Source organism: Photobacterium sp. SKA34 (assembly GCF_000153325.1).
Taxonomy (GTDB): domain Bacteria; phylum Pseudomonadota; class Gammaproteobacteria; order Enterobacterales; family Vibrionaceae; genus Photobacterium.
On the sequence record NZ_CH724141.1, the window covers coordinates 1,362,588 to 1,420,258 of the forward strand.

Consider the following 57,671-nt stretch of genomic DNA (forward strand, 5'->3'; position numbering starts at 1 on the left):
GCGTCATGTTCCACAGCGATCAAGGTAGCCACTATACAAGTCGAAAGTACCGTCAATTACTGTGGCGTTTTAAGATAAAACAGAGTTTATCTCGCCGAGGAAATTGCTGGGATAATGCACCAATGGAGCGTTTCTTTAGAAGCTTGAAGACCGAATGGGTGCCAACAGTGGGTTATCGTAGTTTTGCTGAAGCTCAACAAGAGATCATCCGCTACATTATCGGGTATTACTGTCAACTCAGGCCGCATCAATATAATGGCGGCCTAACTCCCAACGAATCAGAACGATTATATTGGGAAAACTCTAAAACCGTGGCCAATTTTAGTTGACCACTACATGTATACCTTTAGTTATATTGTTAACAGCGTGTGGTGGCGAAGATGATGGTTTTCTGGATCAGGAAAATTCTTCTAACAATGGCAATGATACTTCTGAGATTTTACCACCAATTACTAAAGATTATGAAATTATTGCTTTTAATCAGAGAACTATAAAAGTAAATCTTAATAACTTATTTTCAGATCCTGATACAAAAAAAGAAAATTTAATTGTTAGTATTGGACAAAAATTTAAAATTAAAAGTCCTAGTAAATATGAATTATCGAATCATAATTTAACTTATACCCCTAATGGATTTATTGGTGAGCAGGTTATACCTTACAATGTTTTTGATGGCACATCGTCTACGACAGGCTATATCAAAATAACTAATGAGCCTTCTTCTAGCTCACCAATCACGCCTGATATAATTGAAGTGCATACGCGAGATCTCATTATTTATATGGGGTCGTCTGCAACTCAATCATTTAGTCTTGGAAGTAATGGTACTGTTATTGATTCATTAGTTGGGGGATCGCTAGGTCATATATCTACGAATGGGAATCAATTTACATATACACCCAATAGTAATGCTAATGGTGAAGACATACTTTCATATGTTACGACAGATAGTAACGGGAAGGTTGTATCAGGTACGATTACAATTAACGTTATAACTGAAAATTAAGACAATGATAACTCTGAACCTTTGGTACCAATTACAAAAGACTATTTTGTTTCTATGGTTGCGGGAACAGAGAAAACAATCTCGTTGAATTTAGGTCCATCCAATATTTCAATAGATACAATATATGGTGAGAAATTAGGCACAATTAGTTTTGCTGGTAGTAATTTTACCTATAAATCTATCGCCGGAAAATCAGGTGAAGATATTATATTTTATACAATGACAAATAATGATACGGGCCAGACATTCAAAGGAAAAGTTGTTATCGATCTCTCTCTACCTGCTCCTGTAACAAAAGATATTATTCTTTATGTTGATGCGGGTGAATCAAAAACATTTTCTTTGGGTGATGGTTCATCCATAAATAAGATCCAAGAAATTATAAACGAAAAGTTAGGTACAGTTTCAATTAACGGAAGTGAATTTACCTACAGTCCGTCTGAGAATCAGTACGGACAAGATATTTTATCTTATATTATGGCTGATCCAAATAACCCGAATAAAAAACAAAAAGGCAATATAATCGTTAATGTGGTACCACCTGAAAAGCCAACATTAGCATTTATAGGTATTGACTTAGAGGGCGCGACTTATGAACCCGGTGCCGAACTAACATCTTATACATATTGTGAAAGAAATTGTGAGAGTTACGAATATCAATGGATCATTAATGGAAAAGTTGTCGGGACTGATGAATCTTATACATTACAACCTGAAGATATAAATCACGCAGTTAAACTAGAGGTTGTTGGAGTTGATGAATATGGACAAAAATCTAGTTCTGAGTATTCAATTTATTCTATAGCGACTGTCAATCAGATCCATAGTAATCACTATTCATTCATAGCGGCTAAAAGCCCTTCTTTAGATCCTTATATTCCTTCATCAGACTTTATCGGTTGGGGAGCTGAGACACTTGGCGCTATAGACCATTATATGCCAAGGCCAGGAGCTGGATACAATCTCGTTGCAACGACAATGGCTTATGTTTATGTACCTGAATATGATGCTGATGCCTTTGGGGGATCTCCTGTCAAAGCATGGGGATATAAAAAGTATGGTGGTGATATGGGGAAATATGAACCCAATTTCGGTACTCAAAAGCTTTATTATATTAAAGATTGTGTCGCGTCACATAAGGCATTTGCCTGTGTAACAGGACTGGATTTTTCTGATTATATTACTGACTACGGTGACACGCCATTTGGTAAAGTTTATACATGGTATGACCCTGATTTGGGAGGAAAGTTATACCAAAGTCATTGAAAAAGAAGTCCCTGAAGGTATTGAAGTTATTTTTGCTGCCTCACATGCTTTTGCTGCACTAAAAGGTGGTGATCTTGTATCTTGGGGTGTTTCTGCAAACCCGATAATATTTAAACTTAATGATGTTGTAAAAGTTTTTGATTCAGGAAAGCAGGACTCAATTTGGAAAAGACGTCCTGGTTTTACCGCCGTGACTTCAGCGGGGAAAATCTTCACTTGGAACGGTGGAGAGACGTCACCTCAAGAACTTACTTTTACCTCAGCAACGGGATCTCCATTTAGCGGTGATGATATTGTATCCGTTCATACAACTAACTATGCATATGCTGCAATCATGAATGATGGCTCGGTGCAGGTATGGGGTGAAGCAGATAAGGGTGGAGATATTCGTGGGCTTGAGAGTCATTTAGCTTCTGGTGTTGTTGATATATTTTCCACGTCAAATGCTTTTGCAGCCTTAAAACAAGATGGAACCGTTGTTGTTTGGGGTGATGAAAGCAGAGGTGGTAAAAATAATACAGCTGTAAAATTAACTGATATTAAAGCAATCTCTAGTACAAAAGACGCATTTGCCGCAATTAAAAATGATGGTTCAGTCGTCACTTGGGGAAATACAAACGCAGGTGGAGACTCAAGTACTGTGAGTTCTGAATTAGTTTCAGACGTAAAAGTTATTGTAGGTAATCAGGCAGCCTTTGCCGCAATTAAAAGTGACGGATCTGTCGTGGTGTGGGGAGACAATCATGGTGGAGGTTTAATTGCATCGACTGACGGTGTAACCGAACCTACAGAAGATGCTACTTTAGTATCTCGTTTAAAGTCTGGCGTTATTGGTATTCAAGCAACACTATTTGCTTTTGCTGCACTAAAAAATAAAGGAGAAGTAGTCAGCTGGGGACAAGATTATTTTGGTGGTGATACAAGTACTGTTTCTTCAGAGTTTATGCCAGATCCTAATTCGTTTTCACTTAGAGAAACATCAATTGATGAATCATATTGAAATCAGCCTACATAGTGACAATGCCCATTAATGTCATTGGTTCATCAATAAAAAATTAATATTTTTATTCCTATATATTAAATAATGGTAAGAATTTAATTTTTATTTTAATGAAACGTGAAAAATGAAAACTTAATAATTATTTTTTCAAGTGAATTAACTAAATATAATTAGAGTAAGGGGGTATATAGAAAAATAAAATATTAATTCTGCACTATTGATTGTGTTGTTAATTACATGATTGCAAAGTTATTGAGCATAATATCATATTACAATAATTAATTATTCATTAAGCGTATGTTTGGTTGATTTGTGATAGGCAATTGTTATAATTAAATCATTACAATATGTAAGGAACTTGCCTATTCACTTTAACTAAAGTAATTACTCTAATGTTAATTAAATGCTTTGGTGTTAATTAAATGCTTTGGTGTTAATTAAATGCTTTTGTGTTAAGTATTTATTTATTGAAAATAAATTTAAAGTGAAAAATAAAGTATTTAAAGGTAATACCTTTAAATATGTCTTTGAGCAACGAAAATTAATAAGGATATAATATGAAAATGGATAAAAAGACTACATTAGCTTCTACTATTTTACTATCTACTGTTTTATTTTCAGTATCTGCTCTGGCAAATACAGGTGATGTTGTATTTCAAGGAGAGGTAACGAAAGCAACATGTACTTTTGTAATTCAAGATAGTGACGGTACAACGAATGCTTCTAACGTTGTTAATTTAAAGTCAGCTACTGTTGATGAAGTAAAAGCTGGTAATGCCGAAGAAGTCGTTTTCGATATAGTTTCAGCAAAAAAAGATGATGGTTCTGAATGTTTTACTGCAGCTCATGATGTGACAGTTCTTTGGGTACCAGTTAATGGATTTGATGCTGATAATAATTTGGCTAATTTAGCGCCAGATGCAACAAAAGCACAAAAAGTTGCCGTAAGGTTAATGAAGGGAGACGATGGCACTCAAATTACATCAACTGATTCACGTGTTCATTTTGAGAAGATAGCTCCAGGTACTGATGGTACTCATACACCTACAAGATATCAATTTAAAGCACAGATGGTACAATCCTCTGCTGATGCGAGTACAGCAACAGATGTGACAGCTGGTAACGTAAAATCGCAAGCTAAATTTATTGTCGGTTACCGTTAAAAAATTGAGAAGTACTTTATAAGTGCTTCTCAACTACTTCTTTTAATATTAATCATATTATTAATAATTATGTTATTAATGATTTATATGTGAACATTACAGTAAGCATAATATCACAAGAACTCTATTAATTTATTAGAGAACAATGATTATAAATTGAAATGGATTTAATTCGTGATTGAAATGCGATGGAGATACGCATGCATATAAAAAATATGATTACTATTTTAGCTGTTATAAACTCTTCTTTGTGCTTGGCACAAACTGAGTTTGATACTTCATTTATGCATGGTGGTGAAAATGTAAGATCAGATTTTTTAGACTATACAAGCAGCAATGTACCTGGAAAATATTTGGTTGATTTTTATCTAAATAATAAAAGTTATGGTCGTCATGTTTTAGTTATAAAGGAAGATGATAAAGAATCTATTTGTCTGCCATTAACTTTATTAGAAACGTTAGATCTACCTATTAATTATGAAAAAATGATCGATGCTTTTAATCCAACAGATCATTGCTATAACTTAGAAAAAATACCGAAAGCTTCTGCTATATTTGATTTTTCTACGCAATCTTTATCGCTTCAATTACCACAACTTATTTTATTAGAAGATAATGAATATAGCTGGGACTATGGTGCTAATGGTTTTATTCTAAATTACAATGCAAATGCAAGTCATCACTATTATCGAGAGCATAGTAAAGATACATCTTCAGCATTTGTGAATTTTGATTTACAGATGAACTATGATCGCTGGGTATTTACAACACAGGCGAGTGGTACTAATAAAACAGGCATAAGATCTTCAGAATATCTTGTGTCAACAGCAATAAAATCAATAAAAAGCGCTTTCTCTATTGGTAAAACATATACCCGATCATCTGTACTCAATGATTTTAGTTTTGTCGGCTTAACATTATACTCTGATCGCTCAATGGAACCTCATAATGCGAGAGGTTATGCACCCATTATCGATGGATTTGCTGATTCCAGTTCAACAATTACCATTAAGCAAGGGGAATATATATTACTTTCTCGTGATATCCCTGCAGGTCATTACTCATTTAGTAATATTAATCCTATTGGAAGTAAAGATATTGTTGTGGAGGTAGAAAGTGACACTGGAAAAATTACTAAAACAATATATCCAATGTCAACGTTACCAAACCTGATTGCTGAAGGTGACTACGATTATAATATAGCAACGGGTCGTAAAGGTGATTTTGATAACTATATTAAAAATCCATTTGTATTTGCTTCCTTAGATCGTGGATTTAGGTATGCAACGCTAAATACAGCTGTGGTTTTACATGATAAGTACCAAAGCTTAGGTATAGGAGCAGGAGTTCCTTTAAGTTATTTCGGTGCAATTTCTGTTAATGTCAATGGCTCAAGAAGCCAATATAACAAAACGGATAAAAGTCAAAAAAGAAGTCTAGAAGGGATCAACACAAGTTTACGGTATGTAAAAGATATTACAGAACGTACACACGTTCAATTTGTAGCGTATGAATATCACAGTGCCGGTTATGTTGATTTCAACGGCTTTGATCCTGATTCTTATGATGAGTATGGCAGTGAGTCATTAAGAAATCGATTTGAGACAATTCTGACGCATAGTTTTGATAATTCTTATCTTTCTGCATCCGGTTGGTACAGTAACTATCGAGGTATAATTGCTAGTGAATATGGTGGTAACATCTCATTTTCAACAGCATTTGATAATGGTCTATCTGCAGGTATTAGTGGTTCAATAACATCGTCTGAATCTTTTGGTGAGGATTATTCAACAACTCTGAGTTTAAGTATTCCATTATCTTATAAAGAACGAGATATATTCACCAATTCATCACTGACTTATTCCAAAACATCAGGGACTACCGTTATTGCAAATACGTCATTCAACAGCAGTGATAATATCTCTCACTCTGTAAGTGCAAGTGCTTCGAAATCTGAACGTTCTGCGTCTTTTAGTACAAATGCTAACTTAGATCCAGTTGCTATCGGTTTCAATGCTTCAACGAGTAATAACTCAACGTCTGTTGGCGGATCTATCTCGGGTTCTGTTGCTGCTGCCGAAGGAGTTGGTATTGCTTATTCAAGCCGTCGCTCGAAAACTATAGCAATTGTAAATACAAAAGGGATAGATAAAGCTAAAGTTAATGGTCGTAAAGCTGATAACTTTGGAAATATTATTATTCCGCTTTCAACTTATACACAGAATCGTATTAATTTAAATAGTAAAGATATACCTAATGATATTGAATTAAATAAAACGTCTTATAATATAATACCGACGGATAAGGCAATAATTGTTCGTAAATTTGATTATAAGAAAGTTCAGAGATACTTACTTCGTGTGTTTGATAAGAATGGAAAAGAATTACCATTAGGATCACAGGTAACAACGGACGATAATGTTTATGTTGGTTTTATTGCAACACAAGGGGTGTTAATGGCAACGCTTGATTCACCTTCACATCACCTAAATATCAAGACAAATGATCATATTTGTAAAGTGGATATTTCGAAAATTAAGCCAGATCTTAATGAAGTTAAAGATATATATTGCCAATAGTGTTGAGGTTTTAATGAAAAACTACTTAATATCATTTTGTTTAGTAAGCTGTATGCTACTTTCTAACAGTGTATATGCTGGACTTAAAATGAACAAAACTCGCTATATTTATAATGAAGGACAAGGTGATATAACCCTAAATATTAGTAATGATACTGATGTTAACTATGGTGGCCAAGTATGGATAGATAACCTGCATAAAGTAAATACGAAGAGTGTTAATTTTATTGTGCTTCCTTCAATGTTTAAAATAGTAAAAAATGGTCGACAGATTATAAGGCTAAAAAACATTGGGAATGATATAAGAAAAGATCAAGAGTCACTCTTTTTTATTAATGTTCTTGAGATGCCACCACGCCCAAAAAATGCACCTGATAGCTTTATGCAAGTAGCGCTTCAAACGAGAGTGAAGTTGATATATAGGCCATCATCATTACAAAAAAGTCGTTTGGCTGCAGAAAAAGAAATAAAAATAGAAAGAGTGAATCATAGTTATCAGTTAATTAATCCAACACCTTATTACTTTGCGATTAGTAAAGTAAAAGTTGATGGAAAATTGATTAAGTTTAATCAATCAGTTGATAATAAACTAGGATTGTTTTCTCCAAAAAGTTCAGTGATTCTCTCTGAAGTAAAGATTAAACCTAGCTCAAAAATTACAATTTATGCTCTCGATGATTTTGGTAGTAGTAGAGAATACATTATCAATGGGTAATTACGAAAGGCTAATTTAATGGTATTTATATGAGTGTGAATAAAATTGCTTTTGCGGTATTACTTTTATCATCTAATTACGCAATGGCACATACTGCTGAAGTAACTGTAAATATTAGTGGTAATATTATTAGTCCAGGTTGTACTGTTAATGATAATAATGATGAAACCGTTGATTTTGAAACTGTTGATACTGGACAGGTAATAACGGGTATTATAACAGAAACAGTGCCAGTTGTGATTGATTGTGAGATGCCTGAAATCATTGCTGGAATTAATATCAAATATAACCCTATTGATACATTAGGAAGCTCTAATGGAATACTTTCTACAAATAATGAAGAACTTGGTATTAAACTCTTAGTTGAAGGCAGTAACTTGGCATTTGATCAAAACTACTCTATTGATATCGGTAATGAAAAACAATATATTCATGATGTTACAGCTATACTAATTTATATAGGTGACGGTAGTTATAAAGATTTAAATCCTGGAGAGTTTACAAGCAAGTTAAGAATTACTTTAACTTATTATTAATCGCTTTTTTCGTAGGTTTTTTATGGAATTTAAACATATTTTAAAAATTGGGTTATTTATACTTTTTTACAGTAATAGTGCTCTAGCTGCATTACAATTAAATGCAACAAGATATATTGTAAATGAAGGCGATAAAAGCATCGAAATAAAGATAGAGAATATAGCAGATAAAACATACGCGGCTCAAATTTGGATAGAAAATGAAGATGAAAAAGATAAAAAAGTTAACTTTATCCCTATGCCTAACTTTTTTAAATTTAACAAAGGTGAGACACAAATTGTTCGTATACTAAACACGCAGAAATCGCCATCTATTAAAAATGAATCACTGTACTGGCTTAATTTACAAGAGATACCACCAGTCGATAAGTCTAAAAAAAGTAGAATAACCCTAGCTTTAAAAACAAGAGTAAAACTAATTTATAGACCTAAAACTCTTTTAGATAAAAGGGCTAATGCTGAAAAATTATTAACAATTTTTAAATCGAACGAAAGTATTAAAATTACGAATCCGACACCTTTTTATCTAGCAGTAGTTAGCGTTAAATTGAATGGTAAAGAAGTAAAGTTAAACAATGATATGAAACAGCAGTTAGGTGTTTTTCCACCTAAAAGCTCAGTATTTATTAAAAATAATGATGTAACTTCAATCTCAAAATTTGAATTTGATGCTATAAATGATTACGGTACAGTCAGCCATTTTCAAGGGAAATTAGGATATTAAATACTAATTAAACATTTAAATTATAGAAATATATTAGGTTATCAGAATGATTAAATTTAAAGGAATCATGTTGTTCCTAATTGTTACCAGGAGTTTTAATGTATATGCGAATGATATTGATGTTTTTGTAAATCCAGGTAGAGACGTTGTACTTCCAGTTACTCTTGATGGAATTACTAGTAATAATATAACCGTTAATAGTGAATACTTTTGGGCTCATGAACGAGTCGGCACGGGTTCGGAATACTCAAGGTCAGAAACAAGAGGTAATATAACTCTTAGAATAGATGGTGCCGAATCAGAATTTACTTTAATTCATAATGGTAATGCAGTGGTATGGAATTGTAACTATCGTAGAGGTAGCGGTGGCGCCACTCCAGCCTTGTTCCCAGGATTTGGTTTACAAAATAATTTACATGAAGGTTGGAGGGAATGTGGCCGTATTCAGCGTTTAGGGTTTCATATTAATGATGCTATGGACGGGGATTATGTTGTTAATTATGATACTAGGGTTAATTTTGTACGTATAGAAGTGCCTGACAACGTGACAACTCAACAAGAAACATTTACTATTTCTCATCGACGTCATGTAAATGGTGGTGGCGTTATTAATATCGGTACTGCTGATACGATCACAGTACATATTATACAAAATACCTGTACCTTCGGAGCTAATAACGCTGATATAAATATTGATGATGGCGAATTTACACCAGGCATCGATGGACCTAGAACTCCATTAAATCTTGATTTAACTTGTATTTCTGAAAATAATGAAGTAGGTACTGGCATTGATACTGTATCTTCAAATAATGAAAATACATTGTTAGCAAACTATCGTATTGAAGAAAATTCAACTGCTAATGTTAACGAGCTAGCTGCAAATGTATTCTTATTTAGACCGAATAATGTTCGTATTAATTTAGCTCAAGTATATGATAATATATTTGAATTAAATAACTTGCAATATCAAGTTATACCTAGTCAAATTAATGAATTTAATCCTCATGATAATACAGCAGCTCAGTTCGGTGCGTTTACTCGATCATTTAATGTAATAATTGATTATTATTGATTATTATTGATTATTTTTAAAATAGAATTATTTTAAAAAAGGCTTAAGCTATATTTACATAGCTTAAGCTTTTTCATATGTATTAAATAAATATTCTGTATAGGTTTAAATCCTATTTTTATTCTAGTATAGAGTGTAGTTATTGTGTGTGATTCATTATTCACTAATGAATAAAAGGATTTTTATCTTTTATAGTCTAATGAGAAAAATACACAATGACACCAAAGTAAAAATTTTATTAAATCAACCGTAATGAAAATGATTTTAATGCTAATTTTTTCTTTTATTCCTAATTTTTCCTTTATTATGTAAAAGGTTTACTATAAACTTAGTTTCATTAATTGATGATTTAATGTTCTATATCAAAATATTTAAACTGTATTAATTAATGAAATCTCTCTTCCCTAAATTATATATGGAATTAATAAGTTTTATTTATATAAATAGGGAGGGGGAATTGACTTATTTTTAATAATGACTGCCTATGCATTTATGATTTTTAGAGTAGTAGTGCTCTAGCTGTATTACAATTAAATACAACAAGATATATTGTAAAAGAAGTCGATAAAACGTTGAAATTAAGATAGAGAATGACGATAAAAAAGTTAACTTTATCCCTATGCCATACTTTTCAAATTTAACAAAGGTAAAAAAAAAATTGTTTGGGTACTAAATACACAGAAATCACCATCTATTATAAATGATTCACTGTACAGGCTTAATTTATAGGAGGTACCACTAGTCGATAAGTCTAATAAAAGTAGAATAACACTAGCTTTAAAACAAGAGTAAAACTAAGCATTGATATGAAACATCGGTTCGGTGTTTTTTTCACCTGAAAGCTCAGTGTTTATTAAAGATAATGATGTAACCTCAATCTCGAAATTTGAATTTAATACTATTTATGATTACGGGAAAGTCAGTCATTTTAATTATAGAATATATGTTAGGTGGTCAGAATGCTTAAAATTAAAGTAATCATGCTATTACTAATTATTACCAGTACTTTTAATATATATGCTAATGATATTAATGTTTATGTAAATCCAGGTCGGGACGTTGTACTTCCAGTTACTCTTGACGGATTTGCTCTAAATAATCAGTTGGTTAATGGTCATTATTTTTGGGCGAATGAACGAGTCGGCACTGCTAGTGAATACGCAAGATCACAAACATTAAATAATATAACTCTTAGTATGGTGGGTACTGATTCAACATTTAGATTATTATTTAATGGTAATGGACGAACTTGGAATTGTGATCTTGGCAGTAACGGTCTTCCTGTAGGATTTCCTTCTCCTAATTTATCTGGTATTTCGGAATGGAGATATTGTGGAGGAGGTACTCAGCGTATGGGATTTGGTCTTATAGATCAAACTCAAACTTTGGGTAATGCTTGGCGAGTTAACTTTCGAACAAGAGTAAATCGGGTACGTATAGTTGTACCACCTAATGTTACCTCTCAACAAGTAAGGTTTTCTATTAATCATCGAGTGCAGGCAAATAATGCGTCGTCTCCTTCTAGTTTTGGTACGCCTGATAGAATCATTGTGCATATTATACAAAATACCTGTACCTTTGGAACTAATAACGCTGCTATAGATATTAATGTTGGCGATATTACACCTGGCATCAATGGACCTAGAGTGCCATTAAATACTGATTTAACTTGTATTTCTGAAAATAATGAAGTAGGGACTGCTATTGATACTGTATCTTCAAATGATGAAAATACGTTGTTAGCAAACTATCGTATTGAAGAAAATTCAACTGCTAATGTTAACGAGCAAGCTGCAAATGTATTCTTATTTAGACCGAATAATGTTCGTATTCATTTAGGTCAAGTATATGATAATATATTTGAATTAAATAACTTTGAATATCAAGTTATACCTAGTCCAATTGTTGAATTTAATCCTCATGATAATACAGCTGCTCAGTTCGGTGCGTTTACTCGATCATTTAATGTAATAATTGATTATTATTGATTATTTTTAAAATAGAATTAGTTTAAATAGGCTTAAGCTATATTTACATAGATTAAGCCTTTTATATGTATTAAATAAATGTTTTTTATAGGTTTAAATCCTATTTTTATTCTAGTATAGACTGTAGTTGTTGCGTGTGATTCATTAATGAATAAAAGGATTTTTATCTTTTATAGTCTAATGAAAAAATACACAATGATACCAAACTAAAATTTGATTAAATCAACCGTAATTAAAATGATTTTCATGTTAATTTTTTCTTTTATTCCTAATTTTTCCTTTATTATTTATAAGGTTTACTATAAACTTAGTTTAATTAATTGATGGTTTAATGTTCTATATCAAAATATTTAAACTGTATTAATTAATGAAATCTCTCTTAATTATATTATATCTGGAATTAATAAGTTTTATTTATATAAATAAGGAGGGGCAATTAAATTATTTTCAATAATGACTGCCTATGTATTTATGTATTTATGTATTTATGTATTTATGTATTTATGATTTTATAGTAGTAGTACTCTAGCGGTATTACAATTAAATGCAACAAGATATATTGTAAAAGAAGCCGATAAAACGTTGAAATTAAGATAGAGAATGACGATAAAAAAGTTAACTTTATCCCTATGCCTTACTTTTCAAGTTTAACAAAGTTGATAAACCAATTGTTTGGGTACTAAATACGCAGAAATAACCATCTATTATAAATGAATCACTGTACAGGCTTAATTTACAGGAGGTACCACGAGTCGATAAGTCTAATAAAAGTAGAATAACTCTAGCTTTAAAAATAAGAGTAAAACTAAGCATTGATATGAAACATCAGTTAGGTTTTTTGTCGCCTGAAAGCTCAGTAATATTTAAAAATAATGATGTAACTTCAATCTCGAAATTTGAATTTGATACTATTTATGATTACTTGAAAGTCAGTCATTTACAAGGGAAATTAGGATATTAAACGCTAATTAAACGTTTTAATTATAATATATGTTAGGTTGTCAGAATGCTTAAAATTAAAGGAATCATGCTATTCCTAATTATTACCAGTACTTTTAATGTATATGCTAATGATATTGATGTTTATGTAAATCCAGGTAGAGACGTTGTACTTCCAGTTACTCTTGATGGATTTGCTCTTAATAATCAGTTGATTAATGGTCAATATTTTTGGGCCCATGAACGAGTCGGCACTTCTAGTGAATTCGCACGATCACAAACAATAAATAATATAACTCTAAATATGGTGGGTACTGATTCAACATTTAGATTATTATTTAATGGTAATGGACGAATTTGGAATTGTGATCTTGGCGGTAACGATCTTCCTCAAGGGTTTCCTGCTCCTAATTTATCTGGTATTTCGAGATGGAGATATTGTGGAGGAGAGACTCAGCGTATAGGATTTCATCTTAGAAATAATACTCAAACTTTGGGTAATGCTTGGCGAGTTAACTTTCGAACAAGAGTAAATCGGGTACGTATAGTTGTACCACCTAATGTTACCATTCAACAAGTAAGGTTTTCTATTAATCATCGAGTGCAAAGAAATAATGCTCCTAGAGCTATTAATGTGGGTACTCCTGATAGAATCACTGTGCATATTATACAAAATACCTGTACCTTTGGAGCTAATAACGCTGCTGTAGATATTAATGTTGGCGATATTACACCAGGCATCGATGGACCTAGAACTCCCTTGGATCTTGATTTAACTTGTATTTCTGAAAATAATGAAGTTGGGACTGCTGTTCATGTTGGCTCATCAAATGATGAAAATACAATGTTAGCAACCTATCGTATTGAGGATAACACACCTGCTAACGTTAACGACCGGGCTGCAAATGTATTCTTATTTAGACCGAATAATCTTCGTATTAATTTAGGTCAAGTATATGATAATATATTTGAGTTAAATAACTTAGAATATCAAGTTATACCTAGTCAAATTAATGAATTTGATCCTCATGATAATACTGCTGCTCAGTTTGGTGTGTTTACTCGATCATATAATGTAAGGATTGATTATTTTTAAATGATTGATCTAAATATATATGAATATTAAGTATATTTAATAAGATTCTTTTCTTTTCATTAAAAAGCCAGCAAACGGATGCTGGCTTTTTATTTTAACCAAATGCTAAATATAGACGAGTTTATTTAATGAATATATATTGTTGATGATCTTCCATTGCGTCCTTGCGATGAAGCTGTTCGTACCTTAATGTTGTTTTGATTTGTTATTTCTACAGGAGAGGTATAAGTGCGCCAGTTACGACCATTATCTGTTGAATATTGGATATTAATACCTGGATATTCCGTATTTGCTACTAACTTGTTATTAAGTATTTTTGCGCCAACCATGGGCAAGCGATACTGAATGCTTTCACCGTGGATATTATAATTATCCATCTGTTTTAATTCTTTTTTTCCTAGTCGATTCGCAAATTCTTCCCATGCTATATGTTTTGCTTTGGTGCGTTTTGCTGAGTTATCGATATTTTCCCAACTAGCTTTATGCCATGCCCGTTCTGCTACAGCTATTAGGCGAGGGTAAATCATATATTCTAATTGGTCATCCGTTCGAATTGTCTCACCAAAAACAGCGGCTTCTATACCTAAAATATGTTTTTCTGCTGACGGTTTTAGTGTTGGTAAACTACCTAGAACTCCATTTGAAATATCATTATTGGTTATTTTTTTTCCACTTTGAAACATATCTATATTTTTATAGATATCTGCAGGTGTAAAACTAAATACTTTTTCAGTATTAATAAAGCGCGTGGCCCAAGGGTTACCTCGTTCTTGTGGCGAAGCTTCTTGTGGTTGGTCTAAATATAAATAAGGAGCATTACTTAGTATGACATCATATCCCGCATTAACAAGTCGATTAGCTCTTCCTCCAGATTGCCACTCCCATATACTATTCCATACTTGTGCAACAAGATTTCCTTTGATACGTATTGTATGGTTTTTATGGTCAAAGGCATCACCATAAGCATGTAATTCAAGTTTGTTCTGGCTTGATATTTGATTAACTTTATTAAAAAAATACTCACCAAGTTCTTCTGTTGAATTGATGTTTTTATTATTTGCTATAAGCTTCTTACAGGCTGGTGAATTAATCCATGCTCCGGCTATTTCATCTCCGCCTAAATGAATAACTTTAAGTGGCTGAATAGTTGAATGAATCTTTTGTATTTGCGTTAGTAAATTATCAACAAAATTATAAGTGGAATCCATACAGACATTAATTGCGTTGTTTGAATAGAGTTGAACTGATTTATATTGAGTTGTATCTAATGGGTCATATAGACGGAATTGTTCAGCTTCTTTTACTTTTCCTTGGGATTTTAATTTTCTGTATCGGGACTCCATTGCAAGAATAGCTGCACGTGCATGACCCGGCATATCAAATTCAGGTATAACTGTAATGTTACGATCGTTAGCGTATTTTAAAATGATTTTATAATCCTCAACACTATAATATTGAGTTTTCTTGTTTGGGCCAGCACCTAAAACAGGCATCAAACAAGCTGTTTCTGATTCATCATGGCATTGTGTAGCACCAAACTCTGTGAGTTCTGGAATGCCCGGTATCTCAAGTCTCCAGCTTTCATCGTCAGAAAGGTGCAAATGAAGAGTATTCATTTTGTAGGCTGCCATTTGATCAAGAAGCCGTAAAATAGTTTCCTTTTTATAAAAATTACGGGCTACGTCTAAAAGAAATCCGCGGTATGGCTTTCTTGGCTCATCATTAATTATAACGTTAGGTATATTACTTCCATGTTGTTGAATTAAAATAAGTAAACTTATTTGGGCATAAAACAAGCCAGCATCGTTACCTAATAAGTCTATGTGGTTTTTGCTAATATTGAGTGTATAAGCTTCGTTGCCAATATCATGATCAATCAAACGAATGATTTTAGTATCAGGTGCTGTGGATGCAGCTGTTAACTTTGGTGTGTTATTTTTTAGCTCATGAAGCAAAGCCTTATGTAATGCTATTGCTTTTGGCTTATTTTTCTCTGTATATAAAATTGACCAGCTGTTATTTATTGTTGCTTGTCCTTGTGTGGCAGTAATTAACTTAGGTGTAGGTGTAATTGCAAAGTTATTTAATTGTTGCTTCGTGGTTGATTTATATTGCTCAAATCGGCTATAAGGTGTGGCGATAGTAACAATATCTTGAGGTGAGCGCTTTAATTGATGACTAGATTTAAAAGCTTTAACAAATACGGGATCGTCAAACTTCGTACTATCGATAACAACTGGATGAGTGTTTTTTGAGGCAACATACCAATTAGGTAAAACAGCAGAGTCTGAAACTATAAAATAATTGACATTGAATGTGATAACACGTGATTCTCCTGGGTGAATAGGAGAGCTATTTGGTATTGGTGTCAGTGTTTTTATATCTCCTAATTTTTGCTCTATAGAAAAGCCATTAGTAATGTTATTTTTAATATCTCTTCTCAAACCAAAATAGATTGACCAATCACTTATAGGTATTGTGGAGTCACCAATATTTTTTAATGTTATATCAACCACTTTTTCTTTCTTATTCGTTTTTATGTCAAAGTTTTTTCTTACGCTTAAGCTAATTGACAAATTATGAGCAATATAATTTATTATAGACTGAGAGCTTGTTGGAAGAGGAATATTAAAATTTTCACTAATAGGTTGCGTTGGATTAACAGCATAGGTGTTTATAGAAAATACACTGAGGATAGAAAATAATACAGGTTTTATTTTCATTTAAATATCTCACTTTTTATTTAATTTTTAACGCTAGATGTAAATTAATAATATGTTAATTCAATGTTAAATGATCGATTGAAGTAACCAAACTGAGCAGATGATGGATCATGTGTATTAAAGTCACTGATTGGACTTGCTACAACCTCATAATTTAAATTCCTTAATTCACTGATGTCGTTGTAACTTTTATTAAGAATAAGAGGGGATTCATCTGGTCTAAAAAATTTGACATTTACAGCTTTTTTATTGGTATTACCTGACGGATTTTCAATTATTTTATATTTTGCTGTCATCACATTAGGCCCACTACTTGACGTAACTGTACTCGCATTATTTCCATCTTTAGGAGAACATTTGTACGTAATTGGTAAACTTTTAAATACTCGTTTACCGGGTGCGATATCACCAATGTTTACATCGATATCTTGATTATTACTCGTGAAACTGCATGTGTTTTGTATAACATGGACAACAATTGCCTTTTTTTTGTACTATAGGATTTCCACCTATCTGAGTTTTCTGATAAACAGGAAATGTAACCGTTGTAACCTTGGTATCTTCTGGTACATCAATTTTTACTTCAGTTATAGCTGTCGAATAGCCTACTTTCCAATTTTTAACTGCTCTTGTTAAGTGAAAACCGACTCGATGTTCATTTTTACAACGTCTCTGTTTGCCATTACCTTTTATTAGATTATTTAAACCTACACCGGGAAATCCTGTTCTAAAACGATTACCTTTTGTAAAATCACAGTTCCATTTTTTCCTTTGATTAGTAAGATGACCTATTAGATTAAGCCGAGCTTGAGACTTTGTAATTTCAATTGAAATACCTTCTTTTTCATCACTGTCTGACCATATCTCGTTGCCTAATACGCTTGCAACCCATAAATGCGTACCTTTCCAATTAACGCCTTGTTGCTGATAAGGAGTTAAGTTCACTTTTACATTAATACTACTCCCAGGATGAACATAAATATTTTCTGTGTTACCGGCATAAACATTAGATGCAATAAACTGTATTAAAAATATTATAACTAATTTTTGATTTATCATTTCTGTAGTTCCATACATTCGATAAGATAACGCGTCAATACTGGGCAATTATTTTATTGAAAATAATAGTTACACCACTTTATTTTTTACGAGTCATTTTATTTTAAACATTTATTGTGTTTGTAATTAACATTATTCGTAAGTAGATTGATAAACAAACGATTTTTAGTAATCACACCATGACAAAACGTAATACTAAAAAGTAATATTTATTTTATTTAGCTAATTATATTTGATGGTAATTAAGGTCATGAATTTGAAAATTGGATTTATTAATATTTAAATGTGAGTAATACTTCCATCTTATTATTGATGACTACCATTAAAATATTAAAAGTTGGTTTTATTATGATAATTTTTTAGGAGTGGTAAACTGTTTTAAAGCCAGCAAATAAATGCTGGCCTGAATTTTCATTAATTTAACAGAAATCTAAAGTCATCAGTAATCGTGTTTCGTTTGGTAATGTTGCGGGGGAACGATGAACAACACCAAGATTTTCATTTCCAGCCCAAGCCTCACCTTTGAATAGTGCCACATCACCCGTTGATAATTGCTCTATATCAGAATGTTGTTTATATAATCCCGATGTTTCATCTGGTAACCCGTTATTGCCATGTCCTAGTTTTGTGCGATCCACTTTATGGTTTGGCAACCATTGTGATGCTTCGCCATGAAAGGTCGTTACCAATCGGCAAGGAATACGATCGACATGAAAACGTGGGCACATAGCGTTATTTAATGCTGTTAATCTCAAACCGACTTCTTTTAGATCGAATAAACAGCAAAACATATCAACCAGTTGCGCAATGTTTTCAACTAGCGCTTTAGGCAGTTTTCGTTGTGTGGCCAGATCAAGTTCTTCCCGTACGGTTTCAGGAGAAAGGGATATCGACTTTCTAAATGTTGGATTATCGCTAAGGAATGTTTCAATTTCATGCGTGAGTTCAGAGCTGAGATTGCGCTGCCAAACCGCGATATTAATGTTGTTTCGATAGATATTGGTGAATACGGTAGGTTGGGGAGCGATACTTAAGCTGACTGTATTCTCAGTACTGTTTAAGTGACGGTCGATTGCGGCTACATTCATGGCTGAAGATTCTCACATTGATAGTGTTAACTTGAAGATTACTTTGATCCGTTAAAGTTAACGGTAGGTTTTAAGTAATACATTACCGTATATTGTAATGTTATAACATAACAAGTAAAGGTGGGAGTTTAATATTAGTTATTTGAGTATGATTTGGATATCGAAGTGGTTATAAGTGTAGATATAGAAAAGCCAGCAACGATTGTGCTGGCTTTGAGATTATTGAATACCAGTTTACTTACAGCTTAAACCGACTGATTTCTTGTTGTAGCTCATGAGATAAATTTGATAGTTCAGCTGCCTGTTTGGCGGCTTCATCAGCTTCTACAGCAAGTTCATTAGAAACATCACGAATTCCCTCCGTATTACGGGTGATCTCTGATGTCACGGAAGATTGCTCTTCAGCGGCTGAAGCAATTTGTGTCGCCATATCATTGATAGTGTTTACGGCAGTGGTTATTTGTGACAGGCTTACTGCTGCTGCATTGGCATCATCAACACTGGTTTCAGAGAGATGTCGGCTATCATCCATGATATTAACGGCTTGACCTGTGGTTTTTTGTAGGGTTTCTATCATTTGTTGAATTTCTTGAGTTGATGCATGAGTCCGTTGGCTAAGTACACGTACCTCATCTGCAACAACAGCAAATCCTCGGCCTTGCTCACCAGCTCGGGCGGCTTCAATCGCGGCATTTAATGCCAATAAGTTGGTTTGTTCAGCAATCCCTTGAATTGTAGATAGGATTGTTGTGATGCTTTGAGCATGGTGATTTAGTTCACTGATCACAGATGTAGCAGTATCCACTTCTTGCGCTAATGTGCTGATGGATTGTTGGCTTTGGTTAACCTGTGTTGCACCGTGATTAGAAGCGATTACCGTTTGCTCTGATGTTCTTGCGGTATTTTCCGCATTGGCGGCAATCTCTTGTGTCGCTGCTGCCATTTCATTGATCGCTGTTGCTACCATATTAATTTCATCTTGCTGATGCTGAATACGGGTGCTGCGTTCTTCTGCCTGTGAAGCGGTTATATGAGATTGTTGATTAAGTGATTCTGAAACATGACATAATCGAGTCACCATTTGGTGCATGTTACCAACAAACTGGTTGAAGTTTTGTGCAAGTTTACCTACTTCATCTTGGCTTCTTGGTTCTAAACGTTGCGTTAAATCACCTTCACCATTTGCAATTTCAGCCAGTGCTTTTGATACACGGTCAAGATCGCGAAGAAGGTAGTTTACTAGCCATGCTACCGCGATAACCACGATTAAGGTGATCACAATAGCGGTGATGATTAATTTAGTTAGTAGTGAATAATAGCTGGCTTCTTCAGTGGATTTATCCATTTCAAGACCAAAGACCCAATCACTATTTGGGATATTAGCAAAGTAGAATAGCTTATCTTTCCCTTTGATTGATAACTGCTCTAAGCTGTTTGTATTGGCACTCTGTTCGATGCTACCCATGTTTAACTGATTGCTATAGTTCGCAATGGGTTTTAATAACAGTGAGTTATCAGGGTGAGCAAGGAATGTTCCATTCTTTTTGTCAATCAACATAGCATGAGTATTGTTGCCGATGTTCAAACTGATCACATCGTTAATGAGTTGATCAATCAGCACATCTGCACCGATAACACCAGCTAGTACGCCTTTATTACGAATAGGTTCGGCTATCGTCACTAATAGGGCATTAGTAATGGCATCTTGATAAGCCGTGGTGATCACTTGTTTGTTATTATTTACCGCATCGCCGTACCAAGGACGTGTACGAGGATCATAACCTGCACGGTTACGCTCTGGGTGTGAACGAAGCATTTGTCCAGAAACGGTACCGAAGTAGATATCGTCAAATCCGCCTGCATTACGTGCTTGTTGTAGGAAAGGTACTAGATCATCTTGTAGATAGGGCTCATTAACTGAGGAGGTAATACTACGGCGCATATTAACCCAATCTTCAATACCGCTGGTGGCTGTGGTTGCCACGCTTTGTACGCGATCTAAGATATTTGCGTTAGTTTGTTGTTGTAAATTACTGGCAGCAAGCCAAGTTAATACTGCTGCCATAAGGACAACAGCAGACAAGCTCGCGCTGATCAGCTTTTGTTTTAGTGATAGTTGCATTGTTGTCTCAGAAAAATGTGGTGTTAGAAAGTGCTGCGAGTGTAAATAGTGTTTTATATATATGCACGTAAATAAAAGCAAAAATTAGAGGTATCGCCATAAAGAATTTAAAATGATGAATTAATGGCTATTCAGCGCCGATATAGTGGCGCTTTATTTTATATTTCCTTTAATTATTCCACTTTATATAATATGGGTATTATTTTTTTGGTGGGTTTATAGGAAGGCTATCAATAAAAACAGAGATAACTTGCAATAATGTTAGAAGTTGCTCTTATAGCGATAAGATCAATTAATCAATTGAACAGCTATTACAGCGTGATTTTCCGGTTAATAAATAGGAAATACGATAACGGTTTCTGGCAAAAAATAAATACGCTTTATCCGCAACGGTACGTATAACAGGAAGCCTTAGTATTTTTAACCACCTCTTTTTACCAACAAGGTTCCATGCTTTATAAGTGACATCAAGACCAAGTAGAAGTTGTTGTTCAGCACCTGTTTTAGAAGAGAGTAAACCGTGTAAAACAGCGCTGGCTTCTTCCTTTGAGATATCAGGAAAGCGTTGGTTAAAGTCAGGCACAAGAATATCTTCAAATTGTAGTTTTTGATGTTCATTAAGTTGTCGAAGTTGCTTCATTTCAGCGACGCAAAGTGGGCAGCTTCCATCATAAAAGATGATCATCTTTTCCATTTTCTTTCTCCCTGTTTTACGTGATTGCAAACACAACCGCATGTAATCCGCAAACACAAGTGGTTAGACGATTACGTAATTGTTGATAATACTCATCTTGATGAGTTGAGTTAAATTTTATCTCGGCGATACGAATACAAATGAACCCCAGCATTAATGCAACAATAGCCCAAGTGTAATTATTCGATGAGTGTAATAAAGAAAACCAAGCGAGTAGCGCAAAAAGGTTACTTAGAAGTAAAGCATATCGACTGGTTGAACTTTCCTTATGATTCAGAATGTTTCCCCACATAACGCCAGAAAGAAAACTAAGAATAATTGCACTATAACTGACGAAAATTAGCATAGCTGAAGTGTTAAAAATACTTATCTCAAGGCTGATAGCAAATGCACTTAGGGCAAAAGGAATAAGACCTAAATAGCCAAGTGTATGGGTTGGTAATCGAGTGATTGTGTTCATATTACCTTGTCGTTATTGATTGATTAACCTAATACGATTAAAAATAGGAATCTGATCAATGGGGGTTACAAATTGATGGAAAGCGGGGATAATATCGCGCTCGCTGTAGGTATATGATTGGTATATACCCTTGTGTAGCGATGCTGGTGTCACTTTCAACTTCTAGGATATTAACTATGCGCGCTTTCGTATTAAGAGCCCGTTCTGCACCCACCGACAGTAAAATGCTATTAGCATCTGTGGGTCAAGATGCCCACACCGAAATTTTGGCTCATGTTTTAATGAATGCTATTTTTGTGGCGCAGTCTCACCGTGAAGATATTATGGTGCATTTAGTGCTTGAAAGTACGCAAGACTTTTCTCGTACCATTAGCTTTAATTCAAATGATATTACTAATTTAACCGGCTTTCATGAGCAAGCATGGTTAGATAAGATCACGCATGCGCTGGACAAATCATTAGGCATGGGGAAAGAGCAATGCCGTAATGTAGAATCAGGGATTACGGTTCGTACGATCAGTTTTGAAAAGCTGGTGGTTGAACTTGCTGAAGACTACCAATTATACATATTAGATAAGAAAGGGGATTTTGTTCGCGATATTGAACTTGCTGCGAACCCTTGCTTTTTATTAACGGATCATATGCCAATGCCTAAAAAAAGTTATAACAGCTTAAAACGTTTAGGCGCACAGAAAATTAGTTTAGGTCCTAAGATGTTATTTGCCTCTCAATGCATCGTATTAATTCATAATGAGTTAGATTTAACGTTATAAAGAGATGCAAAGGTCTATTTTATTAAAGCCGTAACAGCTATTGTTACGGCTTTTTTGTTGCACCAATGTTGTGATTTTCATCACATATTTTTTTGATGAAGTTATTAGTGTGGTGATGTGTTTTAATCGTAACCTAATGAAATTTATATGCTTTTCAGAAGTGTTGCTTTGTTGGCTATAAAAATGGAATGATGTTTGTTTAATGCTTGTAAATGGAATGAACCATTCCTAGTGAAGCAATGGTTAAATGCTTAAAACGATGAAAAGTTAGATACTAAATATGGGTTAATAATATGCTTGAGCTTAGAGAAGTTCAGTGTATTTTCATTCCTAAATACCGTAGGTATAAACACACCCATAAGAATGACAACCGTTAGCTAAACGGGCCTTTTTACAGGAATCAATATGCAATTATCCTCTCAGCCTAAAGGGCTTTTTCACCTCATCGCGATACAAATGTGGGAATTTTTTAGCTACTACGGCATGCGTTCGCTATTAATTCTATTTTTAACCCAAAAACTCTTAATGTCAGATGAACATGCTTATGCACTATACGGTGCATATACATCTTTAGTTTATGTGACACCCATTTTAGGGGGTTATTTAGCAGACCGATATTTGGGAAATTATTGGGCTGTTGTTATTGGCGGCTTATTGATGGTTGCTGGCCACGTTGTATTGAGTCTTCCGAGTAACGATCATACGACCTTGTATTCAGCGTTAGCATTAATTATTTGTGGTTATGGCTTTTTTAAAACTAACTCAAGCTGTTTATTGGGTGAGTTATATAAAGGTCATGAAAGCGCACGTGAATCAGGTTTTTCGATATCCTATATAGGCGGTAATATTGGTTCTGCACTTGCACCTATTTTCTGTGGGTATGCTGCAAGCCGTTGGGGATGGCATGTGGGCTTTGCTCTTGCAGGTATTGGTATGTTTATTGGCTTAATCATTTTTAGTACGGGTCGTAAAAACTTTGCTCATGTACAAAAAGTCAATAAAGCAGCGTTAACACAAAAAACAGCAGGTATTAGTCACTGGTTCTTAATCACTGTCGGTGTTGTTGCTGCTGCGGTAGGTCTTGTGTTTGTACTTAAAGATTTATTAGCAGGTTATATTCTTGCCGTGATCCTTGCATTTTCGGCACTACAAATGTTGCGTTTATACCGTAAGAGTGATGCTGAAGACCGTAAGAAGCTTCACTCAATTATGTACTTTATGATTTTTGGTATGGTGTTCTGGGCATTTGATCAGCAAGGTGGCAGTTCAATTAGCTTATTCATCGAGCGTAATATTGATACGGATATTTTTGGTTATCATATTCCAACAGCTTTCTTCCAATCTGTTAACCCTATAGCTGTTATTGTGGGTGGTGCTGCGGTGACATGGTTATGGAAAGTATTATCGTCACGTCAGGTCTCTGTACGCACATTAACGAAATTAAACATGGGTCTGTTTCTATTAACTGCGGGCTTTAGTTTGATTACGTTGTCTTCTAAGCTAGCAATGACAACAGGTCATACAACATTCCTATGGCTATTTATTGGCTTGTTTTTCATTGGTATTGCTGAGCTATTTATTGACCCTGTAGCGTTAGCTGCAATTACGCGCATGAATCCGCAAGGTGCAACAGGAACAGTTGCGGGTATTTACATGTTAATGGGTGGTTCGGTAGCAAACTATTTAGCAGCAAACATTGCTGAGTTAACGTCAACCAATACACCACAAGGTGATGCAATAGATTTAATTACTTCTGCTGCGCAATATCACCATGTATTCCAGTCAATTTTAATTGTGACGGTTGTGGTGCTGGTGATGGGATTATTGGTGAATTTTAAAAACCGTAATCAGCCAGAATTTGATTAACGACTAATTACATTTTCAGCCAGTATTATTACGTTTCTTGTTAATAATACTGGCTTTTTTATTGCCTAAATTTCGTGACAGCAAAAATAAAAATCGATCGTTATGCCTATTCGTAGCGTAAATATAGAGTCGATAAAAAATAAGGCATATAATTTATGGCGGTAAAAGCTCTCTATTGGTTTACCAATGATTTGCGTTTGCATGATAACCCTATACTTCATCAAGCTTATGAGCATTGTGACAGCCTGCTGTGTGTTTATTTTATGGAACCAAAAAAACAGCAGTTTAATCGTTATCAACTTATCTCGGTGGGAGAAATTCGTCATCGTTTTTTATTGCAAGCGTTACAAGCACTGCAATCTAATTTAGCCACATTGGGTCAGCGTTTATTAGTGATGCAGGCAGATCCTATGGTTTCAATGCCAGTATTAATAGAGCAATACGGCATTAACCTTATCTATCGTAGTCGTCATTGTGGTTGGTATGAACAACAGCAATGGTGTTACTTAAAACAATGCTATCCTCATTTGCGATTTGTAGAAGTTGATACGCATACGTTGTACTCACAAGATCAACTGCCGTTTCCTCTTTTAGACATGCCAAAGAGCTATTCAAAATTTCGTAAGCAGATAGAGCAAAACGTCACTGTATCTTCACCTATTCTTGTACCTGATTATTTACCGCCACAACCTAATGTGTTTTGTTCTGAATACTTAGATATTCGTCATGTCCACATTTCAGATAATGATCAGGTTGAGTGGCATGGTGGTGAAAATGCAGCACTGATGCACTTACAGCAGTATTTTTCTTCTCGTTTGCCGTCAAGTTATAAAGAAACACGTAATGCTATAGAAGGTTGGAATAACTCAACCAAATTTTCACCGTGGTTAGCGTGTGGGGCAATATCTGCCAAAATGATTATGGCTAGATTGCAAGATTATGAAAAATACAAAGAGAAAAATTCATCAACCTATTGGATCTTCTTTGAGTTGTTATGGCGTGAATTTTTTCAATGGCATGCGCATGCTGTTGGGCGAGATCTGTATCGTTTCAGTGGTGTGCAAAACAAACGGTTATTAAATAGTTTTTATCCTACTCGTTTTAAACAATGGTGCGAGGGCTCAACACCTTATCCTATTGTTAATGCGTTTATGAAACAGCTAAACCAAACCGGTTACATGTCCAATCGTGGGCGCCAAATAGTTGCAAGTTGTTTGGTTAATGAGCTATCTGTTGATTGGCGCTACGGTGCAGCCTATTTTGAACAACAACTGATAGATCATGATGTCGCGGCAAACTGGGGTAATTGGCAGTACATTGCAGGTGTTGGAACTGATAGTCGTGAAAAACGTTGGTTTGATTTAGAAAAACAAACACGAATTTTTGATCCTAATCATCACTTTATTCGCCATTGGCGAGGGGATGAAAACCTAAATGCCTTAGATAGTGTAAACATTGATGATTGGCCATTGAGTGGAAGAGGGTAATGATGCAATCTCGCTATACAACTCTTCGTTTAATTCTGGGTGATCAACTCAATGCAGGTCATCACTGGTATCAACAACCCAATGAACACGTGCTGTATGTTATTGCAGAGCTAAAGCAAGAAACGAATTATGTTACTCATCACCATCAAAAGATATGTGCATTTTTTGCTGCGATGGAAAACTTTGCGATTGCGCTGCAACAATCAGGACATGAGGTTTTACATTTAACATTAGACGATACTCATACCTATCATGATTTACCTGATTTAATTGTTTCACTTTGTCAGCAATATCATTGCCAAGCATTTGAATACCAACAACCGGATGAATACCGATTATCACAACAGTTAGCGGCTTTAAAAATACCTGATGTGGCAGTTCAAGCATCTGACAGCGATCATTTCTTACTGACATTAGCTGAGCTTGATCAGTATATAACACCAAACAAACATCACCGTATGGAGCATTTTTATCGCGCTATGCGTAAACGATTTGACGTATTAATGGTTGAAGGAAATCCTCAAGGTGGTAAATGGAATTATGATGGCGCAAATCGAAATAAGTTAAAGGCTATTGATATTGAAAAAATACCTCAACCTTTAATGTTCAGTAATGATGTTAGTGCTATTTCGAAACGACTGGAAAAACACAATATCAACACAATCGGTCAATCTTGTGAGCAATTACTTTGGCCGACAAATCGTAAACAATCACAAGCGCTATTGAGTTACTTTTGCCGTGATTTATTGCCTTTGTTTGGACGTTTTCAAGATGCGATGACCACGAAAAGTGAGTCAGCATGGAGCTTATACCATTCTCGTTTATCTTTTGCTTTGAATGCGAAAATGTTGCATCCCATGCAAGTGATCCAAGCGGCTATTGATGCTTACTCTCAGCCTGATTCAAAAATTGATATTGCCCAAGTTGAAGGGTTTGTTCGTCAGATATTAGGCTGGCGTGAATTTATTCGCGCTATTTATTGGGTAAACATGCCACATTATGGGAAAGAGAATACGCTAGAAGCTAACAGTTCATTACCTGATTTTTTTTGGGATGCTAAAACCAATATGCAGTGTATGCATCATGCGATTAAACAGTCGCTTGATTACAGCTACGCTCATCATATTCAGCGTTTAATGGTCACGGGTAATTTTTGTTTATTAACGGGGATTGCACCGAGTGAAGTCGAACAGTGGTACTTAGGTATTTATATTGATGCGGTTGAGTGGGTAGAAAAGCCCAACACGCTCGGTATGGCGCTATTTTCCGATGGTGGTGTGGTGGCAACAAAGCCTTATGCTTCAAGTGGGGCGTACATTAATAAAATGAGCGACTATTGCTCATCGTGTCAGTATGAGGTTAAAAAGAAAACTGGATTGAATGCTTGTCCATTTAATAGTTTATATTGGCGTTTTATGAACAAACATAGGGGGTTATTAGCAAACAACCCTCGTGTAGGTATGCTATTTAGTCATTGGGATAAATTAGATGATAGTGAACAGGCTGTTGTTGTAGAGCAAGCCGAGTATTATTTACGCCATATAAATTCACTCTAAAGAAAGGCGTATTCAATCGTCACAAATGACGTTATTACACATCATCTTAAGATAAGGTTTAAGCATGAAAGATCCACATCAGTATTCAAAAGTGCCTAAAGGGCGATTATCACGCCTATCGAAACTAGGCTCGTTGGCGTCAAGAGTGGCAACTGGCATGGTTGCTGAAGGAGTGAAACAGTTAGCTTCAGGACATCGTCCTAAAGCCAGTGAATTACTCTTAACGCCAAAAAATGCTCAACGTGTGGCTGAGCAATTAGCACAGTTACGCGGGGCTGCGATGAAAGTAGGTCAACTTTTATCTATGGATGCTGGTGATTTACTCCCGAAAGAACTAACTGAACTGCTATCTCGTTTGCAAGCTGATGCGAAACCTATGCCGATTAGCCAATTGAATCATGTGCTCATTGCTAATTGGGGAGAAGATTGGCAAGACAAATTTTCTCAATTCTCGTTTTATCCAGTTGCTGCCGCATCAATAGGACAAGTTCATAGAGCTAAGACTAAAGACGGTCGAGATATTGCTTTAAAGATACAGTACCCAGGTATAGGAGAAAGCATTGATAGTGATGTACATAATGTTTCAACCTTACTAAATGTATCGGGATTGATCCCTAAGTCTATTGATGTGTCAGATTTGTTAGACGAAGCGAAAAAACAGTTACATGCTGAAGCTAATTATCAGCAAGAAGCACAATATCTTAAACAATTTCGCCAGTTACTTTCAGGTGATGCACGCTTTTTGATCCCTGAGATATATGATGATTTAACATGTGAAACGATCCTTGCGATGAGTTTTGTCGATGGAATAGAAATAGAGCAATTGGCAAAACAATCCCAAGAGGTACGTGATGAGGTGATGGCATTAGCCTTTACCTTATTGTTCAAAGAAGTGTTCGACTTTCGATTGGTGCAAACCGACCCTAATTTTGCTAACTATCGTTATAACCTCACAACTAATCAGTTTATCTTGCTTGATTTTGGTGCCACACGTGAGTATCCCGAGCATGTTTCTGAAGGTTATCGCCAATTGATGACTGGTGCGGTGAAAAATGATCGTGAGTCTATGCTTAACGCGTTAAAGCAAATAGGCTTTTTTCATCAGCAAATTGAAGATGTCGCACAACAAGCTGTAGTGAATTTATGTCTAGAAGCCTGTGAGCCATTAGCGTTTGATGGTGTGTATGATTTCGGTGTAACGGATATGGGGAAACGCATTCGCGATGCTGGTAGTGTGTTAAGTATGAATAGTGGTTATTGGCATACGCCGCCCGCTGATGCTATTTTTTTACACCGCAAATTGGGTGGTTTATATTTGTTGGCAGCCAAGCTTAAAGCAAGAGTGAATGTTCATGCGTTATTTCAGTCTTATATTAGCTAATGTTGAATAACCCGTTAAATATTCTCTAATAATATTAACTTGTAAAATCACGTAAAACCTAAAGTTCAAGCCGTTATTGTTTAGAAATTTGAGCGTATATTTTTACAATCAAATATTGTTCGTTTTTTATTAGACATTAGATCCCTATTTGATAGTATGCCTCGTAATATTTGTATGATGAATATGCATCAAAGTATGCAGTAATCTTAAGAGAGTAACATGGCAGGTAAGCATGTATCTTATGCGGTACAAAACTATGACGCATTGTCCCATAAGCCTCAGGATGTATCTAAGATAGCACTTGTCACGGAAGGTGGAGGTCAAAGAGGGATTTTTACCGCAGGAGTATTGGATTCATTTTTAGATCAGGATTTTAATCCGTTCTCACTAATGATTGGTACGTCTGCAGGCTCGCTTAATTTAGCGTCTTATATTTGCGGTCAAAAGAAACATGCTTTTAAAGTGATCACAGAAGCAACGACTAATCATCACTTCTTTGATGTGTATCGTTTCTTATTTGGTCGCGAAGGGCTTGATCTAGAATGGTTAATGCAGCAAACCCAGACACGCTTTGAGCTTGATTGGCATCAAGGTCGACAGAATATGCGTAATCGAACTGTACTCGCATCAGCAAGTAATACGGTTAGTCATCAAGCGGCGTATTTTAATTTAAATACTGATAATTGGTCGTTGGCATTAAAAGCTTCATGCGCAATCCCTGTTTTAAATAGACAACCAATCTACTCACAAAACGAATATTGGGTTGATGGTGGTTTATCTGCACCAATTCCTGTTCAAGAAGCCTATGAGCGCGGTTATCGTCATATTGTTGTGATCCGCACTGTGCCTATTGATACATCATTTGATCATTGCTGGATGAGTAATATTCGTCGTGCATTAGGCCAATCAAAAGCTGCAGGTATGATTGAGATGTTGTTAGAACATGAAGATAACTATAGAAAAACACAAGAGTTTCTGAGTAATCCGCCTGATGATGTTACTATTTATGAGATTCATCCGCAAAAAGCTTTAAAGTCAAAAATGATAGGTAGTGATATGCGATCGTTAGAAGAAGATTACAGCCTTGGCTATCAATCAGGTAAGTATTTTTTAAACACTGTGGGTCGCTATATTGATATTGATGAACCCCTTTGCGATGTATCCCATTTAATGGGAGAAGAAGTCAGTGATTTATGTAAGTTTGCATAATAATTATAAGAAGTTGTCATGGCTAAACAAAATTGTGAGAGGGATTTTGTTACCAAGGAGTCGGTTTTTACGCATCTAATGGCGAGTGAAGTCCATTATATGTGGCAGAAGAGGGAGCAAGGTGAATTTAAAGGTGTTGATGGAATACCGATCAGGTGGATAAGTATTCGGCATCCTCAAAATGAGCGTTGTGTTGTCATCGTTAATGGGCGTAATGAGAGCTTCTGGAAATATCAGGAGCTATGTTATGAGTTATCTCGTAAAGGCTACGATGTGTACGCTTATGATCATCGTGGTCAAGGCGCATCAGGGCGATTAACGAACGATAGCGAACTTGGGCATGTGATTTGTTTTGATGATTATGTGTCAGACCTTCATTTATTTATTACAAATGTTGTTGGAAAACAAGCATACAGACAACGGTTTTTATTAGCTCATTCAATGGGAGGTGCGGTAGCAACATTATATTTAGAACGTTATCAAACTCATTTTAATGCCGTTGTTCTTAATGCACCTATGTTTGGTATCAATCTTCCTGTACCGTTAAAATTAGTAGCCTCTTCAATCGCAAAAATTATCGAGCATTATCAAACACAACCGTCTTATGTGTTTGGATATAAGCCGTATCACGAAGCGCCTTTTGAAGAAAATGATCAATGCCAAAGTCAAATACGTTACGTTTGGGCAAAGCATTTGTATCAGTGCCATCCAGAACTGCGTGTTGGTGGTCCTAGTGCTCGATGGGTATGGCAAGCATTAGCTGCCGCGAAAAGCTGTATACGGGATGTAGATCATATTCATACGCCCGTATTATTGTTGCAGGCAGGTGACGATACAATTGTCGATAATGATTCTCATCATCTTTTTTACTCTAAGTGCTCAGAGTGTCAAATAAAAGTGATCCCACATGCTCGACATGAATTATTAATGGAAAAAGATTGCTTACGTAATCAAGCATTAGAAGATACGTTAGATTTTTTTGAGACTTATAGTTAATGATTTAGTGTTATTCATGAGTGAGATAAATAAAAAGCCCAGCATAGCTAATAGATTATGCTGGGCTTTGTTATATTTTAAAGAGAGTAATGCTATTTACTGACAAATAAACCAAGAGCGTGCATCTGCTTCTATTACCGCTCCTTTATACCAAGGTAGTGGATCAATTTCAGGCGCAATACGAATATCGCCTTTTAACTTTTCAGTCGCTAATACACTAACGCGGTTGTCATTTACACTTTGGATTTTACCTTTGTAAGTCACACCATAAGCTTCGTCTTTAGTCTTCTTATACATACACACAGTTTCACCTACGTGTGTAGCAATGAAGCCAGTCTCTTCAGTCCAAGGTTCTTGTTCTGGTGCAGGTGTTTCTTTTTCATTAAAGAGTGCCGCTTGAGACTGGTTTGATGGGACAACCTTTCTATGTACAGAGTAGGGTTGATAACCAAGAAGTTTAGCGCCATCAATCCAAGCGACTTTATCAACATCTTTGTTTTCAATGACACGCATCGGGACAAATGGCCCTGTAGGACAAACATCAGCCCATAGATCTGTAGATGTAATACGTGCAGAGAAAATAGGTGTTTCATCTGGAGTATTAGGGTGACTCACACACCAGGCATCAGTATCTTGGTTGATCATGGTGCCAGAGTTAGCTTTACATGTTTTATTGGCTAATTGATAAAATTGTTCAATATCTTGTTGCGCTTGTTCGGCACTTGCAGAGCAGTAACGATAACTAAAAGAGAAGGTTTCTTTAGGGTAAAACATACCTTTATCAACAACCGTACCTTGGCTACGTGTTGCATCAGAAGTCATAAATTGGCTAGCTATCGTTTTGAAACTTTTTTCAACTGGTGCTGGCGGCGGTGTTGATGAACAACCCGCAACGGTAGCAATAAGACCTGCTAGTGATACTCGGGTTAAAAGGGTTTTGCGCATTCTTGCCCCCAGAAATACTCTTCGTATGTATAAATAAAAAGATAGAATTAATTATTAAGTGTATAGGGGACAACAGAACGTGCGAGGAATCAAGAAATTATTCTGTAAAATAAAATGTATTTTTTATTTTTCAAGGGCTTAGATTGAAAATTAATTACATTTTTATCACTTTGTGATTTTTAATAAGAAAAAGCCCACAAATTTTCATTTGTAGGCACATTGACGACACGATAGATCAATCGGCGAAAGTATTCATTAATGTTTGTGAAGGTACAAAGTAGTGAGTACCTGTTTTTGCTTCCACAAAATCCAATAAGCGATCGTAGTTACCATTTTCATCAGCATAAATCATTTGTTTCAATGAAATATCTAAAATTTCCGGTGAGGCTGCAAAACCGATAAACATCGTGCCATGTTCTATAGCATTACCAAATGGACGGTTCTGACGTAGCATTTTAATTTCTTGATCATCAATAATAACTTTACTCTTATTATTGTGCGCCCAAGCGGGTTTCTGATTATCATCAAGTTCAATATCGTCAAGCTTAGTTCGACCAATAACTTGCTCTTGGTATTCTGTGGTTTGTTTATCCCATAAGCCTTGACGATCTACGTAGCGCTGTACGGTTAAGTAAGTCCCGCCTTGGTGGATATCACTGTCATTTTCGACTAAAACGGCATTAAAACGAGCTTCATTTTTTGGGTTTTCAGTTCCATCAACAAAATCGATCATATCGCGGTTGTCTAGGTATTTAAAACCTTGAATATCTTCAATTAAATTAGCTATAGGTTGAAGAGCTGCGGCAATGTATTTCGCTGCTTGAAAATTAAGATCCATACGCTCAGATTTTATCATGATGAAAATATCTCCCGGTGTGCTTGGGAAGTTACGTTCGCCGTCAGTCATAGCAATGAAATCATGTAATAAAGATGGCGCTTGAACATCAGGGAAAACGGTAGACCAACCTTTAATTGAAATACCGATGGTTAAAGAAAGGTTTGCTGAAGGGTCTTTTTGCGCGATGGATTTTTCAATAATTTGAATTTTGGCAAAGATTTTTGTTACGTCATCATTCTTAATCTTTTCTTTGAAAATAAAGGTGAGGTATTCAGCGAAAGTATTCGGATTAGAAATAGCACCTGGTTGTGCAAGTTCAGATAATTGAGCGTTCATAATAAAAACCTTTAAATTTTTTTACTACGCTACGCTTTTTATACTCATAACTACAGTGTGATTAATGTAATGTTAAATTACTAAATGTCGTTCATGGGTGGCGACATAACGTATTGACATAAATGCGTTATTTTCTTTTATCATATGCTTAAGTCAAAAATGTTGGCGTATGTTTTGGGTAAGTAACAAGTTCAAAATGTTTTTATATTCATACGTTGTTAATTAAAGCTTATATATAAATAACCTGAGTCAAATATGTCTAAATATTAAACGTTTTTTATTTGCCAAGAACTTCTATTAGTACGCTTGTTATTAGTTATTGACTAGTCATTTTCAGTTATTTTTGTAACTTTATTACATGAACATCGATTGGATCACAAAGTTAAATTTATCAGCTTAACTCCTCGAATTTCCTTTGATACTAAGTAAATCATAATGACACAGGTTACTTTAGGAGGTTGTTGTGTCTATTAACTCTATCGATTATTCAGAGATTTCTTCCGTATCATCTAAGTGGGAGCACAAGGATGAGTCGGCCACCAATATTGCTGAGGGTAAAAAACAACAAGCTGCAGCAAGACGACGCATAGAGCTTTTCCGTGATATTCAAGCGAGTGGACTTACCATTGCTGAAGCGCGAGAGTTAGGGTTATTTCATTAATGACAATAAAGGATTAACACTCATTTTATTGTGACACTGTCACTATAAGTGTGGGAGTTTCAGAATCAGCATTGTAAGCATCATTAAATAACAACAAGTGAAATTTTATGGGATGCGATGTTTGCATCCCATCTATGATAAGTGAAGTGTCATCGTGATTTTTTGAATCTTGCTCGCTACATTAGGCTCTGATAGTTTTAGACTATTGCTGTAATAATATGAATCATATTGTTTTTTACTATGCAAAAGGTAAAGTAACAAAAAAGTAAGTTTTTAAATGGATTATTACAATGACTACAATCACCACTCGCTGCCCACACTGTAAATCATTAAACCGCATGCCTTCAGATCGTATTAATGACGAAGCGACCTGTGGCTCATGTAAAAATAAGTTATTTGATGGTATGCCTATAGAAGGCACTGAAGATAATTTTTCAACGCTATTAAAAAGTGATAAGCCTGTCGTAGTTGATTTTTGGGCTCCGTGGTGTAACCCATGCGTCGGTTTCGCTCCTGTATTTACAGATGTATCTAAAGAGCGTGATGGTCAAATTCGTTGTGTGAAGATTGATACTGAAGCACAACAAGCATTAGCTGCTCAATACCGTATTCGTAGTATTCCAACAATTATGGTGTTTAAAGAAGGCAAGATGGTTGACATGTTAAATGGTGCAATGCCGAAATCGCATTTCGATCAATGGTTAAATGAAGTACTTACAAAGTAAACATTACTAATTAATTATACATCCTCAAAAGCCGGACATTTATTGTGTTCGGCTTTTTGTTGTTAATTGAGTTCGCTGTACAACAAATCAACAGATATGCGTTAAAGGTTTTATATGAGGGATTATTTGCTCATATAGTATTCATTTGCTCTTTGGATATACGAATAATGAGAAATGATATTGTTATTGTGAGCAAGATCTCTATATACTCTCGCCTCGGTCAGAACAGTTAAGTTCAGCCACCTTATTTTACAAGCTGTCACCAGGGATAAGTGAACGACCCACGGAGTTGGACCGGCGTTATTTGTAGCTTGTTAATTTAGGTGACTCGTATGTTGTATTATTGGGCGAACACATTCATATTTTTAGCGTTTTATAACGTTAATCCTACCTTTTTTGCTTTTTCCCCAAAAGTAATCGTTCCTCAATGGCAGCAAACAGCAATACCTTCATTATTCGACACCCATTTAAAAAACAGCAGGACGAAATAATGCAGTTGTTAATTACATTAGCTGGTATCGTAGTACTGGTTCTATGCGCAGTGGCGCTTTCTGATAATAGAAAGGCGATCAATTGGAGAACCGTTGGCGGTGCTTTATTCTTACAAGCAAGCTTTGCCGCTCTTGTACTTTATGTACCCATTGGTCAGAAGATGCTAGGTGCAATGAGTGACGGTGTTGCTGGCCTTCTTAGTTTCGCTGATGTTGGTATTAATTTTGTTTTCGGTGATTTAGCTAATATTCAAAAAAGTGGTTTTGTTTTTGCCATTCGTGTACTTCCTCTTGTTATTTTCATCAGTGCTTTAATTTCTCTCCTTTATTACTTTGGCATTATGCAATGGGTAATTAAAGTTTTGGGTGGTGGTATCCAAAAACTATTAGGTACAAGTCGCGCAGAATCTTTGGTTGCCACAGGTAATATCTTCCTTTCTCAAGGTGAATCTCCTCTTCTTATTCGTCCATTTCTTGCAAAAATGACACGTTCTGAGCTTTTCGTGGTGATGACCTGTGGTATGGCGTCAGTAGCAGGTTCCGTATTAGGTGGCTATGCAGGATTAGGTGTTGATCTTAAGTATCTGATTGCTGCAAGTTTTATGGCTGCCCCCGGTGGTTTACTAATGGCTAAAATTCTTGTACCAGAACAAGAAACGCCAATGGAACAAACTGAGATCGAGATGGCGAAAAGTGAGCACAGTAATGCTATCGACGCATTAGCTGCTGGTGCAATGAATGGTATGAAAGTATCTGTTGCGATTGGTACTATGCTCATTGCTTTTGTTAGTGTGATCGCAATGGCTAATGCTGGCCTTGAAGGGGTAGGGCATTGGTTAGCAAGTATTACGGCAACGATTGGTCTTGATTCTGCATCACATTGGTTTGCTACAACACCACTAACGATGCAAGCTATTTTGGGCTATGTTTTCTCGCCACTTGCTTTTGTTATCGGTGTACCGGCAACAGAAATGTTAAAAGCAGGGACTTTTATTGGTGAGAAGCTTATTCTCAATGAATTTGTTGCTTTTATGGACTTCGCAGCGGTTAAACAAACTTTATCTGAACATACTCAAGTAATCGTTACTTTCGCATTATGTGGTTTTGCGAATATTGGTTCTATTGCTATTCAAATTGGTTCAATTGGTGTCATGGCACCTGAACGCCGTGGTGATGTTGCAAAACTAGGCATTAAAGCCGTTTTAGCGGCAACATTAGCTAACTTAATGAGTGCGGCGCTTGCTGGTATTTTTATCGGATTATAAGCGTTACAAATAGTATAAAAATTCATAGCCGTAGAGTTTACTCTGCGGCTTTTTTATACGTTATTATTTAATAATAACTCATATCCTATTGTTATTTAATACTAATTAATATCAGCTAAAAAGAAGGAAGCTATCTAATTTTATGGATAAAAAATAAAATATAACAAGATTTTGTAAATAATTTCCTTGTCACCATGAGTATCGACGCTTATCATTGCGACGAGCCTTATTTTTGTTCATTATTTTTAGGTATTATGTTTCTGACCTTTGTTCGTTTTTTGATATTAAGTATTTGCTTAGGGGCTGCGTCATTAGCTTCGGCATCTACACATATCAACGAAAATGCTCAACAGCATGTCGTGCAAAATACGGTTAATCCATGTGATGAAATAGTTGTGCAATCGCACTTTGTCAATTTTCATTCAGATACTGCTCAATCTAATTGTAAGCAAAATCAAACGGTTAATCACTCTTCTGATAATAAACATCCATTAACACAAAATGATAACAGTGTTGGTTTGCCTGTTTCTGTTAATAGCTCAAAGTTAGTATGGAATTTCCCAATTCCTAATCTAGATAAAAGTAGTGATAAGAATAAGCAACATCATATTGAATTTAGTGGTTACAATATTGCTTTAGGGACATCGAGCCGATTATTAAATGTGCTTCATCTAAATCCTGAAGAAGTCTCAGCTGATTATCGGTTAGCATTTGAGCTTCCTATTCTTGTTGCTGTACCACTTACCGTCGGGTATGTAGAACCACTATCACCAACGGTGGAGTGGGTTCTTAAAATTAAATCATCTTCATCACGTATTTCCGGTTGGAAAGATACAAATCTGATCTACTCCCAATATGGCGAGCAACGTCAAGCTGCATAAAATATTATTTATTCGTTGAAAGTTTCGATTCAGCTAATGGTAATACCCTTTCAAAATACTTAATAAATATATTAATAATTAACTGATTATTAAATTCTATTTATCGGACCTGTAATTATATTGATCCTTTTAAAGTGGTCATACTGATGAGTATCTTTAACAAACTCTTGTGATAAAGGTATAATTATAGGTGTTCTATCGACTGCAACAGGCTGTCTGTTGCAAGGTACATGGCTAAAAATAATGAGAAAAAAGAATACTAAACAGATTCTGAATCATTACTCAGCATGGAAATATGTTGTGTTAATTGTGACAGTTTCAATAATGTTATTAAGTGCTATTCCAACGTGGTATGGCGACAATGCTGCAGTACAAATCAGTAAAAAAGGCGGTGCAATGCCAACACCTTTTGAAATTCAGAAGGTGTTAAAAGAGCATGATATTGATCCGCTAAAAATTGAACAAAAGCCTGATAAAACGATTGTTGTATTAGATAGTACTAAACAACAAACTGATACTAAAGCAGCGTTAAATACACTAGTGAAAAATGAAGAACGTTTAACGCTAGCATTAGAACCAGCAGCTCCAATGTGGCTACAAGACATGGGTTTTGAGCCAATAAAGCTAGGCCTTGACCTTCGCGGTGGTGTTCAATTTCTTTTAGATGTTGATGTTAAGCAAGTATACAAAAACCATGCTCAACAATTAATGGATGACTTACGCGTTAATTTCCGTAAGCAAGAGATCCGCGGTAGCCGTGCTGAACTAAAAGGTATGGATGAAGTTATTGTTCGTCTGCCTAGTGAAGCGGCAAATAGTAAAGTTCGCCAGTTCATTCGTGAACAATATCCACAATGGCAAGCTACTAATGGTTCTGCTGATAATCTTCTTCTTACACTTAGTGAGAAAGAGAAAACAGATTTGCGTAACTTAACCGTTCAGCAGAACTTGCAAACAATGCGCAGCCGTATTGAAGAGCTCGGTATTACGGAAGCATCTGTTCAGCGTCAAGGTGAAAACCGTATTCGTATTGAGCTTCCTGGTGTTCAAGACCCTGCGGCAGCGAAGAATGTTATTGGTGCAACAGCAAGCCTTGCTTTTTATGCTGTGAAAGAAGAAGGCACCGGTAGCACAATGATTCTACCTGATAATAATGGTAATCCTATTCGTGTTAGCCGTAAGCCTGTACTTGGTGGTGATCATATTGTTGATGCACGTGCAAGTTTTGGTGAAAACGGTACGCCTGAAGTAAATATTACGCTGGATAGTGCTGGTGGTAAGATGATGTCTGATTTCTCACGTATGAATGTGGGCAAACCAATGGCGACGTCTTACAGTGAATATAGCCGTAATGCGAAAGGTGAGACGGTTCAAACTAACAAGATCATCAGTGTTGCAACCATTCAAACACAATTAGGTAGCCGTTTCCGTATTACGGGTGCAGGTTCGTTAGAAGATGCACAGCAACTTGCTTTACTTCTCCGTGCAGGTTCGCTTACAGCGCCTGTAACTATTGTTGAAGAGCGTACTATTGGTCCAACATTGGGTGCTGAAAATATTAAAAATGGTTTTGCTGCTCTAGCATTAGGCTTAGGTGTAACATTGCTATTTATGGCTGTGTGGTACCGTCGTCTCGGTTGGGTTGCTAACATTGCACTGCTTTCAAATATGATCATGCTATTTGGTTTATTGGCATTGATCCCTGGTGCAGTATTAACTTTACCAGGTATCGCTGGTTTAGTATTAACCGTCGGTATGGCGGTAGATACCAACGTACTTATCTTTGAACGTATTCGAGATATGATCCGTGATGGCCGAAGCATGGCTCAAGCGATTGACCGTGGTTTTAGCAGCGCATTTGGTACTATTTTCGATGCTAACTTTACAACAATGATCACAGCCGTTGTGCTTTATTCTATTGGTAATGGTCCAATTCAAGGTTTCGCATTGACGTTAGGTCTTGGTCTATTAACAAGTATGTTTACTGGTATTTTCGCTTCACGAGCCATTATTAACTTGGTTTGGGGTCGTGATTCTCGTCGAGATGTAAGGGTTTAACGCAATGAAAAATTGGATTATTAAAAACTTAACCAAATTGCGTTATATGACAGGTATTGTCTCTATCGCCTTAATGGTTATCTCTATTACCTTTATTTGTGTAAGAGGTCTTAACTGGGGTTTAGATTTTACTGGCGGTGTTGTTAGTGAAGTTCAAATGGACAGCCAAATCACAAACAGTGAAATTGAGCCGTTAATGAATGCAGGCTTTAACCAAGATGTTGTTGTTATTGCTGCAGATGAACCGGGGCGTTGGATTTTGCGTTATGCCGCGCCAGCTAAAGGTGTTGAATATCCAGAAATTACAAAAGTTCTCGCGCCACTTCATGCCAATATACAAGTGTTAAATACCAGTATTGTTGGTCCACAAGTCGGTGCTGAGTTGGCCGAGCAGGGTGGTTTAGCACTATTGGTAACAATGCTATGTATTTTAGGTTATCTAAGTTACCGCTTTGAATGGCGTCTTGCTGCAGGTTCACTACTTGCGTTATTACACGACGTTATCCTTGCTGTTGGTTTCTTTGCGATGACACAAATGGAATTTAACTTAACAGTACTTGCTGCGATCCTAGCAATTCTTGGTTACTCGTTGAATGACTCAATTGTTATTGCTGACCGTATTCGTGAATTATTAATTGCGAAGCCTAAACAAGATATTGAAGCGACAAACAACGAAGCGATTGTTGCAACCTTCTCTCGAACAATGGTGACATCTGGTACCACATTAATGACTGTAGGTTCACTATGGCTATTAGGCGGTTCATCACTACAAGGGTTCTCTATTGCAATGTTTATCGGTATCTTAACGGGTACTTGGTCTTCAATTTCTGTTGGTACATTATTGCCAGAATTTTTAGGCTTAAAACCTGAACATTACCAACCGAAACCAGTAGCTGAAGAGCCATAATCGGAAAATCTAGAGTTGTAAAGCTGCCCTTAAGCGAGTCTTGAGGGCAGCTTTTTTTTGCTATAAATGTGATCTCACACGCGAGAATGGCAACGATCTATTAACATTTTTTTAAATGGTGAGCCAAAATTGAATAGCTGAAGTATGCTTTTTTACAGGAAATGTTCAATGCAAAATAATATCACTGTAATATTTGTCGCACTTATGATGATCGGTTGTACTCATACTACTGACAGCGGAGTACGCTTTTTACCTGAACAGTATGTCAGTAATGTTCTACAAGATAGCATTTATTATTATGGTTATAATCAAGGGTGTGAGTCCGCATTGGCTCAAAGAGGTATTTCGAGTGCTGATTTTAAGAAAGACTCGACATTAGATGGTTCAAACTCTCGTTTTAATACGGGATGGGATGATGGAATGAAAGCGTGCGCAACGGGAGAAATGAAAGTTGTTGATGGTATAAATGCTAACAATTTATCTATTTAAAGCCTTAAATGCTTGAAATCCTGTTTAATTGATAATGTATGATCAATGTCAAAGAATTTTATAAAATAATTGAGTAATGGAAATAGATATAATAACCTTCTTATAAAAGAGGTAATAAGATTCAAATAAAAAAAACAGATCAATTGATCTGTTTTTAGTATGAATAATAAGAAAGCCTAGCCGTAGTATTTCTTAATCGTTCGTGTTTAATTTGTTTATGCTGCTTTTGCATCGATAATAGAGATAACATCCCCATTATCAAAATTGATAGTGGCTGCAACGTTGATTTCAGGTAGAAGTAAATAAGCACAATTAGTGCCATCTTCTGCAGTGATTTCAACAACAACATTTAATTGATTTTCTAAAAAATCACTTAAGCTTATTTTTTTGCAATCAATATCAGAAATATGCAGTTTTTTATAGCGTCCTCTTGCATCGTGTACCCAAGTAGTGAAATTATGTAATTCACTTTCCATTTGAAATATAAAATCTGCCAGATTTCTCATAAAACTTCCTTTATGTTGATCAATATAAAATATTGACTCACATGTTTATTATGTACAAAAAACTAAATTATGAAACATAGTCCTGAAGTTTTTTATAGATAGTGTGATCTGAAATGATATTTAAGGTAATTATTACTTCTATCAACACTTTTTATCATATCATTTATAAAATATCACATAGAATATGTTTCAGTTAAATTTCAAAAAAGTATTATAAGTAAATTGCCATTTAGCCCTATATGTGTATTAAGTATTTTTGTGGAATGGGGGTAGGGGTTTATTATTATTAGGTTTGTTACATGTATTATTTTGTTAATTAAGTATGACGTTAAAATAATGCTATAAGAGAATTATTTTGTAATTAATATTTAATTGAATTTATTTTTTATGCTGAATAGTTATCATTATCTTAATCGAGGTGAGTGAGTAATTAAGTATTTAACTTGGTATGATTTGAGAAAACTTGTCTCATTCATGTTCGAAATTCGCTATTATGTGCTGGTTTATAAGAGTTACTTAACTGGTTAATTATGTCTAAAACAGCAGTAAAAGTTATACAAAAAGTTACATGGGTAGGATCGATCGCCAATGTTAGCCTTGCATTTATCAAAATTACTATTGGTAAAATAACTGGAAGTCAGGCACTTATTGCCGATGGTGTACATAGTTTTTCTGATTTAGTAACAGATACTGCAATACTTATTGGGTCGCGTTATTGGACGGCGCCTGCTGATAAAGAACACCCTTATGGTCATGGGCGTTTTGAAACGTTAACTAATATCTTTATTGGTATATTGCTTGCGCTTGTTGGTATTGGTATTGGTTGGGAGTCACTGACATCTATTAGTGAGCAATCGCACAGTCAACCCGGTATGTTGGCGTTTGCCGCCGCAGTTATCTCAATTGTCGTCAAAGAAGTGCTATATCGCTGGACTGCAGTTAAAGCAAAAGAAATTAACAGTCGAGCATTACATGCCAATGCATGGCATCACCGTTCTGATGCTCTTAGCTCTCTTCCTGTTGCTATCGCTGTTATTGCTAATTATTTTGTACCTGAACTGCATTATTTAGATCAAATTGCCGCATTAATTGTTACGGCTATGATTTTAAAAGCGGCGGCTGAAATTTTATGGCCTGCGGTACTTGAAATTACGGAAGCGAAAGCTGACGCTGAAATTGAAAATAAAATTCAAGCGTACGCGTCAGAAGAAAAGGATATCAAAGAAGTGCATGCCATCCGTAGTCGTCGTACGGGCAGTACAATTTTGTTAGATTTTCATTTACTTGTCGATCCCGAAATGAGTGTAGACAAAGCGCATACGATTACAGAAAATTTTAAAATGCACTTACTTGAAGTGTTAGATGAAGTGGTTGATATCATAATTCACATTGAACCATTTAATTGTAAAGAAAGGGTATTGAATCCTTGCTGCGATGACTGTGATAACGATAAATAGTTAATTTTAATTGATAAATTTAAAGCAAATAAAGAGGTGATGTTGCAGAACATCACCTCTTTATTTTTTAACAGATGTATTATTAGCAAGATTTTTGCACTAGTTACAAACCAGAGCGAAGTGTAAAGACTATAGTAACCATAATTTATCTGAGACTTATTGGTGACGTTATGCCTTTAATATCAATAAAAGCATTACCATTTGATCCACAAATTGAAATAGACAGTGTGTTAAAATCTTTGTCAGAAAAAATAGCTATTCAATGCCAAATAGATCGTGAACATATAATGATTACTTGGGAATGGTTGAGTTATGAACATTATGTCCATCATGGTGCTGTAGTCGATAAGCAACAGCAGGGAAGCCATCCTGTTTTGATTGAGTTAATAGCGCCTAATTATTATTCACATGAGAATATTAAATTCTTAATGGAATTGATTGCGACGGATATATCTTTAAATTTACCGATTAATAGAAATAATATATTTATCAGTTATACACCTGCTTATAGTGAGGGAATATATGATCAAGGCCATGTGGTTAATTGGGAGGATAATTAATAAGCGGCAAATATCTTGATTTAATAAAGAATAAAGCCGCTATTAATGACTAGATAATAGCCTGTTTAAGCCATGAATCAATGTCGTACAGCTCGTTTTTATATTTCTCCTGCTCTACTGTTAATTCTGATATGGCGTTACTTATAGTGACTGCATTATATTCAAGACCAAAGAGTATTTTTTCAACTAGCTCGATAGGTGTAGGATCTAAGCTATCTGTGAACATTTTTACAGAAATAATATGGCCTTTTTTAACATCTAAATGAAGCTCAACGCCCCCCCAAGGAAAACGCTCATCAAGAGTATGCATAAACTGCTGCGTATTACCAAAATTCCAGTCCCAACTCGCTTGTTGTTGGTATTTTTCTGAGAATCCAGGTAAATCTGGAAGGTTTTCTGGTGATATATATTCAATATCTACATATTCACCGTAGTGGGCAAAAAAAGAGGCTGTGATCGCTTTACATACACTTTCATGATCTATGTTTGGAAGAAGGTCATTTAAGTTGATAACGCGCGATCTGACGGATGTGATCCCTTTAGCTTCTAGTTTCTTTTTATCAGGATTTAGATAATTAGCCAAGCGTGTCAGATCTGCACTTAAAAGAAGGGTGCCATGATGAAACCCACGATCCATTGTTTCTCTATATGCAGAACCTGAAAACTTACGATCACCATCTTTCGTTGATACAACAAGATCGTTTCTACCAGTTGCTGTTGCGTCTATTCCTAACTGTTTTAAGGCTGATAAGACAATTTCTGTTGAGACGTTTTTATCATATTTTGGTTTTCCAGCCATAAAAGTGAAATTAGTATTACCCAAATCATGAAATACGGCACCGCCACCACTTTGACGGCGAGCAAGGGTGATCCCATCTTGATCCATTTTCCTTGTGTTACATTCTTTCCAAGGATTTTGAGCTCGGCCAATCACAACCGTATCCGCATTGCGCCATAAAAAAAGAACCTGCTGATCGGCTGGCATATTTCGGAAAATAGCGTCTTCAACGGCAAGGTTGAACCATGGTTGTGTTGACTGAGAAATAAAAACACGTGTTGTTACGGACATTTAACAGACCCGACAATGACTAAACAATATAGTGAATTTACAGGCTAACGTTATTGAGGTAAAGCAGAGGAAGGTTCTGTTTCTATTGGGCGGGAAGGTTAAGTTTGGCTTAAATCGCTAAATTTAACGAAAGTGATAGCCAAAAAAAAACCAAATCATATATTATAAACTGGAAGAATATATGATTTGGGAATGATGTTTGTGTTTCTCTGCAGAGAATTTTAATGCGTTTTATTGCTTAAAATTAGGATAACATTGCAGGTTATCAGAATATATAGCCATTGTTTAAAGGTAAGGTTGATAACATAAGCGTTAATTTCCTAACCTATCGTTCTAAAGCGTAGTTAAAGAATACTGACCTGAAAAGCAAAAAAATGAAAAAAGTTGAAATGAGTGCATGGCTTAAACCATGCCTCTAATCGTGATGTAAATTTATTGCTGGCTAGTTTGTGCAGAAGGAGTTGTATTTTCAACCTGTGTAACAACATCATAAGTAATGAAGTAACCCACAAGTAGAATAAGAGGGAGAAATTTAAACCACTTTTTCATTTTTAATATACCGATAGTAGAGATAGCTTCTCACCATACCATGCAAAAATTTACGATAAAGAGCTATAAATGAAAAGTTAGGTTTCTTATGGCGTTCATATTATGACCGTTATTACCCTGCTAATTTTTTATACAAAAAAACCGAACATTATGTTCGGCTTTGCGTTTTAATGCGGTTATTTGTTAGAAATAGAGGCGAACAACTGATTCCGCAACACACCCAGGACGACGACATCCTTCAATTTCTACTGTAATTTCTTGCACAATTTCCAAGCCACGTTTAATTGGCGTGACGGATTGAATTTTAGTACGAGCACGCACATTTACGCCTGATTTTACAGGATAAGGAAAGCGCACTTGGTTTAAGCCATAATTCACGGTCATTTTTGCTGTAGGAAACTTTTGATTATTAGGATCGACACTATCCGTTAATACCGATAATAATGACAACGTCAAAAATCCATGAGCTATGGTTGTTTTAAAAGGTGATTCTGTTTTTGCGCGCTCTTGGTCAGTATGGATCCATTGGTGATCTTCAGTGATATCAGCAAAATGGTTAATACGCGACTGATCAACTGTTAACCATTCCCCTACATGAATTTCTTCACCTAATGTTTCAGTTAAGGTATTCATTAGTTTTTCAGCTTCAGGGTGCATCTCAATCTGTTCTGGCTTTTCTACTTCCATTGCATTGCCATTGGCAATAGAAACCAAGCTATGATCTTTAACCCATGAAGCAATGTGGCTATTGTTTGCTTTGTTTAAGAATTCAACCCAATAATCTCGGATTGTTGGAGATAGCCAGTCTTTAAATTCAAACTGGTGATGCGCTAAGACTTCACGCTTACGTTTGATAAAATCGACTACTTTTTCTTTCATAGAGCATAACCTTCGTTGATATAACCCACTGTGTAGGGGGGCACGTATTTTAGCGAGATATTACATCTTCACAAACTTTTTTGTGCTTTGTGTCGCACAATTCGACTCATCCGATGAGTAGATTTTAGTTAAATCAATGAAATAGCGCAATGTATTAATGTCATTTCCTGTATTAAGTTACCTGTTAATCAGAAAATATATCTGTAAATTAATAACTTAGTGATATGACTTTTATGTTAGAAAATATGATATGTCTACTTTCTGTCATAAAAAGATCCTTTCTCCGTAGTAAAAACTTCATTTTGGTTTGCCAAAGTGTAGCGGTTTTTTACCTATGTTAAGGATTAACTGTGAATAAGCCATTATTAACAACGCTATTGATTTCGTCTTTATGCTCACCAATATATAGTGCCCATGCTGAAAGCCCGCTTGATATAAATTTAATTGGACGTGCATTGCTTAATGCTGAATCGCCAGAAGGTGCGGCTGAAATTGTTGCGTACCAGAATAACAAAAAACGAATCTTTGCTATTAATGGCTCAGGTACGACATCGACTGTAGAAATTGTTGATATTGCTAATACTCCCTTAACTAATCTTAAACTAACATCTGCAGGTGTGGTTAACGGCAGTAATTTAAAATCTAGCTACACGATTGATTTAAATAAATATACAGCAGGAAATGCCAATAGTATTTCGATTGCTGAAAAGTCAGGATTAGCTGCTGTTGCTATGGCTGCTAATAAAACAGGAGAGAAAGGTGTCATTGCTTTTTATGACATTAGCAAAGACATACCTCTATTTATTAAGAATGTTGAAGTGGGTTATCTACCTGATATGGTGACATTTACGCCGGATGAAACCAAAGTTGTAGTTGCCAATGAAGGTGAACCATCAGGGGATTACTTAACAGATCCTGAAGGTTCTATTGGTATTATTAACATTAATAATGGCAAGGTGGCAGATAAAGCAGAATTACTCGATTTCACTTCTTTTAATGACAGACAAATAGAATTAGAAAAACAAGGGATGGTTTTTTCTAATCCTAACGGTCAAACCATTAAGGGCTCGAAAATTACTACAACAGTCGCCCAAGACATTGAACCTGAGTATGTGGCTGTGTCGAAAGACAGTAAAACTGCTTATGTGTCTTTGCAAGAAAATAATGGTATCGCTATTGTTGATTTAGCGACAAATAAACTCATTTTACAAGGCTTAGGTTTTAAAGATTGGTCTAAGTATAAGATGGATGCTTCTGACAAAGATGGCGGCATTAATATGAAGACTTATTCGGGACTCTATGGCATGTTCCAACCTGACACACTTGCAAGTTATAGTGTAGATGGAAACAACTATGTCGTGATTGCAAATGAAGGTGATGGTCGCGAATACTTCTTTGATGCGAAAGATAAAGAATCATGCAAAACACAAGGCGGAGTAGATTTTGATAAGAAAAAGGGCTGTGTGTCTTTTGTTAATGATATTCGCGCAAAAAATTTAATACTTGCTGATAATTTTAATTATTTAAAAAATGATGAATCGGATATAGGTCGTCTTAAAGTTAATCCTCAGTTAGGTGATAAAGATAGCGATGGTAAGTATGAAGAGCTATATACCTTTGGCGGACGTTCCTTTTCTATTTTAGATAGTCAAGGCCAGATAATTTTTGATTCGGGGGATGAGATTGGACAACTAACCGCTAAAATTCACGGTAAAGCATTTAATAATGATGAAGATGAAAATGCAGGTGATGCTCGTTCTGATGCTAAAGGTGCTGAACCCGAAGCGTTAACTGTTGGAAAAGTTGGTGACAAAACATATGCTTTTGTTGGTTTAGAGCGTATGGGTGGAGTGGTTGTTTATGATATTACAGAACCACGGAAAGCCCATTATGTCGATTATTTCATTAATCGTGGCGTTGTAGAAGGCGAAGCGATTACGGGTGACTTAGCACCTGAAGGCATGACGTTTGTGAAAGCCAAAAACAGTCCAACTCAAAAGCCGTTAGTGATTATTGGCAATGAAATTTCTGGCAGTATTGCGGTATGGGAAATTTCAACTAAGTAATTATTAATAAATAAAAACGCCGATATCTTTTTAATATATTAAGATATCGGCGTTTATGTGTTGATTAATTAAACAAGATAAAAGTTATTATTGCTCTGATTTTGGTTGGCTTACATTACCTTCACGGAGTGACTTCAAAACCGTATTTTTTGGACCATCAGCTACAATTCGTCCTTGTTCCATAACAATAAGTCGGTCAACAAGATCAAGCATACTGGTTTTATGAGTGATTAAAATCAGTGTTTCTTCAGGCGTCATATTAGTAAGCTGGCGTTTTATATACATTTCAGAGCGGTTATCCATACTACTCGTTGGTTCATCCATAATCATAACGGGTGGGTTAGATAAGAATGCACGTGCAATCGCAATCGCTTGTCGCTGACCACCGGAAATAGCATGACCACCTTCACCAATTTGTTTTTCTAAGCCTGCAGCGTCGTGTTGTGTAAAGGCTGTCACGCCTGCACGCTCGGCTGCTAACAAGATTTCATTATCACTGGATAACGGGCGACCTAATGTAATATTGTCACGAATTGAGCCAAAGAATAACGTGATATCTTGTGGAACACAGCCAATATTTCGACGAATATCAATATGATGAAGTTGATTAATATCAGTATCATCAATTAAAACTGAACCTTCTGTTGGTCTATATAGTCCCATTAACAAACGTTCTAAACTTGTCTTACCGGATCCAATACGACCAATAATTGCCACTTTTTCACCAGGATTAATGGTGAGGTTAATATTTTTTAGCGCGGCATGTGTTGCATTAGGATAAGCAAAGGAAACATTATCAAATTCAATTTTTCCGCGAATAACAGGGCGGTGAATGTAACGTTTTCCATCTTCCTGTTCTAACGGCATAGCCATCAACTGTTCAATTATCGTCATAGCTGATTTTGCTTGGTTATAACGAGTAGAAAGTAGGGCAAGTTGTACCATTGGACCAACCGCACGCCCACTTAACATGGTTGAGGCAATCAAACCACCCATAGTGAGGTCGCCATTGGCAATTAAATACACGCCCACCACAATCATTGCGACAGAAACGAACTGCTGTAAGAAACCGGCGGTATTTTGCACGGAGTCTGTTAAACGACGTGATTTCAAACTCCAGTTGGACATATGTGCTACCGCTTCTTCCCAACGGTATTGGAATTGACTTTGCGCCCCAAACATTTTCACTGTCTCTAAGCCTGATAGGCTTTCGATGAGGTTGGCATGTTTTTGTGAAGAAAGACGTGAGCCTTCTTCAATACTCTTGCGAAGTGGTCGTTGAATAAAGAAGCTATATGCCACTAAAATTAATACTGCAATCAAGGGGACTAATGCTAGAGGTCCTGCCATGATGTAGATAATTAACAAGAACAATAGCGCAAAAGGTAAATCGATTAATGAAGATACTGTTGCCGAGGTAAAAAACTCTCTAATAGACTCAAATTCTTGTAAGTGGCGAGCAAACGCACCAACAGAAGCCGGCTTTGCTTCCATACGAATACCCATAACACGGCTAAATATTTTTGCTGATATTAATAGGTCCGATTTTTTACCTGCAAGATCAATAAAATAGCTTCTCAGAAGTTTTAATATCAAATCGAATACAAAAATAACCGTAATACCAATGGCTAGCACCCATAATGAATCAAATGCTAAGTTAGGTACAATTTTGTCATACACTAAGCGAGTGAAAAGGGGGGCGGCGATGGCAAATAGATTGATAAGAATTGAGGCTATCAATACATCACGGTAAATATTACGAGATTCCCACAACGTACTCCAAAACCAGTGACCATCACGCGTTTTGAGAATCTCAGGCGAGCGTTCATCGTAGCGGAAGCGCTTTTTAACTAAAAATAAACGGCCAGTGTATTGAGCATTTAATTCATTCAGTTTGATCCATTGTTCACTACCTTCGTTTTGTGGCAGTACAACTTCGGCTTCACCTTTTTCTTTATCAATACTTAAAACAACACACGCTTCTCCACCTTTAAGCAAAGCGATGACAGGAAAGAGTAGGGAAGAGATACTTTCCAATTCCATTTTTGTTTCTTTGGCTTGCAGTCCTGCTTTATCTGCTGCGCGAGGAAGAAGAAAAGGTGATAGTAAGCCATCAGTTAATGGTAAATCTGACACGAGCGCGTCAGGAGAATTTGCCTGACCATAAAAACGGCTTATATATACGAGTGACTGAAGTAAAGGATCTTTCATTTTAATTCTCGTGATTCAATTGATCAGTAACAAAACCTTGGAAACCGAGTATATCCATCGCAGCTAACTTATCTTTTTGATCTGCAGTTTCAACACGTGTTGCAATTGTGGTAACAGAAAGGTTATTGGCTGTACGTGTGATAGATTGAAGTACATCCATTTTTATCTGATCATCGAGTTGAGAGGTATAGGCAAAGTCTAGTTTAACGTAGTTTGGGCGTAATCGATTTAAATAGCCTGTTGAACTGAAACTATGTCCGTAATTATCAATGCCGAAGCGGAACCCATTTTGGTGAATGATTTCACATAGTAAAGACGCATTATCTAATTGTTTAATAAAACAAATTTCAGGAAGCTCAAATAGCACACGATCTTTAATGTGTTGCGCTGCTTGCAATTTACTGTTTAACCAACGAATGAAGCCAGTATCATTTACACTACTTTGAGTGATGTTAATCGCGATAGGAACTGAAGTTGGCTCTTTCTCGATATAACTAAATAACTCCTCAACAATGTAGCGATCAAACTGTGCGCCTTCATTGAGTTGTTCAATTGCTGATAAGAATTGACCGGCATTAAATCGCTGGTTGTCTTTTTGAATGTAAGCGAAAGCTTCTTTATGCAGTATTTTGTTGTCAACGTTGATCGCTTTTTGGAATGTGAAATGGATAAGCTTATTGGCGATAGCTTCTTCAACCAGTGCTTTCCATTGTTGCTTGCCTAATGATGCCGTTTCTTTCTTCTCACTAGATTCAATCACGGCTAAGGACTCTTTGGGCTCTTGACGTGCTTTATTTAAGGCATTATCAGCACTTGCTAATAAGCTTGAAATGGTTTCATTTTCAGAGCAGATAACAATACCGACGGCTGCATGTAGCGGTGCAATGCCTAATGGATCTGAATTAAGATCTGAGGTCATGTTAAGCATTTTTCGACCAGATTCGATAAGTTCTACTTTGGTTGCGTTAGGCGATATTAAAACAAACTCCGATTGGTTTAGACGTGCAATGGTTACATCATCATTTGATAACTCCTTCAAACGAGATGCAATTTTTTGTACTAACTGATCACCGACTTCGTAACCAGATTGTTTATAACTATCTTCAATATCATCAGCTTTTAATAATGCCATACCGCCACTGGGTTTGCGTGACAACCAAGAGGTAATCTTTGAGATTAAATAGCTGCGGTTGGCTAAACCTGAAACTGGGTCTTGATATGCGCGAATACGGAGGTTATCTGCAACTTGCGCTTGTTGCTCAAAGTGGCTTTGAAGTTGTTGGTTCATTGAGTTAAAAGCGGTAACGACATCAGCTAAATCGCGAGTGAGAGGCATCGGAAGAGAAGATGTGAAATGCTGTGATGCCATTTCTTTTGCACTATTTTGGATCTGTTTTAAAGGTTGTAATACTTTATTTAGAACAAGCGATAAAATGATTGCACCTAAAAATGAACATATAACGAAACCGAGCATGAGTTGTACGGTAGCTTTCCACAACTGTTGGTAAGCTGTTGCAGGACTACTTGTTACGGTAAGGTTAGCAAGTTGCATCCAACCACTTGCAAGTGTTGTTGATTGCGTTATCGGTTCAATATTAATGAGGCTTTGGAACCAATTAGGTACCCCGGCAACTGTCTGAGGATACTGACGAATGATCTTTTTGTCAGAATCTAAAAGTTCAAGTTTAACTTCACTGTAAAAACTTGAGTCAAACGTTGCGCTTATCACAGATTCTGCAGCAACCATGTCTTTATTTTCAAGGTAAGGAGACAGGTCAAAACCAACAGAGCTTATTGCATTCGTTAGTTCTGTTGATTGCTGGTGAACAAGATAGTCTTTTGTAGTACTGAATTGGATTGCAAAGACCGCAATGATAAATGCGAAAAAAACAACCAGCATCCATAGTAAAAGCTGTCGATAAAGGGTCATTGGTGTTCACTCGTTAATAAGTATTTTTAGGGCGGTGTAGTATTATTTTATTTGAACGATCACGAAGGTCATTCCATAGGCTAAGACGTGACGCTTTTCCTGCGACTTGGCTTTGCCCTCTATTCTTCATTAGCCACAACTTGCTACCATTAAAACTGTAAATCGGTAGTAAATCTTTTCGTTTTATTGCAGGTCTAATATCACCTTTTAAATTGTCTAAAATGAGAGGTACAGAGGAGGGAGTAGGGTAGTAAGCGACAACCATGTGGAATTGATTCATTTCCAAAGCTTTTACGTAAATTAATCGTAGCTTTTTATCTGGTATGCCTAGTTCTCGTAATGCTTGGTATTTGGCGATACTAAAATCTTCACAATCACCTGCGCCTGCGCCAACAAATTCATAAGGTGTAGCCCAGTAATCTTCTTTACCCCATAACTTCTCATCACTGATGAAAATAAATTGATTGAAAAAGTTATTCACAGCTTTAAGCTTTTTCTGTTCGCTTAAGTGTTGTGAATTTTGGATGAGTGATCGCCACGCAGTCGCTCGTTTCCCAGCTTTCTCTCCGTAAAAGTGTTTTATTTTTTCGATCTGTTGCTTGTTCGTGGCTGCGAATACATTCACTGCCACGGTCAAACACAGAGCCCAAAAGGTTATTTTTTTCAACGTGGATTCTATTTATTAATTTTCACGAACACTATAGATTGTCCATTCTTCCACAACGTTACCTTGAGATCCAACAACTTGAGCGACAACGCGACGGCTAAGTGCGTTACTTTCTTCGACATCTGACGCTTTAACAGGATCGCTATCACCAAAACCAATAGTTTTAATGCGAGACGGTACAATCCCTTCAGTGATAAGTGCTTGTCGTATAACGGCAGCGCGACGCTTTGATAATTCTACGTTGTATGCTGTGTTACCTACTGGACTAGCATAGCCTTTTAGCTCAATGTGTGTTTTTGGGTATTTCGTTAAAAACTCGCTCATATTGCTAATGTTTTCCATATAACTTTCAGGGATTTCTGAAGAGTCATTAGCAAATAATACGTGAATATTATTCTCTTCTGAATTTTTAACAAATGTAGGACAACCATCGTTATCTACAACCGCATCTATTGGCGTATCAGCACAGCGATCACGCTGATTGATCACACCATCGCTATCTGCGTCATAAAGATCTTTTGTTTGTTTTGTAATAGGAGGCTGCGGTACAGAGAGTGAACAACCAAACAAAGAAAAAGACAGTAAAACTGTGATTACGTATTTCATTTTTAATCCTCTTATTTAACAGACTTTGCCCAAGTTTCTGGGATCTCAACGCGCATCTCATCAAGGATTAGACCGGTTGCATTAAGAACACGGTATTTTGCTAAAATACCATCATATTCAGCAGTTAAATAAGCTTTACGTGCTTCAAATAATTCATTTTCGGTATTGAGTACATCAAGTAGTGTACGTTGACCAATTTTAAATTGTTTTTCGTATGCAATAACGGTACGTGCAGAGGCATCAACATGCTCTTGCAAGAACAGTTTTTGTTTTTTCGCTAAATCTAATGCGCTCCAAGATAGGCGAGTGCCTTCCTCTAACATGTGGTGAGCACGATCACGAATGTCTTTAGATTTGTTAATTTGGTATGCAGCACGACGAGATTTTGCGACATCACTACCACCGTTATACAAGTTATAGCGCATTTTTAGCATTGCTTTTAGCTCATCAGTTTTACCTTCATAGCCATTTAAGTCATCTCCCCATTCTTGCGATGCTTCTATACTAAATGTTGGGTAAAATGTACCTTTAGCTTGCTTGTACTGATATTCAGCAGCGTCAATGTCATTCGAGGCAACTTGTACCACTGGGTTGTTTTTCTTCGCTTTTTCTAACGCATCATCTAATGATTTTGGTAGATAATTCACGTCTACTTCAGGTTTGACGAGATCTTTAGGATACTGACCAACGATACGTACAAACTGGGTGATTTTGTCTTGTAAATTGCTTTGTGCTGCCAGTAGATTCGTATTAGAACTTGCTAAACGGCCTTCAACTTGTGCTAAGTCGGCTGTTGAACCAATACCTGAATCGGCACGTTTTTTAATGTCTGAATACATTTTTTGATGAACTGTAAGGTTCGATTCTGACAAAGCGAGTACATCTTGAGCCTGAAGCACATTTAGATATGCTTCTGTGCTCTTTAATGCTTTATCTTGTGCATCAGAAAGTAATTGATAACGCTCTGCTTCTGTTTCAGATTTATTACGTTGAATATCGTTGTAGGTAATCGAGCCATCCCAGATTAACTGTCGAATGTTGATTTTCGCACTACGAGGCTCATATTCACCAGAAGGGCTTTTTGCTTTGTAATCGTCATAGCCAACACCGGCTTCAAGATCGACACTAGGTAGGTAGTCACCCTTTGAAGCATGGATCAATTCATGCTTACTTTGGAACTCATTGTAAGCACTTTTAATTTCAGGATTACTTGATAGCGTTTCTGCTACTGCTTGTTCCAATGATTGCGCCATAACAGGCGTAGTCATACATTGAAGACCAATGAGAAGGGTAATTTTTTTAAATTTATATTTCATAGTCATTTTATTATTCTCTTAACGCGGTATGTCGCGCTTTGAGTATTGGTTTAAGGAGATAGTCAAGAACAGAGCGTTTTCCTGTAATGATATCAACGGTGGCTGTCATACCGGGTATTATAGGTAGAGCTTCGCCATTAGGTCCCTTTAAGCTACTCGTATCAGTACGAACCCTGACTTGATAGAAACTGTTGCCTTCTTTATCTTGGATTGTATCTGCACTGATTGTTTCCAATGTTCCATGTAAACCACCATAGCTCGTAAAGTCATAAGCACTAAATTTAATGATTGCTGGCAGACCTGGGCGTAAAAAACCAATATCTTTCGGTGCTATTTTAGTTTCTATGAGTAAGGTATCTTCCGTTGGCACTATTTCCACTAATGGCATGCCCGGTTGAATAACGCCACCTACAGTATTAACATGAATTTTTTGAATTGTGCCTGTTACAGGTGAAATCACGGTTGTTCGTTTAACACGATCTTCTAAACCAATTTGGGTTTCACTTAAGCTCCCTAATTTGTCACTGGTTTCATTTAGTTGTGCTTGAATATCTGAACGGAACTGTAATGCAATATCGATGTACTTAAAGCCGGCTTCTTGAATTGCCGCCTGCGTAACAGGGATTTGCATTTTTGCAGAGTTTAAATCACGTTTAGTATCGTTTAGCGAACGTTGTAACTTCAGTAACTCTATTCGTGGAACTACGCCTTCTTCAGCTAATGGCTTCGTAATATTGTATTCTTTTAATGCAATATTATAGCTACTACGTAAGTTATTAACCCGTGATTGTGTCTCAGCTAACTCTCGTTCTTTCTGGGAGGCTTGTTCAGAAGCAACAGAAAGCTGATTTTGTAAGTTATTTAATTTATCTGTAAATTGGTTGAGTTGGCGACGGACTAATTTTGGATGCGCTTTTGTAAAGGTGTCATCAAAAAGTGGCGTTTTTCGATCTAATGTAACGCTATTTCGCCAATGGGTTTTATCTGCACTATCACTAACAATAACACTTGCGAGTAATGCATTTAAACGCAACGAGTCTGCTTGCATAGCCGCTAAGCTTTGTGTTTTTTCTTTAAAATCTGATTTAAATTGCGTGTCATCAATTAATAATAATGTTTGACCTTTCTTTACTTGTTCTCCTTCTCTTACTAGTACTTTTTTGACAATACCACCCTCAAGGTTTTGAACGACTTGAAGTTGAGATGACGGAATGACTTTTCCACTACCTGTCGTTACCTTGTCTAACTTGGCAAAATATGCCCAAATAAAAGCTGTTATAAAGAATAAAATCATTACCCATAGAATAATACGCGCGCTTTTAGGCGTATTGAGCAGTAAAGCCGCTGATTTATCGTCGACAAAGTCAAGGTTATTATTTGAAATTGATACGTTTTTTTTGTCCATTACTTGTCCGAATTAGAGACTCAGTTAAGGGTCGTATTGGTTAACTCGTTACCGTGTTTTTATAAGAAAATTGTAACTTTTTTATATTCTTTAGTGTTACTTGCTTTAATTTAGTGATACGTATGTCAGCAATTTTGTAGAGTATATTGTATATTCGTTATATTCCAAAATAAGATTTATCATTGTTGATTGCGTGACCTGCGTGGCAAAATATTGCAATATTGTAGTTGAATAATGATTAATTAAAGTCGATCGTAGTGTCAATTTCTTGACGTTACAATGTTTTTTGTTGATAATTTTAGCACTGTTTTGAATGCTGTTTGTTATGAGAAGTGACTAATACTAATAATTACAGTAGTAGACTTCATATTTTGTTGTTAGTGGTATTTTGACATTAAGTTGGATGAACGAAGAAGGTTTAGTAAGTATGGCTACTGTAGAGAATAAAGAAACACAAACGATTAAGCTTCTTAATGGAGAAGGCTTTATTCTTAAGGCTGGTGATAAAGTTCAGCCAATTCTCGGTGAGCATACACTCCAGCCGGATGAAATCGTTGTTACTAATGTTGACGCTAAATTTATTGTTATCAGCAATGGTATTGAACAATTTATCAATCAGACATGCCCAACTTGCGTAATAACAACGCCTGAAGGTGTTAAAGCAACGGATCTTGATGACAAAATCGCCTTTAATTATGAGGGGGCGGAAAATACAACGTTTGCTTCCGGTGATATAGATGCAATTCAAGCTGCGATTTTAAACGGTCTGGATCCTACTCAACTTTTTGAAGCACCTGCAGCTGGTAATGAATCTGCAGGTAATGTGGGCCTTAATGGATCATCTTCTGCTGCAAGTTTTATAACGATTAATTACGATAATGATGCACTTTTAGCAGAAGCAGGCTTTGACACGGCTTACGATCCAAGTCGAAATACAGACAACCTAGATCCGCAGGCTATTTTAGTCCCTGATGGCGGCGAACTAGGCTCTTTAATTATTACTGAGGGTGATCTCAGTGATAATACCTATCCTGTTGTATCTACCACATCTATTTTTGTAGAGGCGGCAACGCTTCCTCTTGAGACTTCATCGTTTGTATTTGATCCTCTCACTATCAATAACGTTTTAAATGAATTAAACAGTGAGATCACATCAGGCGGCCAGGCTGTTACTTTTGTCTACGATACAGCAACGAATAGGATCATCGGTACTCTAGATGGTCAACCTGTTATGTCTATTACATTAGAAGCAACGTCAGAAAATGGGCGTGATGTAACTGTAACAGTAACCACTACGATTAATCAGCTAATTGACCACTCTGGTGATAGTGCTTCTGGCTTAGTCAGTCGTGA

Annotated in this window: 49 protein-coding genes (1 of these 49 only partly in view); 31 read left to right on the forward strand and 18 right to left on the reverse strand. The window is 36.0% G+C overall.

Going from position 1 to position 57,671, the window contains the following annotated elements; translation table 11 throughout:
• From SKA34_RS07325 to SKA34_RS07380, 13 genes are all read left to right on the forward strand, one after another.
• On the forward strand, positions 1 to 329 hold a 329-nt coding region (locus tag SKA34_RS07325; protein ID WP_006644870.1), incomplete at its 5' end, for an IS3 family transposase.
• Complete coding sequence (locus SKA34_RS07330; RefSeq protein ID WP_006644871.1) at positions 326 to 1,006, forward strand: Ig-like domain-containing protein; 681 nt, start codon at positions 326 to 328, stop codon at positions 1,004 to 1,006. The genes SKA34_RS07325 and SKA34_RS07330, both read left to right, overlap by 4 nt.
• A 21-nt stretch (positions 1,007 to 1,027) precedes the next feature.
• Positions 1,028 to 2,272 carry an Ig-like domain-containing protein gene (locus SKA34_RS07335; RefSeq protein ID WP_157044458.1) on the forward strand — a complete coding sequence of 415 codons (1,245 nt, stop codon included), beginning with the start codon at positions 1,028 to 1,030 and terminating at the stop codon, positions 2,270 to 2,272.
• On the forward strand, positions 2,232 to 3,272 hold the full coding sequence (locus SKA34_RS07340; protein WP_006644873.1) for a hypothetical protein: 1,041 nt from the start codon (positions 2,232 to 2,234) through the stop codon (positions 3,270 to 3,272). Before SKA34_RS07335 ends, SKA34_RS07340 begins: the two co-directional genes overlap by 41 nt.
• 557 nt (positions 3,273 to 3,829) lie before the next feature.
• Positions 3,830 to 4,435 (forward strand): fimbrial protein, encoded by a 606-nt coding sequence (locus tag SKA34_RS07345; protein ID WP_006644874.1) that lies wholly within the window; start codon positions 3,830 to 3,832, stop codon positions 4,433 to 4,435.
• 200 nt (positions 4,436 to 4,635) lie between these two features.
• A complete protein-coding gene (locus SKA34_RS07350; protein WP_006644875.1) occupies positions 4,636 to 7,014 on the forward strand; it encodes a fimbria/pilus outer membrane usher protein in 2,379 nt (792 codons plus the stop codon).
• An 88-nt stretch (positions 7,015 to 7,102) separates the two neighbouring features.
• Positions 7,103 to 7,729: a fimbria/pilus periplasmic chaperone gene (locus SKA34_RS07355; protein ID WP_198138472.1), complete on the forward strand. Its 627-nt coding sequence runs from the start codon at positions 7,103 to 7,105 to the stop codon at positions 7,727 to 7,729.
• A 29-nt stretch (positions 7,730 to 7,758) separates the two neighbouring features.
• Positions 7,759 to 8,265 (forward strand): fimbrial protein, encoded by a 507-nt coding sequence (locus SKA34_RS07360; RefSeq protein ID WP_006644877.1) that lies wholly within the window; start codon positions 7,759 to 7,761, stop codon positions 8,263 to 8,265.
• A gap of 22 nt (positions 8,266 to 8,287) precedes the next feature.
• Positions 8,288 to 8,989, forward strand: coding sequence for a fimbria/pilus periplasmic chaperone (locus SKA34_RS07365; protein WP_006644878.1), 702 nt, complete (start codon positions 8,288 to 8,290; stop codon positions 8,987 to 8,989).
• A 46-nt stretch (positions 8,990 to 9,035) separates the two neighbouring features.
• Positions 9,036 to 10,064, forward strand: a complete 1,029-nt coding sequence (locus SKA34_RS07370; protein ID WP_006644879.1) for a hypothetical protein — start codon at positions 9,036 to 9,038, stop codon at positions 10,062 to 10,064.
• Between the two features lie 959 nt (positions 10,065 to 11,023).
• A complete protein-coding gene (locus tag SKA34_RS07375; protein WP_006644880.1) occupies positions 11,024 to 12,052 on the forward strand; it encodes a hypothetical protein in 1,029 nt (342 codons plus the stop codon).
• A 718-nt stretch (positions 12,053 to 12,770) separates the two neighbouring features.
• Entirely contained in the window at positions 12,771 to 13,013 is a 243-nt protein-coding gene (locus SKA34_RS23900; protein WP_369750673.1) for a hypothetical protein, read from the forward strand.
• A gap of 45 nt (positions 13,014 to 13,058) precedes the next feature.
• Positions 13,059 to 14,087: a hypothetical protein gene (locus SKA34_RS07380; protein ID WP_006644881.1), complete on the forward strand. Its 1,029-nt coding sequence runs from the start codon at positions 13,059 to 13,061 to the stop codon at positions 14,085 to 14,087.
• Between the two features lie 125 nt (positions 14,088 to 14,212).
• On the opposite strand, the gene SKA34_RS07385 is transcribed toward SKA34_RS07380, so the two are convergent.
• The 7 genes from SKA34_RS07385 to SKA34_RS07415 all read right to left on the reverse strand — a co-directional run bounded on the left by SKA34_RS07385 (position 14,213) and on the right by SKA34_RS07415 (position 22,233).
• Positions 14,213 to 16,810, reverse strand: coding sequence for a family 20 glycosylhydrolase (locus SKA34_RS07385; RefSeq protein ID WP_006644882.1), 2,598 nt, complete (start codon positions 16,808 to 16,810; stop codon positions 14,213 to 14,215).
• 44 nt (positions 16,811 to 16,854) lie between these two features.
• Complete coding sequence (locus SKA34_RS07390) at positions 16,855 to 17,109, reverse strand: hypothetical protein (protein ID WP_157044459.1); 255 nt, start codon at positions 17,107 to 17,109, stop codon at positions 16,855 to 16,857.
• A gap of 136 nt (positions 17,110 to 17,245) precedes the next feature.
• Positions 17,246 to 17,869, reverse strand: a complete 624-nt coding sequence (locus SKA34_RS07395) for a hypothetical protein (RefSeq protein WP_006644884.1) — start codon at positions 17,867 to 17,869, stop codon at positions 17,246 to 17,248.
• A gap of 419 nt (positions 17,870 to 18,288) precedes the next feature.
• Complete coding sequence (locus SKA34_RS07400; protein ID WP_006644885.1) at positions 18,289 to 18,957, reverse strand: DUF1826 domain-containing protein; 669 nt, start codon at positions 18,955 to 18,957, stop codon at positions 18,289 to 18,291.
• 238 nt (positions 18,958 to 19,195) lie between these two features.
• On the reverse strand, positions 19,196 to 21,079 hold the full coding sequence (locus tag SKA34_RS07405) for a methyl-accepting chemotaxis protein (RefSeq protein ID WP_006644886.1): 1,884 nt from the start codon (positions 21,077 to 21,079) through the stop codon (positions 19,196 to 19,198).
• A 292-nt stretch (positions 21,080 to 21,371) separates the two neighbouring features.
• Entirely contained in the window at positions 21,372 to 21,773 is a 402-nt protein-coding gene (locus SKA34_RS07410; protein ID WP_006644887.1) for a thiol-disulfide oxidoreductase DCC family protein, read from the reverse strand.
• 16 nt (positions 21,774 to 21,789) lie between these two features.
• Positions 21,790 to 22,233 carry a DUF3429 domain-containing protein gene (locus SKA34_RS07415; RefSeq protein WP_006644888.1) on the reverse strand — a complete coding sequence of 148 codons (444 nt, stop codon included), beginning with the start codon at positions 22,231 to 22,233 and terminating at the stop codon, positions 21,790 to 21,792.
• Between the two features lie 176 nt (positions 22,234 to 22,409).
• Here SKA34_RS07415 and trmY point away from each other — a divergent pair, with 176 nt between their 5' ends.
• The 7 genes from trmY to SKA34_RS07450 all read left to right on the forward strand — a co-directional run bounded on the left by trmY (position 22,410) and on the right by SKA34_RS07450 (position 31,501).
• Positions 22,410 to 23,006 (forward strand): tRNA (pseudouridine(54)-N(1))-methyltransferase TrmY, encoded by a 597-nt coding sequence (gene trmY / locus SKA34_RS07420; RefSeq protein ID WP_006644889.1) that lies wholly within the window; start codon positions 22,410 to 22,412, stop codon positions 23,004 to 23,006.
• A gap of 405 nt (positions 23,007 to 23,411) precedes the next feature.
• Positions 23,412 to 24,872, forward strand: a complete 1,461-nt coding sequence (locus SKA34_RS07425; protein ID WP_006644890.1) for a peptide MFS transporter — start codon at positions 23,412 to 23,414, stop codon at positions 24,870 to 24,872.
• A 155-nt stretch (positions 24,873 to 25,027) separates the two neighbouring features.
• A complete protein-coding gene (locus tag SKA34_RS07430; RefSeq protein ID WP_006644891.1) occupies positions 25,028 to 26,359 on the forward strand; it encodes a DASH family cryptochrome in 1,332 nt (443 codons plus the stop codon).
• Positions 26,359 to 27,915: a cryptochrome/photolyase family protein gene (locus tag SKA34_RS07435; RefSeq protein WP_006644892.1), complete on the forward strand. Its 1,557-nt coding sequence runs from the start codon at positions 26,359 to 26,361 to the stop codon at positions 27,913 to 27,915. Before SKA34_RS07430 ends, SKA34_RS07435 begins: the two co-directional genes overlap by 1 nt.
• Positions 27,916 to 27,979: 64 nt before the next feature.
• The gene (locus tag SKA34_RS07440; protein WP_006644893.1) at positions 27,980 to 29,296 is read left to right on the forward strand and encodes an AarF/ABC1/UbiB kinase family protein; all 1,317 of its coding nucleotides are present in this window, start codon (positions 27,980 to 27,982) and stop codon (positions 29,294 to 29,296) included.
• Between the two features lie 219 nt (positions 29,297 to 29,515).
• A complete protein-coding gene (locus SKA34_RS07445; protein ID WP_006644894.1) occupies positions 29,516 to 30,505 on the forward strand; it encodes a patatin family protein in 990 nt (329 codons plus the stop codon).
• Between the two features lie 78 nt (positions 30,506 to 30,583).
• Entirely contained in the window at positions 30,584 to 31,501 is a 918-nt protein-coding gene (locus tag SKA34_RS07450; protein ID WP_006644895.1) for an alpha/beta fold hydrolase, read from the forward strand.
• A 96-nt stretch (positions 31,502 to 31,597) separates the two neighbouring features.
• Here SKA34_RS07450 and SKA34_RS07455 read toward each other — a convergent pair whose 3' ends face one another.
• Entirely contained in the window at positions 31,598 to 32,446 is an 849-nt protein-coding gene (locus SKA34_RS07455) for a hypothetical protein (protein WP_006644896.1), read from the reverse strand.
• A 235-nt stretch (positions 32,447 to 32,681) separates the two neighbouring features.
• Positions 32,682 to 33,620, reverse strand: a complete 939-nt coding sequence (locus SKA34_RS07460) for a Dyp-type peroxidase (protein ID WP_006644897.1) — start codon at positions 33,618 to 33,620, stop codon at positions 32,682 to 32,684.
• Between the two features lie 463 nt (positions 33,621 to 34,083).
• Between SKA34_RS07460 and SKA34_RS07465 the strand changes: the two genes are divergently transcribed.
• The 7 genes from SKA34_RS07465 to SKA34_RS23320 all read left to right on the forward strand — a co-directional run bounded on the left by SKA34_RS07465 (position 34,084) and on the right by SKA34_RS23320 (position 41,097).
• Positions 34,084 to 34,281 carry a hypothetical protein gene (locus SKA34_RS07465; RefSeq protein WP_006644898.1) on the forward strand — a complete coding sequence of 66 codons (198 nt, stop codon included), beginning with the start codon at positions 34,084 to 34,086 and terminating at the stop codon, positions 34,279 to 34,281.
• A 290-nt stretch (positions 34,282 to 34,571) separates the two neighbouring features.
• Positions 34,572 to 35,006 (forward strand): thioredoxin TrxC, encoded by a 435-nt coding sequence (gene trxC / locus SKA34_RS07470; protein WP_006644899.1) that lies wholly within the window; start codon positions 34,572 to 34,574, stop codon positions 35,004 to 35,006.
• 490 nt (positions 35,007 to 35,496) lie between these two features.
• Entirely contained in the window at positions 35,497 to 36,762 is a 1,266-nt protein-coding gene (locus tag SKA34_RS07475; RefSeq protein ID WP_006644900.1) for a NupC/NupG family nucleoside CNT transporter, read from the forward strand.
• A gap of 254 nt (positions 36,763 to 37,016) precedes the next feature.
• Positions 37,017 to 37,643 (forward strand): hypothetical protein, encoded by a 627-nt coding sequence (locus tag SKA34_RS07480; protein ID WP_039860070.1) that lies wholly within the window; start codon positions 37,017 to 37,019, stop codon positions 37,641 to 37,643.
• A 243-nt stretch (positions 37,644 to 37,886) separates the two neighbouring features.
• On the forward strand, positions 37,887 to 39,701 hold the full coding sequence (secD, locus tag SKA34_RS07485; protein ID WP_039859813.1) for a protein translocase subunit SecD: 1,815 nt from the start codon (positions 37,887 to 37,889) through the stop codon (positions 39,699 to 39,701).
• 4 nt (positions 39,702 to 39,705) lie between these two features.
• The gene (gene secF, locus SKA34_RS07490) at positions 39,706 to 40,608 is read left to right on the forward strand and encodes a protein translocase subunit SecF (protein ID WP_006644903.1); all 903 of its coding nucleotides are present in this window, start codon (positions 39,706 to 39,708) and stop codon (positions 40,606 to 40,608) included.
• A gap of 168 nt (positions 40,609 to 40,776) precedes the next feature.
• A complete protein-coding gene (locus tag SKA34_RS23320; protein WP_006644904.1) occupies positions 40,777 to 41,097 on the forward strand; it encodes a hypothetical protein in 321 nt (106 codons plus the stop codon).
• Positions 41,098 to 41,312: 215 nt separating this feature from the next.
• On the opposite strand, the gene SKA34_RS07500 is transcribed toward SKA34_RS23320, so the two are convergent.
• The gene (locus tag SKA34_RS07500; protein ID WP_006644905.1) at positions 41,313 to 41,603 is read right to left on the reverse strand and encodes a hypothetical protein; all 291 of its coding nucleotides are present in this window, start codon (positions 41,601 to 41,603) and stop codon (positions 41,313 to 41,315) included.
• Between the two features lie 530 nt (positions 41,604 to 42,133).
• On the opposite strand from SKA34_RS07500, the gene SKA34_RS07505 reads away from it, so the two are divergent.
• Together SKA34_RS07505 and SKA34_RS07510 are read left to right on the forward strand one after the other, a co-directional pair.
• The gene (locus SKA34_RS07505) at positions 42,134 to 43,060 is read left to right on the forward strand and encodes a cation diffusion facilitator family transporter (protein WP_006644906.1); all 927 of its coding nucleotides are present in this window, start codon (positions 42,134 to 42,136) and stop codon (positions 43,058 to 43,060) included.
• Positions 43,061 to 43,230: 170 nt separating this feature from the next.
• The gene (locus SKA34_RS07510) at positions 43,231 to 43,620 is read left to right on the forward strand and encodes a hypothetical protein (RefSeq protein WP_006644907.1); all 390 of its coding nucleotides are present in this window, start codon (positions 43,231 to 43,233) and stop codon (positions 43,618 to 43,620) included.
• Positions 43,621 to 43,669: 49 nt separating this feature from the next.
• Here SKA34_RS07510 and SKA34_RS07515 read toward each other — a convergent pair whose 3' ends face one another.
• Both SKA34_RS07515 and SKA34_RS07520 read right to left on the reverse strand, forming a co-directional pair.
• Positions 43,670 to 44,689: a lipoate--protein ligase gene (locus tag SKA34_RS07515; RefSeq protein ID WP_006644909.1), complete on the reverse strand. Its 1,020-nt coding sequence runs from the start codon at positions 44,687 to 44,689 to the stop codon at positions 43,670 to 43,672.
• Positions 44,690 to 45,421: 732 nt separating this feature from the next.
• Complete coding sequence (locus SKA34_RS07520) at positions 45,422 to 46,117, reverse strand: MaoC family dehydratase (RefSeq protein ID WP_006644910.1); 696 nt, start codon at positions 46,115 to 46,117, stop codon at positions 45,422 to 45,424.
• 350 nt (positions 46,118 to 46,467) lie between these two features.
• Between SKA34_RS07520 and SKA34_RS07525 the strand changes: the two genes are divergently transcribed.
• On the forward strand, positions 46,468 to 48,183 hold the full coding sequence (locus SKA34_RS07525) for a choice-of-anchor I family protein (RefSeq protein ID WP_006644911.1): 1,716 nt from the start codon (positions 46,468 to 46,470) through the stop codon (positions 48,181 to 48,183).
• An 87-nt stretch (positions 48,184 to 48,270) separates the two neighbouring features.
• On the opposite strand, the gene SKA34_RS07530 is transcribed toward SKA34_RS07525, so the two are convergent.
• Genes SKA34_RS07530 through SKA34_RS07555 form a run of 6 tightly spaced genes read right to left on the reverse strand, consistent with a single transcriptional unit; the run spans position 48,271 to position 56,318 of the window.
• Positions 48,271 to 50,394: a type I secretion system permease/ATPase gene (locus SKA34_RS07530; protein WP_006644912.1), complete on the reverse strand. Its 2,124-nt coding sequence runs from the start codon at positions 50,392 to 50,394 to the stop codon at positions 48,271 to 48,273.
• A gap of 1 nt (position 50,395) precedes the next feature.
• Positions 50,396 to 52,324, reverse strand: a complete 1,929-nt coding sequence (locus tag SKA34_RS07535) for an EAL domain-containing protein (protein WP_006644913.1) — start codon at positions 52,322 to 52,324, stop codon at positions 50,396 to 50,398.
• Between the two features lie 13 nt (positions 52,325 to 52,337).
• The gene (locus SKA34_RS07540) at positions 52,338 to 52,967 is read right to left on the reverse strand and encodes a transglutaminase-like cysteine peptidase (protein ID WP_304412104.1); all 630 of its coding nucleotides are present in this window, start codon (positions 52,965 to 52,967) and stop codon (positions 52,338 to 52,340) included.
• Positions 52,968 to 53,006: 39 nt separating this feature from the next.
• Positions 53,007 to 53,597, reverse strand: a complete 591-nt coding sequence (locus tag SKA34_RS07545) for an OmpA family protein (protein ID WP_006644915.1) — start codon at positions 53,595 to 53,597, stop codon at positions 53,007 to 53,009.
• Positions 53,598 to 53,608: 11 nt separating this feature from the next.
• Positions 53,609 to 54,919, reverse strand: a complete 1,311-nt coding sequence (locus SKA34_RS07550; RefSeq protein ID WP_006644916.1) for a TolC family outer membrane protein — start codon at positions 54,917 to 54,919, stop codon at positions 53,609 to 53,611.
• Positions 54,920 to 54,923: 4 nt separating this feature from the next.
• Positions 54,924 to 56,318, reverse strand: coding sequence for an HlyD family type I secretion periplasmic adaptor subunit (locus SKA34_RS07555; protein ID WP_006644917.1), 1,395 nt, complete (start codon positions 56,316 to 56,318; stop codon positions 54,924 to 54,926).
• Positions 56,319 to 56,745: 427 nt separating this feature from the next.
• On the opposite strand from SKA34_RS07555, the gene SKA34_RS23555 reads away from it, so the two are divergent.
• Positions 56,746 to 57,671 carry the beginning of a retention module-containing protein gene (locus SKA34_RS23555; protein ID WP_006644918.1) on the forward strand. The gene runs 7,162 nt beyond the window's last position, so only the first 926 of its 8,088 coding nucleotides appear in the window; its start codon is at positions 56,746 to 56,748; the stop codon falls past the right edge of the window.

Coding starts and splice junctions, on each gene's coding strand:
- SKA34_RS07340 (WP_006644873.1), top strand. CDS start 2,232: ATGACCCTGATTTGGGAGGAAAGTTATACCAAAGTCATTGAAAAAGAA.
- SKA34_RS07430 (WP_006644891.1), top strand. CDS start 25,028: ATGGCGGTAAAAGCTCTCTATTGGTTTACCAATGATTTGCGTTTGCAT.
- SKA34_RS07520 (WP_006644910.1), bottom strand. CDS start 46,117: ATGAAAGAAAAAGTAGTCGATTTTATCAAACGTAAGCGTGAAGTCTTA.
- SKA34_RS07415 (WP_006644888.1), bottom strand. CDS start 22,233: ATGAACACAATCACTCGATTACCAACCCATACACTTGGCTATTTAGGT.
- SKA34_RS07380 (WP_006644881.1), top strand. CDS start 13,059: ATGCTTAAAATTAAAGGAATCATGCTATTCCTAATTATTACCAGTACT.
- SKA34_RS07360 (WP_006644877.1), top strand. CDS start 7,759: ATGAGTGTGAATAAAATTGCTTTTGCGGTATTACTTTTATCATCTAAT.
- SKA34_RS07365 (WP_006644878.1), top strand. CDS start 8,288: ATGGAATTTAAACATATTTTAAAAATTGGGTTATTTATACTTTTTTAC.
- trxC (WP_006644899.1), top strand. CDS start 34,572: ATGACTACAATCACCACTCGCTGCCCACACTGTAAATCATTAAACCGC.
- SKA34_RS07405 (WP_006644886.1), bottom strand. CDS start 21,079: ATGCAACTATCACTAAAACAAAAGCTGATCAGCGCGAGCTTGTCTGCT.
- SKA34_RS07395 (WP_006644884.1), bottom strand. CDS start 17,869: ATGATAAATCAAAAATTAGTTATAATATTTTTAATACAGTTTATTGCA.
- SKA34_RS07410 (WP_006644887.1), bottom strand. CDS start 21,773: ATGGAAAAGATGATCATCTTTTATGATGGAAGCTGCCCACTTTGCGTC.
- SKA34_RS07440 (WP_006644893.1), top strand. CDS start 27,980: ATGAAAGATCCACATCAGTATTCAAAAGTGCCTAAAGGGCGATTATCA.
- SKA34_RS07450 (WP_006644895.1), top strand. CDS start 30,584: ATGGCGAGTGAAGTCCATTATATGTGGCAGAAGAGGGAGCAAGGTGAA.
- SKA34_RS07515 (WP_006644909.1), bottom strand. CDS start 44,689: ATGTCCGTAACAACACGTGTTTTTATTTCTCAGTCAACACAACCATGG.
- secD (WP_039859813.1), top strand. CDS start 37,887: ATGAGAAAAAAGAATACTAAACAGATTCTGAATCATTACTCAGCATGG.
- SKA34_RS07555 (WP_006644917.1), bottom strand. CDS start 56,318: ATGGACAAAAAAAACGTATCAATTTCAAATAATAACCTTGACTTTGTC.
- SKA34_RS07385 (WP_006644882.1), bottom strand. CDS start 16,810: ATGAAAATAAAACCTGTATTATTTTCTATCCTCAGTGTATTTTCTATA.
- SKA34_RS07425 (WP_006644890.1), top strand. CDS start 23,412: ATGCAATTATCCTCTCAGCCTAAAGGGCTTTTTCACCTCATCGCGATA.
- SKA34_RS23320 (WP_006644904.1), top strand. CDS start 40,777: ATGCAAAATAATATCACTGTAATATTTGTCGCACTTATGATGATCGGT.
- SKA34_RS07370 (WP_006644879.1), top strand. CDS start 9,036: ATGATTAAATTTAAAGGAATCATGTTGTTCCTAATTGTTACCAGGAGT.
- SKA34_RS07455 (WP_006644896.1), bottom strand. CDS start 32,446: ATGCGCAAAACCCTTTTAACCCGAGTATCACTAGCAGGTCTTATTGCT.
- SKA34_RS07345 (WP_006644874.1), top strand. CDS start 3,830: ATGAAAATGGATAAAAAGACTACATTAGCTTCTACTATTTTACTATCT.
- SKA34_RS07545 (WP_006644915.1), bottom strand. CDS start 53,597: ATGAAATACGTAATCACAGTTTTACTGTCTTTTTCTTTGTTTGGTTGT.
- SKA34_RS07530 (WP_006644912.1), bottom strand. CDS start 50,394: ATGAAAGATCCTTTACTTCAGTCACTCGTATATATAAGCCGTTTTTAT.
- SKA34_RS07505 (WP_006644906.1), top strand. CDS start 42,134: ATGTCTAAAACAGCAGTAAAAGTTATACAAAAAGTTACATGGGTAGGA.
- trmY (WP_006644889.1), top strand. CDS start 22,410: ATGCGCGCTTTCGTATTAAGAGCCCGTTCTGCACCCACCGACAGTAAA.
- SKA34_RS07435 (WP_006644892.1), top strand. CDS start 26,359: ATGATGCAATCTCGCTATACAACTCTTCGTTTAATTCTGGGTGATCAA.
- SKA34_RS07510 (WP_006644907.1), top strand. CDS start 43,231: ATGCCTTTAATATCAATAAAAGCATTACCATTTGATCCACAAATTGAA.
- SKA34_RS07375 (WP_006644880.1), top strand. CDS start 11,024: ATGCTTAAAATTAAAGTAATCATGCTATTACTAATTATTACCAGTACT.
- SKA34_RS07550 (WP_006644916.1), bottom strand. CDS start 54,919: ATGACTATGAAATATAAATTTAAAAAAATTACCCTTCTCATTGGTCTT.
- SKA34_RS07480 (WP_039860070.1), top strand. CDS start 37,017: ATGTTTCTGACCTTTGTTCGTTTTTTGATATTAAGTATTTGCTTAGGG.
- SKA34_RS07400 (WP_006644885.1), bottom strand. CDS start 18,957: ATGAATGTAGCCGCAATCGACCGTCACTTAAACAGTACTGAGAATACA.
- secF (WP_006644903.1), top strand. CDS start 39,706: ATGAAAAATTGGATTATTAAAAACTTAACCAAATTGCGTTATATGACA.
- SKA34_RS07535 (WP_006644913.1), bottom strand. CDS start 52,324: ATGACCCTTTATCGACAGCTTTTACTATGGATGCTGGTTGTTTTTTTC.
- SKA34_RS07475 (WP_006644900.1), top strand. CDS start 35,497: ATGCAGTTGTTAATTACATTAGCTGGTATCGTAGTACTGGTTCTATGC.
- SKA34_RS07355 (WP_198138472.1), top strand. CDS start 7,103: ATGAACAAAACTCGCTATATTTATAATGAAGGACAAGGTGATATAACC.
- SKA34_RS07445 (WP_006644894.1), top strand. CDS start 29,516: ATGGCAGGTAAGCATGTATCTTATGCGGTACAAAACTATGACGCATTG.
- SKA34_RS07500 (WP_006644905.1), bottom strand. CDS start 41,603: ATGAGAAATCTGGCAGATTTTATATTTCAAATGGAAAGTGAATTACAT.
- SKA34_RS07350 (WP_006644875.1), top strand. CDS start 4,636: ATGCATATAAAAAATATGATTACTATTTTAGCTGTTATAAACTCTTCT.
- SKA34_RS07460 (WP_006644897.1), bottom strand. CDS start 33,620: ATGAACGCTCAATTATCTGAACTTGCACAACCAGGTGCTATTTCTAAT.